This window comes from Natronococcus sp. A-GB7 (genome assembly GCF_029688865.1).
GTDB lineage: Archaea > Halobacteriota > Halobacteria > Halobacteriales > Natrialbaceae > Natronococcus.
Genome location: NZ_JARUKV010000033.1, coordinates 1 through 47,570 on the forward strand (window position 1 = coordinate 1; position 47,570 = coordinate 47,570).

Below are 47,570 nucleotides of genomic sequence, written 5' to 3' on the forward strand. Positions count from 1 at the left end.
TTTTCAAAAAAAGCCTACAACAGTTGAGAGGAAACTCGAACGCGAAGTATAATGGGAGAACCAACCACACAGCAAAACTGGATTACTCAGTACGACCCAGCGTCATGGGTTATAGCGGCCATCGGATCAGTATTGGGTGTTTCAGGACTTGCGTATGTGATCACGCATCCTGAACCGATGGCAGTATGGCTGACCGAGCTTGCACTGGTTAGTCTCCCGGCCGCAGCAATCGTCGCTGGCGGCTACTGGGTCGGAAACCATCAGCTTCCACACGAGAATAAACGGAACATAGCGAGATGGTGTCTGGCTGGTGCGGTCGTCTCGGGATTGCTCGTAATCGGCTATATTGGTGCCGAACGGATCGGTGGTGAGACTATACTCAACCCAGAGCTGCTCGTCGTTTTCGGTGCCTTGGGGGGTTCTCTCGTCGCGCTGTTTGCCTCCATTTCGACTGAGCGACGGCATCTCGAGAGGACCATCGCTACTGACGACCACAGACGGCTGGACGACTTGAGGGCTGCTCCGTTCTCTGCCGAAGCACAAGCGTTCGCGGAGCTGGCACTTGATACTCGCTCCTGGCACGTCATACGTGTGCTACGGCTATCTGAAGGCCCCCTCGGCGTAGAGAAGGTCGCGTCTCGGATCGCGGCGGTCGAGGACACAGACGAACGGGACGTCCATCTCGACCTGGTTCACGTTCGTCTCCCAAAGCTCACCGACCGGAACTTGATCACCTATCGTTCGGGCATTGGTATCGTTGAACCCAACGACCGAATTACGACGGTCGCGGACGCCGGTGACGAACTGTCGGCAGCAGGCGAAAAGATCGCTCCGAAAGAAAACGACTGAACTACAGCGGTCCCTCTCTGATTTACGCACGGATTCCAGCATCTCGATTCGTCGCTTTGGTACAGGATGTTGTTAGCGTGATTCGCGTCGCCACCTTGTTATTCTTTCACATGAACCTGAACGATCTATTAGTTCGTTCGGAGCCCCCCTCAGACCCTCTGAACCCAACTGTACCATTTTACTAATCTAGCTGACATACTAAGCTTTCTAGTAAATATCGAGCATCTCGATTTGTTCTTGATACCGGTTACGAATAGTAACTTCGGTAACCTGAGCGACGTCTGCGACTTCGTTCTGGGTTCGTTTCTCATTGCAGAGCAAGGCGGCAGCATAGATAGCGGCAGCAGCGAACCCCGATGGACCTCTTCCGGAGAGCAACGGATCAGCAGTTTCATCGATAATTTCGTTGGCTTTCGTTTCCACCTCTTGTGGAAGATCCAGCTTTGAGACGAAACGAGGGACATACTGCTTCGGATCGATCGGAAGCAACTCGAGACCGAGTTCGTTCGAAATATATCGATAGGTACGGCTGATCTCTATCCGCTCGATACGTGACACTTCCGTGATCTCCTCCAATGAGCGAGGAATACCTTCTTGGCGACAGCCGGCATACAGCGCGGCTGTAGCCACACCTTCGATCGACCGACCACGAACAAGATCTTCCTGGAGTGCTCGTCGGTAGATCACACTTGTTACCTCACGAACTGCCTGGGGAACACCGAGCGCACTCGCCATGCGATCGATCTCACTGAGTGCGAACTGAAGATTCCGCTCACCGGCATCCTTCGTACGGAGACGGCTTTGCCATTTCCGCAGTCGGTTCATTTGCGAACGCTTCTTCGAGGAAATCGAGCGTCCGTATGCATCCCTATTCTTCCAGTCGATTTTGGTAGTGAGTCCCTTATCGTGTATCGTCCGGGTTGTTGGAGCACCAACACGCGACTTATTCTGCCGTTCCTGATGATTGAAGGCACGCCATTCCGGTCCTGAATCGATCATGGCCTCCTCGATAACGAGTCCACAGTTCTCACAGATCCGTTCGCCTGGATTAGAATGGTGGACTATGTCATTCGATCCACACTCGGAGCATATGGAAGGAGTCGTATCGGTCTCAGATTGCTCTAGTTCGTGCTCATCGTCTCGGAGTCGAACAGACCAGACCATTACTGTTTGATGGTAGTGCTACAGAAGCATAAAGTTTGGAGCTGTGAAGGGCTGGAAAAGGCGTATGAGTTTCACCAGGACACCGTAGTGAGTTCCCTCGAGATCGGGCCCTGAAACACGCTATATCCGTTAATCTGCAGAAGGCGGTCTAGACTAACGACACATCGCTGACCGGAGGGGCCTCAGACGGGCCAGCACGAGGCCTTCAACCCCAGTTATGAGTGTTGAGAGAAGTCGGAGGTTGATCGAATTTTTGTGGTAGGCCTGTAGGAGTCAGGCCCATCTCGTGTTAGATGCCGATGTCGCCTAATCTATTCGGAAAAATAGACGTCGGGTATCTTCTCTATGGGTAACATTCGCTACTGCGCTTTCCGCCGGTAGATCGCGTGAGTACTCCAAAGGCAACATCGCATCGTAATTTTCGTGCCCAAGCATGTCAGTGCTGCACATGCGTGTTCGTTTGGATCACCGAGCGGTCTATCCATCGCTGATAGCCGGGTGGGAATCCTCGCTGACTTCCGTTGTCGATGGGTGTTCCAAATCGATTCAGATCGTCCCATTCGTTATTAGGAGTAGTGCGAACCCGGCAACAACGACGATTGCGAGCCAGAGAAAGAAAACCATTGCTGCTTGCTTGCCAGTGAGCTGGTCACCACTAAGGAGTCGGTCGAGCTCCATGATCGTAAGTAATGAGTCGGCAAAGATAAACTGTTTGATGTGCCTCTGAGAGAGGTGAAGTCACCCCAGGTGCGGTGACCCAGGGAACTCTACTAGCGAGTTCGTTAAATTCTGTCCAGACCGCCCGGTGAAGACGTGTAAACCTCCACAAACAGTAGTGACATCTGGAGTTAGATAACTACGCACGCTCGTTTTCAAAGTCCACTACTCCTCCGACTTCATTGCTGCAAGCTTCTGAGGAGGTCGTTGGTTGAGACGCTTTCTTCGAGGGTTACCCTTCCTCGGTATTCGTTTGGCTGATCTTCGGACCACAAGTCCACCACAGAGATTGCTTGCTCGCGGCGCCCGTACTTGCTCTGACTATAGTTATCCTTTCTCATGCGTTTGCTGTTTTGACGAATCAGAATATCCGCCGCCGAGGTAGCTACTCATCGATGCGACAACCATGTATAGTACTCCAGTATAGCTGTAATATACATGGATCCGGGTACTGGCAATCTATCTGTCGGAGGCCACCCACAGGGCTAATCTTCGCGGGGTCTTTTTTATCACGTAGCATCTATTTACATCCGTACTTTCGTATAATCCATCTCCGGTTACGAGTCGGTGTGCAATATAAAAGAACACCATAGCCGGACGATAAGCGAAAAGCGTGAGCTAACAAGCGAAGCGTCGTCAAAACCGATCAAAACCACCAGTGTGGACGCCGCCATCGATTTCCAGGAAGGACCACCGAAGAGATCGCCACCCTCGAGTGTGGCCGCACAGGCGTGCTTATCGATTGCAGACAAGACCCTCGATAGCCGATCCTCTGTCCGAAATCGTGATCGGATACTCACCCGAGCAGCGAACTCGTCCTCGTTGTCGACTCGAACGCCCCCGACAAAATCATCGAACTGGTTCGAGTTTAAATCAGAAATCCTTAGGTCCGCAGTCCCCAATAGAGGATATGGCCGAGCTCAACCCAATCGCGAAACGGATGCACAACATCAGCCCCGACCCCGTTGAACTCACGTTCGACGACGGAACGAATTCGGTCTTTACACTTTCGGGTGCAGAGTTTTTCCAGCAAGAGTTCCAAGCGGAGGGAACCTGCAGTAACGACGATGCGGAGTATCGATTCATCTCGAGCAGCGACAACGAATCAGTCCTCGTGGGACGGAAGGGGCCAGACGACTCGGGATGGACGAACGTCGGTACGGTCGTCGAGGTGCACAAAGTCGAGAACGAGTAGGGACGCGGCGCTTCCGAAACTGGATCGTCCGACGTGTTCATACTTTCAGAACGGGTATTCCGTGTTGACAGCAGTATTCGCCGTGTTGACAGCAGTATTCGTTGACTCAACGCGAAAAGAGCCTGTACGACTCGACTCAGAGGGTAAACGGACAACTCAGAGAAAAAAGCCAGGCAGACCACTACGGACGACTTTCCATATACTTTTGCTCGATCGCTGTTTCAAGTTCGTCGACGCGGTTTCTGAGAAGAGCGGGCAGTTCGTCAGTGAAACGTTCGCTCGAGAATCGATACTTCGGTCCGATAATAGCGATCGCACCCAGAACGGTTCCATCAGGCTCCTTTACCCGCCTGCCAACCTCACGTAATCCGTCTACATACTCTTCATCGGTAAATGCGATGCCTTCCTCGCGAACCTGCTCGAGTTCGCGAAAAAGCGCTTCCCGCTCCGTAATCGTCTGATCGGTCTGCGCCGGCAGCCCCCATTCGTCAAGAACGTTTTCGACGTGGTCTTCTGGAAGTTCAGCAAGAATCGCCTTTCCAGTCGCAACGTTGTGGAGGTGATAGTAGATGCCGGCAGAGGTCGCCATATTTGGTGCGTGTTGCTCCTTAACGAGAAACTGGCTATCCGGATGGAACGACTCGTGCACTAGAATCCCGCGGTTGTTGTTCCGGACGACAAATTCGACCTCCTCATCGATTTGATCAGAGATATCATTTACGGCGTTTTTAGCCAACGTATACGCTTTCTTTCGTGACCTTGCGTACTCCCCATGATTCAGAAATCGCAATCCAATATGATACTGCTCTCCCTCTCTTGTGAGATATCCGTTCTCGAGAAGTGTTCCGAGATGTACGTGGATTGTACTCTTTGCCATCCCTAATTCGGCGGCTAGCTCACTCGCCGTTGCCCCGCCAAGGTTTTGAATCGTCTGTAGTATCAAAAGTGATCGTTCTGTTGTTTTTGCCGTCTGTTTTCCCATATCTCCTGCTCTTCTTGCTGATACATATATGTACGGTTATGCTGTCTGCTCAAATGTTGCTCAGTACAGATATAATGTTCTGGTAGGACACTGTCTAACCACGAACGACCGGAGAGAGCGAAAACAGCGCTTCAAGGAACAGCCCTCGATTTTCGGGGGGAGAACCGACAGGGCTCATGTTACGGAGCGCGAAATGAGTGGGATCTCACAACTGCATTCAGAGACCGAGAACACGGGGTGAGGCCCGGTAATGAACAGCAACACGCCAGCCGACCCGATTCATGACCCGTCATTCGTCTGTATAGGCGCTCCGTTGATCGCAACACTGAGAAGGAGTATCATTTCGATACTGGTTTTCTATACACCCATACAAATGTAAATTCCGGATGTATAAATTTGATCACTGCGTCCAACACTCGGACACCAACTACGCAACAGGCGCGAAAAAGGAAAATAGCTAGGATTGTCGGGGCTGTTATCAGAGATAGATGAAGGTCGGAACAAAATCCTCGAAAGTGTAGACGTATCGTGAAAGTAATAGCGAGTATAATGAGAGAGATTGGGTTTTGTGGTTCTGAGACAGTCCATCGGCTTGTTGATCAGAGACGACTGCTTAAATAACAATTTGTCTGTTTTAATCGGTGTTCGCCATCTGTGTCGAGCGGGTAGCAGAAGTTATTGTGTAGCCATCCTTATACTCGAGGGTATATTTCGTGTTCATCGACTTCGCTCCCAAATATCAAAAGGCGCGTTGTGCCATCGCGGAGTATATGCTTCAAGCAAAGAACGATATGATAGAATGCTGTACGACGAACCGCTTGCGGCGGCGGCAGATGGATTGCGTGTGGGACGAATTGATCTCGAAGCGTATCTTGACGAGCTCGAGCAGCGCGCGGACGTCATCGAGCCGAAGATCCAGTCACTCGTGTCCGAAGACGGACGATGGAAACGACTTCGAAAGGAGGCAGCCGAGCTCTCCGACCGGTATTCCGATTCGACGGATCGGCCGCCACTGTACGGGATCCCGGTTGGCGTCAAAGATGTGTTTCACGTGGATGGACTGCCAACTCGTGCCGGAACGGACGTTCCCTCGGAAGCGCTTGCCGGCGACGAAGCTGCCGCTGTAACGTCGCTTCGCCGTGCCGGTGCGCTCGTCTTCGGGAAGACCGTCACGACGGAGTTCGCTCACTTCGATCCGGGGCCGACGCGAAACCCCCACGATCTCGAACGAACACCCGGGGGATCGAGCAGCGGTTCGGCGGCAGCCGTCGCGGCCGGCCTCTGTCCGGTTGCACTCGGAACGCAGACGATCGGATCGGTAATTCGACCGGCTGCGTTTTGCGGTATCGTCGGGTTCAAACCCAGCTACGGACGGATCTCGTCCGAGGGGCTGATCCCGCTCTCGAAGTCCGTCGACCACGTTGGCGTTTTCACACAGGACACTGCGGGAATAGCACTGATCGCACCTGTCCTCTGTGAGGGCTGGCGGTCGCTGTCGGCGTCGATCAGAAAGCCGTCGATTGGGGTTCCGGACGGACCGTATCTTGAACAGGCCTCCGACGATGCGCGTAACGCCTTCGAGTCCCAGCTGGACCGGCTTCAATCGGCTGGGTACGATGTCGTCCGGCTAACCGTGTTCGACAGCATCGACGAAATTAACGACCGGCACGAACGTCTCGTCGCTTCGGACGCCGCCCTCGATCACGAGTTGTGGTATGACGAATACGGAGAGCTGTACAGCGACGAGACCAGCCGTTTGATCGAAGACGGAAAGAAAACGACCGCCGCGGAAATCGCGAAATCCAGACGGAGTCGGATCGAGCTCCGGGCTCGATTGGCCGAGGCAATGAATCAACACGACCTAGATCTCTGGATCGCACCCGCTGCGCCCGGTCCCGCCCCCGTAGGAATCGAAACGACAGGCGATCCGATAATGAATCTGCCGTGGACACACGCCGGGCTTCCAACAATAACTGTTCCGGCCAGCCGGACGAACGAAGGGCTCCCACTGGGCGTTCAATGTGCGGGACGGTTCGGTGCTGACGAGGACGTCGTTCGCTGGAGTCACGATATCGCCGACGTGTTCAGCGAACAGCTATACGCGGAAGTATAACGCCGCTCGAAACGACCGCCATACTACCGCAGATCGACTCCGGCAGTATCGAGAACGGCGTTTGCGAGCGTGTTCACCGCTCGCTGACAGTCGTCCCAGCTTGTCCGTTCAGCCGGCGTGTGGCTCTTCCCGTCTTCGCTGACCGCGAATATCATAGCCGCTTCGCAGACATCAGCGACGTGAGACGCGTCGTGAGCGCCTCCGCTCAACAATTTCGTGCTGTCGTAGCCGAGTTCGTCAGCAGCGGCTTGCACGCTATCGATGCGCCGGTCCTCGAACTTGACACTCGAGGTCCGGACCGTTTCCGATACGTCGTACTCGATACCTTCCCTGGTCGCGGCCGCGCTGGCGTCGGCCGAAATCTGCTCGACGGCGCGTGCGATCACCTCATCGGACGGATCCCGAACGTCCCACGTAACCGAGGCAGTTTCCGGAATAATGTTGATCGAGTCGGGCCGAACGTCGATCGAACCAACCGTTCCAACCGTCCGCTCGCCCAGTCTGGACGGCAGTCTTCGAATATTAGTCACGAGTTCTGCGGCCGGAACCGCAGCGTCGCTGCGCAAGTGCATCGGTGTAGCGCCGGCGTGGTCGGCGTGTCCGTCGAACGTTACTTCTCCCCATGAGAGCCCAACGATCCCGGTTACGACGCCAACGTGCTTATCGTTTGCTTCGAGATACGGTCCCTGTTCGATGTGTAGCTCGAAGTACGCCTCGTAGTCTTCGGCTGGCTCGGCTGGGACGTCACCGCGGTAGCCGATGCGCTCGAGTTCATCGACGAGCCGAGCACCGTTCCGATCGGTGCGTTCGTACTCTATCTCGAGATTGAACTCACCGGACCACACGCCGCTCCCCTGTAACCCCGGCTGAAAACGGGCCCCCTCTTCGTTCGTCCAGTTTACGATCTCGATCGGCCGGCTGGTTTCGATCCCTTTGTCCTCAAGCGTCCGGAGTATCTCGAGGGCCCCGATGACGCCGAGTTGTCCGTCGTATATGCCGCCATTGGGCTGAGAATCAAGGTGCGATCCGACTAAGACTGGCGGCGCAGTCGGATCGGTCCCCGCTCGTCGGCCGAAGATGTTTCCAATCTCATCTATCCGAACGTTCATGCCGAGGGCGTTCAGCTGATCGACGAACCAGTCTCGAACCTCCTTGTCAGCGTCGGAAAGAGCTAACCGGTGGAGGCCTCCGTTCGCGGTTCCGCCGATGGATGCCTGTTTGTTCATCGCTTCAACCAACCGATCGCGATTGATATCGATTTGCACGAATCGGATCTCTCGGACGGACAAAATAATGGTACCGGTCACACATCTACGAAACCGGCACACGCACGACAATCTGTTCAGAATATTTGTGAACAGCACAACAGCTAATCCACTTCGGTAGTGTACTCCATGTAATGGATCTCACGCGACGGGTCGTCGTTCGAACTACCTGTATCATGGCCACTGTCGGAACTGCCGGGTGTACAACGGCCCGCGACTCCGAAAGCGACGGTGACGAAGCGATCGATCGTGCGGAGAACGAGACGCATCATATGGTTACGATCGATGAGGAGAGCGGGTTCAAGCCCACGAGACTCGAGATCGAAGTCGGGGAAACGGTTCGGTGGGAGAACGCCGCTCCACCACGACAGACCGTCACTGCGTACGACGATTCCGTACCGGACCAAAGCGAGTACTTCGCGAGTGGAGGGTTTGGCCGCGAACTAACGGCCCGTATCACGTATCCTTTTATTGGGGGTCTCAATCAGGGGGAACGGTACAGCTACACGTTCGAAGCAGCCGGTACGTACCAGTATTTCTCGATACCGAACGAAACCGACGGAACGACGGGAGAGATCGTCGTCACAGAGTGAGTTCTCCTCTCGACCGCATCGATCGATCGTCACTGACCGATCAATCGAAGTTCAGTCGCAAGCTTTTCCCTGGCTGTTGGGCCAACGAGGCGCGTCTCGATACTCCCGTCAGCGGTACACAGTACCGTCGGCGCACCGACCACGTCGTACTCCGTTCGAAGGAGCCGTCCGCAGTCCGGTCCGTACACGGCGAGTGGAATCGTCTCGGTTGGGGGCTCCTCGGCGACTATCGCCTCGAGATCCGACCGAACGTCTTTACAGGGATCACACTCGTCTCGCCAAATGTACACCAGGCACCGCTCACAGGTCTCGACAAGTTTCATCAGCCCGGGTCCAGTAACTGGAACGAATCCGTCAGGAGCACCGTGCTCCGGTGGAACGCCATCTTCGAGCTGTTCGGTAATGATCGCGACGAGTACCGTTTCCGTCACCGTCAACTCGGTTCCACGCTCGCGAATCGCGACGAATCGCGAGAGCAGATCCGGGTCGTACTCGGTGCGGGTACACAGTTGGACCGCGGTTTCACCGTCATCAACTACCGTTTCGATCGTCGCCTCCATCTCGTCGTTATCTGCCGCGTCCAGGCACTTTCGGTACGTATCGACTGTTGACCCGAACGAGTCGGTAAGGCGGAGTTGTTGGTCACACGCCCGTTCGAAGACGTCCCGCTCGATCAGCTGCTCAATTCCGGCTTTGGAAGCCATATGTCCACTATTTACGCATTATATATCAAAGTGCCGGCGGCAATTAGTCAAGACCCACCTGAATGTCGGTATCGGTGACCGAGGGAAAAACGTGGTGGCTCGAGCTTACGGGTCGAGCCCGAGTTCGTCGATACAGGGGAACTCATCGGCCGACGGAACATCACCTTCCTCCCAGAGAGGGTCGAGATCCGCGTCGGGTGGATAGTAGAGGTTGTCGTTGCTATCCCACTCCCAGCCGGCTTCCTCGAGAATCTGCCGCCCTTGTTCCGGGTCGCCCGACGAGTCATCTGCCATCTGGTATACTTCGCCTTCCGACGGGTGCATCGGGTGGACTTCGGAAATAAACGTCCCGTATAGTTCCGCATCGACCTCCCCACCGTACGCGATATCTATCATCTCCTGTCTGTTGAGCACGGCGGCCATAGCCTGTCGAAACTCGGTGAACTTCCCGGGGGCGATGTGTGACGCTGGCTGGAGCAGGAAGGTGGTGTGTGACTCCTCGAACGCAGATTCGGCGTCGTCGATTTCTTCGTTGGCGCGATCGGCATTGGGTGGCGAGATCTCCGGGGCGATGTGGCACTCGCCGGACTCTATTCCTTGCATCATCGTCTCTTCGTCCGCGAACGCTTCGAACACGATTGGTTGCCCGGGTTCGTACACGGGATGACCGCCGTGGGGCTCGCAGATGAACCGCTGTCCGGGCTCGAGCTCAGTTACCTCCAGCGGTCCGGAGCTGACCAACGGCAGCTCGAACGACGCTTCGCCCGGATCATCGACTGCACCGGCCTCCTCGAAGGTTTCCTCGTGCCAGATTCCCCACCGCATGAGCGTTGTTTCCGCGAACGGTAGGTACGGTTCGGAGAACTCGAACTGGCAGGTCTGCTCGTCGACGGCGGTAATCGCCTCGTACGGAACGTCGGCGGCGCCCGGATATGCGCCGGCGTCGGCCCCGCGCTCGATCTGTTCGAACGTGAATTTCACGTCCTCCGCCGTGATCTGATCACCGTTTGTGAACGTGGCATCGTCGAACAGTTCCACCACCACCTCTTGAGGGCCGACGACCTCAACCTCCCCGAGGAGGTCGATCGGGTCGTAGTTCTCGTCGTACTTGTGGATCGGCGAGTGGATCATGTGCTGCCACTGGGCCTCGGGCATCGACGCCGACAGCGTCGGGAAGTTCGTCGTCTCCGTCGCTTGTGGATCGGTACCGATTACGAGGTAGTCTTCGTCGGAATCGATCAGCTCCGATTTGAATGCCCACTCGGCGTTAGATCGAGCGATACCTGCATCTCCGATTCCGTCGACTTCGACCTTGTCGGTTCGCCACGCACCGACGTTCGCAACGGGGCAGATATCGATACAGACGCACTCTTCTGCGACGACTCCCATCGCATCGGTAAGCATCTCATCGCGTTCTTCTTCGGTGTCTGCGGACACCTGGTTTACCTGTAACTCGGTAAACTCACAGTTCGCCCAGTTGTTCGAGTTTGACTGTCCGTTTGCGCCCGCCCAGTCCAGCCGCAAGTTATCGTACAGTTCGTTCGGATCGAGTCGATCCGGGGTTCCGACCCACCACGTGAAACTCACGTCGCAATCTCGGTTTTCGTCGTTGTACTGCTGGGACGTCTGCGTCGAGAGATCCACCGGAACCAGATCGACATCGACGCCGAGGTGGTCCTCGAGGTTCCGTTCGATGACGACGGCCATCTGCTCTTGGATCGTGGTGTACCCACCGTAGTCTCCCCAGTACTCGATTTGGAGCGTCGGGACGCGTTCGCCATCCATGTCATCACCACTGAGACACCCGGCGAGACCGACTGTCCCTGCACCGCCGATCGCTTGCATGACGGTCCGTCTGCTAACCGCGTCGTTACGTTCCGTGCCAGATTTTGGCATGGGATGAGAAGTGAACTACTTCATAATGAAGCTGTCGAACGGTAATCCGAAATCTTACTATCTGCGATAGAATAGTACAATTGTCCAGGTATTTAGCGGAGATGCCTTCGCTTTCTCGTATATGATCGGAACAGCACGGGGCCGGCGGCAAAAGGAAGAGGGCATTCGGAAAACCGGCCTCAAGGACGACACGGCGCTATTCGGTGCGGATTCGACATCCATTCGGAAAAACTCTCGTAGGCGAAGGCGAAATTTTACTTCCCAAAGCCAAACGGACAGATTAGATCTATTTGCGGAACATGCTTCGCTATTTGAGCCACGATACGAATCCTATGCGTCGAAAAGATATATATCCGGTGGGCGGAAACTCAGATGCGTGTCGGAACGAAACGTATGATCTCGAAACACCGGATACAGTCGTTACGCCCGTATCAAATGGTAGCAGAGAACCATATCTTGCGCAACTTTCTCACCGCGTTGCGAAAGATGCTCGACGATCGAACAACATCGTTTTATTTCGCGATTCTGCTGGTAATAGTCGTGATGGGGCTTTTCGGGCCAATGCTCGCACCTCACGATGTCAATGCAACTCACTACGATGACAATGGCGATATACTACGAGCCGAAGCTCCGTCAGTGGACCACCCGCTTGGAACGACCCACGCCGGATACGACGTCTTTTCCCGAATCCTCGTCGGCGCCCGACCAACGGTTCTTACGGGATTGATCGGTGGTGGAATGATTCTGTCGATTGGCACGGCCGTCGGCGTCACCGCCGGATACGTCGGTGGGAAAACGGAAACCGTCTTGATGCGCTTTACCGATTTCGTGTACGGTGTGCCGCTGATTCCGTTCGCGATTGTGCTGATCACCTTCATGGGAGTCGGATTCCTCTCTTCCGCACTTGTTATCGGATTGATACTTTGGCGCGGTGCTGCCCGCGTGATACGCGCACAGACGATGCAAGTAAAACAGTACCCGTTCGTGAAAGTGGCAAAAGCGAGCGGAGCGAGCACGCCACGAATCATCTTCAAACACATCTTGCCGAACGTCGCACCGATGGCGATTTTCTTCCTCGCGATGGGCGTCGGCTACGCGATTATTCTTCAAGCTGGACTAACGTTTCTCGGCGTTGCCGATCCGTTCGTCCCCTCCTGGGGAGTGATGATTCGGAACGCGTTTGACTCGGGCTACATGGCGACGGCACCATGGTGGTCGCTTACACCTGGACTACTGATCGGAATTACGGTCCTGTCGACGTTTATGTTCGGACGCGGGTACGAAGACCTGATCGACGAGGACGCGGAGAGCGTCGATGCGGAGGCAGTGAGTGCGTGATACGATGACTGAACCACTACTCGAGGTCGAAGACCTCACGATTCAGTACGAAACTGACGGTGGAATGTTAACCGCCGTGTCGGATGCATCGTTTACGATCGACGAAGGGGAGTTCTTCGGACTCGCGGGCGAGTCTGGCTCCGGGAAGAGCACGATTGCGAAGTCGATTATCGGCGGTCTCGATTCGAACGGACAAGTCACGTCCGGGACGATTCGATACCGTGGCGAAGAGATCCAGGGGTACGACGATAAGCAGCTCAACGAAGCGGTTCGGTGGAAAGAAATCGCTTGGATTCCACAGAGTTCGATGAACAGCCTGGATCCGCTCCAGCAAGTCAGCGAACAGGCGATCGAAATCGGGCAAGTCCACACGGATCTCTCGAACGTTGAATTACGCGACCGGCTCAAGGAGATGTTCGATATCGTGGGTCTCCAAGAGAGTCGAATCGACGACTACCCCCACCAGTTCTCCGGCGGGATGCAACAGCGGGCGATTATCGCACTCGCCCTGTTTCTCGAGCCGAGTCTCATTATCGCCGACGAGCCGACAACCGCACTCGATGTCATCATGCAGGATCAGATCTTCAAATATCTCGACGAAGTCAAATCGGAGCTCGAGACCAGCCTCCTGTTGATCACACACGACATTAGCGTTATCTTCGAATCGTGTGATAGCGTTGCGATCATGCACGCAAGTCAGGTCGCGGAGTACGGGTCGGTTGCCGCCGTTCACGACAATCCTCGACACCCCTACGCGTTCATGTTCAAAGAGGCGTTCCCGGACGTGCGCGAACCCGATCGGGAACTGGAGGTGATCGACGGCTATCCGCCGGAACTGATTGGCGACGTCGACTTCTGTAGCTTCATCGATCGGTGTCCGTGGGCGACCGACGAGTGTGGACAGCGAGCACCGAACATGGAATCGGTCGACGACGACGATCCGACGCACGTAGCCGGCTGTTTCCGGAAAGACGAGGCGTACGAGTTATACCAGTCGGAACGCGATCACGCACGATCTGAGGGACACTCGGGAGAGCAAACGACCGCCGTAACGGAGGGAAGTGACTGATAATGACCGACGAAACACCGCTGCTGGAGATACGGAACCTACGAAAGTACTTCGAGGAAAGCTCGAACGTCCTCGACCTACTGCTTCGGCGAGAGCCGGACCAGATACAGGCCGTCGACGACGTCTCGTTGACGCTGAACGAAAACGAGTCGATTGCCGTGATCGGCGAGAGTGGCTGTGGGAAGACGACGCTGCTGTTGACGCTTATTGGCCTCCACGATATCACAGACGGGGAGATCATCTACAAAGGGACCCCTGTTTCGGAGTTCGATAAAGCGGACTGGAAGGACTACCGGAGCAATGTCCAGGTGATCTTTCAGGACCCGTTCAACGCTCTCGATCCGAAGATGACGATCAGGGAATCGCTGGAAGAGCCCTTGAAAATACACGGAATCGATGACCGCGACAGGCGGGTGCGGGACGTGCTCGAGCACGTCGAACTGAGTCCGCCCGAGAAATATCTCGGTCGCAAACCGGTCAACTTGAGCGGCGGCGAGAAACAACGAGTTGCGATCGCGCGTGCGCTGATCGTCGAGCCGGACATCATTCTTGCGGACGAGCCGGTATCGATGCTCGACGCCTCGACACAGGCAGCCGTGCTGAAGATGATGAAAGAACTTATCGAAGACTTCGGCGTCTCGATGATCTACATCTCGCACGACCTGTCGACCGTTTCGTACATCTCGGAGCATGTGAACGTGATGTACCTCGGCCGAATCGTGGAGACGGCGCCGACGGGACAGATCCTTGCAGATCCGAAACATCCGTATACCGATGCACTCGTTTCGGCGGTCCCGATTCCCGACCCGGGCCACGACCGAGATCGAACACGGATGTCCGGCGCGCCACGTGATCCCATCGGTCTCGGTGACGGCTGCCGGTTCCGCGATCGGTGTCCCGCGGTCATCCCGCCGGACCACCTCGAGATCGATCAGGAAGCGTTTCGGGAGGTCATGGAGTTTCGCGAACTCCTCGACCGCGATGAAATCGCCTTCGATCGAGTGGTTGAAACGATCGATGACCCTGACCCTGACGATCGAACGATGGCCAGGGCACTGAAACAGGAGTATTTCCGACACGAGTTGTCGGGCGAAAACGAAGCGACCCTCACCGAGTCCCTGATCGCACTTGCTAACGAAAAACCCGACGTTGCGGCCCGGCGACTCAAGCAGCGGTTCGAAAGCGTCTGCGAGACTACGCCAGCGTACGTCGAAGCCGAAACCGGATGGAACGTCGCCTGCCACCACTACGAAGAAAGTACCAATGAAACACAGTCCACTCCCGCGAAACAGCACTGAACGGTCCGTACAGCCGAGACAACCTATCATGCCCTTCGAGATCCGTTCGGTAACTCTTCCGTTTGCACGCCGAATCCCCGGAGAGGAGGTGAGCCACGAATGGCGTCGATGAAGCGATACTTCGTAGTTCGCTTCGTGCAGACGTTCGTCGTGCTATGGTTAGTGTTGACGGGTCTATTCCTACTGTTCAGGCTGATGCCGGGCGATTTCACCGCACAGATGGCGGTTGCAGGTGCAAGCCCGGAGGCGCTCGAGGAGATCCGTGATCAGTGGGGACTTAACGACCCGCTGTACGTCCAGTACTGGTCGTATCTCGTCAACTTCGTTCAGCTCGATATGGGTGAGTCGGCGATTTACCGCCAGGACGTCTGGCAACTCACCAAGATGCGAATCTTCAATACGTTCATCCTCGTCGCTCCCGCGATCACGCTTACGTACGTTCTCGGTTCCGTTATCGGAACGGTCGCCGGCCGAAAGCGCGGAACCAACTTGGAGAAGTTCGGAATCGTTCCCGTCATCGCGGCCGGCTCGTTCCCGTCTTTTTTTATTGCGATCGTGTTCATCATCGTGTTCGCCAGCTGGATGGGGCTGTTTCCGACATCCGGAATGCTCTCACCTGGCGTCTCCGGCGAGTATGACACGTGGTGGGGCCCTTACTTGTCCGGGAACTTCGCCCACCACTACGTGCTCCCGTTCGCAGCGGTCATCTGTCGGTACCTGTTTATTCCGTCAATGATCATGCGAACCAGCGTTATCGAAGTGATGGACAAGGGCCACACGCAGTACCACCGCCTGACCGGTCTCTCGTCAGTCCAGCGGTTCCGTCACACGGCAAAGCACGCGAGCCTACCGTTGATCACGCTGTATCCGGTATCGATGGCGCGCGCACTCGGTGGTCTCGTCCTGATCGAAACCGTCTTCAACTGGCCCGGAATCGGTTGGCTGCTCGTCGAATCGGTGCTCGGTCGTGATTACCCCGTCGTCCAATTTGTCTTCTTCATCGTGGCGGCATTCGTTATCATCTCGAACTTCGTGGTTGACCTCGTCTACGGGACGATCGATCCGCGAATCCGAGTCGAAGAGTGAGCCACTGACCGCGTGGCCCGCCGGACGGTTCCGGTTGGGCCTACCGAATGTCCTACCGCCGAGCTGGCATCCTCACTGCTCGTCGGATTCGATCGACCAGTTGCTCGGCAACGACGGAAAACAAACCAAAGCTCGGCCGTCGGCCGATCAGAGATACGATTTCGGCACTGACGCACCAATCGTGTAGTTCGGATCGACCATGTTCCCCAAGCGGACCGAGCCGACCTGACTGAGAAACATGTATGCGTCGTACGTCTCGAAGCCGTACTCGTCGACCATCCACTCGATGAGTTCGCGGTACGCGATGCGTGCCGCATCCTCCATCAGACGCATGCTCCCGACGGCCATAATGAACTCGTCGCTCTCGATCCGCGGCCACTCGATAGGGGCGTCGGGAATCACGTCGACGGTGATCATCGTTACCGTCGGAATCTCGACCGCGACACCGCACAGTTCGCCATCTCCCTGTGCGGCGTGGCAATCACCCAGATACAGCAACGCTCCATCAGTATTGACTGGCAGGTGAATCTCGTTTCCCGGTCTCACGTCGGGGAGGTCCATGTTACCTCCGTGTTTGAACGGCGTCACCGAACTCACCGAGTCGATCTCCGGCGCAGTTCCGATCGTTCCGATAAACGGGTCATACGGAATCGTCGTTTCGTCGTCCCACGCGATGCCGTCAGTCGTGACGTCGCTCATGTTTACTTGCTCCGGCAAACTGTCGTGTAACATCGCGGTACGATCCGTCGCCGTCAGTCCCCCGAAGTACGGAACGAGACACGTCGTCCCTCGAGGCTGCGGTCCTCGAGGTTCAATCGATTCGATCGTCACGCGGAACGTGTCTCCTTTTTCAGCTCCGTTGACGTAGATCGGTCCGGATTGGGGATTGAGATGAGAGCCTTCGAGCGCCTCGCTCGGTCGGTCTTGATCGCCGGTGATCTTTCCGCCGAACGCGTCGACCGTTTCGACGGCGACGGTTTCGCCAGGTTCGATCTCGAGAACCGGTTCGGCGTACGGGCCGATCGTGTAACGGAAGTCGCCTTGCTGATCGATAGATAGCTTTCGGGTCGCCATCCATTGAACGTTCGCACACTTATTACTTGAATGTTAGCACATGAGAACCCCTCGATCGGATTTCAAGTGTCAATCGTGCCGTTCCGAGACGTGTCCGCTCACGAAACCGAATGGCATTGAAATTCTATTGGATATCCTATCGATATTTCTAATGCCATCTCCTTGGCAAATGTTGCTTGTGCCAGTATCACATAGTAGGAGAGGTGCGTACCAGTGTGACAATGGCGACCAGCGATGTACTTGCAGATCTCGTCGATCTGGTATCGCAAGTCGAAGAGAAAGGAGGCAATGTCAGGGAAATTTCGATCGCAGAGTCCAAGGAACTCACGGGGACGGTTCGGATCGGCCTTCCGGCCTTCGAAGCTACCACCGACGAAGTTAGATTCGACGTTCTCGAGGCGGAGTTCAACGAAGGGGTCGTCGACCTCGCGGTCGAAGTTTCGATTCCACCGACCGATCAGCGCTCGCCCCCGGAGCAGCGAACGAGCGTTATCGACGATCCTGATCGAACCGAAACTGGATCCCAGCCAGTGTACAAAGATCCCACAGAGCTCAAGAAAGTCTACGAGGAATTTGATACGTTTCCTGAAATGACCGAAGCGCTGGGCGTGGATGTTACCCCCGAAACAGTTCGTCGCTACATGGTCGAGTACGAGATTCACGACCCCGTGGCGACTAATCGGACAAGCGAGCTACTCGCAGCCGGTAAGAGTGCAGTGCAGACCCCCGTAACGGAGGAGTCAGACACTGAGAACGCATCGACAGACGATGGTCTCGTCGAGGCAAAAACGGATGGTGGCGTTGTCGAATCGGATACCACGTCTTCATTTGAGACCCAATCGGTGGCAGAACTCCTCGCACGAAAGTCGTCCAGCGACGAGACGCCTCTCGTTGCAGACGGGAGCGGTATCCCGAAATCACTGACTGTCGCCGAACTCGCCGACATTCTCGAGCGTTCGCGGACGATCACGGAAGCACAGCGCTCGCTCGATCTCGACTACGAGCAGACCCGGCGACTACTGCGAAAACTCGGCCTCCTCGAGTTTGTTACCGGGCGTTTAGCCGCCTCACATTCGAAAGTGCCGCCGGAGCTCGTCACACAACACTTAGAAAATTATTCAGATTCTGGGTGCGCAACATAAGTCGGCCTCGAAGCGAGCCCGTCGCAAATCACACCAACATCCGCCTCCCGACAATCCGTGCGAGTAGTTCGGCGCCAGCGACGACGTCCTCCCGCTCGGTGTACTCGTTTTCGTGGTAGCGACTCCCGTTGACGCTTGGTACGAGAATCATCCCAATCGGCGCGGTATCATTCGGATAGTTCGCGTCGTGTCCAGCACTGCTGCGCAGCCGCACCGTGTCACATCGGACCTCCACTGCAACTTCGGCAACGATTTCGATACACGCGTCGTTGGTCTCGTCAGCGCTGACGCCCACGATCCCCTTGAGTTCGTACTCAAGCCCGTGTCGTTCGGCAGCCCACTCGATCTCTCGATCCGTCCGCTCGACGGCCGCCTCGACGACGGCGTCATCGTGAACCGGGCGAAGCGCCTCGTACTTTCACCGGTTCGAAACGCACCCGCCAAGCGAAGCGTCAAATTCATCGTTGATAACATGTTGTCGGATACCACGTCGAGGGTTCGCTTGACGCCGTCGTCTTCCGGACACGTGTATTCGGCCCGCCCGGTTCATAGGTTGTCCCACGGATCACATCCCAAGCGTACAATGTGTTTTACCGCCATAACCAGCACGACGAAGCTGATAACCCAAATCCTACTTCCGGTCGGCCGCGGCAGTTCTCTCGTTCGGAGAACACGAACGCGGACGTAGGATAAGCCAGAATCGGTATCGAAACCACATATAGAAGTCCAAGTACAGAGTCTGTGGCTATATTTCTTGATGAGTGCAGTACATTATCGAGTATTGTTCGTGATATCAGAACGTATAAGTCCCTCGTTCACATGAACTCTGGTATGAGCCAGCGTGACTCCGAGTCAAGGACGCTCAAAACGGTTTCGAGATTGATAAAGATCATCGAAGTTCTGGCTCGATCCGGGAGCATCGGCGTAACGACGCTCGCTCGTCGGCTTGACCTCTCGAAGAGCACTGTCCACGCGTACCTGAAGACACTCGAAGAGAACGGATTCGTCGTCAAAGGTGGTGAGAAGTATCAGCTCGCTCACGAACTAATGTTACTCGGGGAATCGATCCGGAGCCAACACATTCTCTACCAGGCCGGGCGAGGCGAGATAGAAGAGCTCGCAACGGAAACCGGACAGTACGCACACCTCACTATCGAAGAAAACGGAAAGGGAATCAACCTTTACCAAGCTAGAGGAGAGACGGTAGCCGGCTATGAGTACCAATCGGCGAAACTGCACCAGCCAGATCACCTTCATCTCACCGCAGCTGGAAAGGCGATACTGGCATTTTTACCGCGCGATCAGGTCGAAGTCATACTCAATCGCCACGGATTGCAACGACATACTGTTAATACGATTACCGAGAGAGAAGCGCTGTTCGAGGAGCTAAAAACGATCCGCGAGTGTGGACACGCATTTAACGACGAAGAGGAGATCGATGGATTTCGCGCCGTCGGTGCGCCGATTCGACGTCCTGATGGAGAGTTACTAGGCGCGTTGAGCGTCTCGGGTCCTACGAGCGTTCTTGCGGGAGACCGGTTCTACGAGGAACTCCCGAAAGCTGTTACCCGTACTGCGAATGAGATCGAAGTCAGCATCAATATGTCGAACAAGTACTCTACTTCGTCTCACCGTCCCGGAGACCGATAACCAACCGTTTGAGTGAAATCGTCCAGAAGTAATACCTCTGTTCGTCATGTTCAAACGGCCATCTCACTCACGACGCTACTGCTCGAGTTGTCGGCCTACGAGTAGTTACATCTGTATGGTCGTAAATAAATGTCATACACTACACTTTAGACCGGCACGTAACTCGTTGAGAGAGGTGAAGACGTCAGAGGCGTCTCAGCCGAGTTCCGAATTACCGACTTCTCTTCCAGTTGGGCGAGAGTTTGTTCGCATTCTTGAAACGCGAACTGGTTCCTGGGGCGAAAAGAACACTTGTTATCCGGTTGCTGACCGACGATGCGTTGTAATTCTCAGGCGCTATTACGGTCAGATGCCTACTCGTACGAGTCATAGATCCGTTTTATTACCGAGTCCAGCAACGAATGCAACTGATATCTGAGCCCACCGTTCGAGTACTCAGAGGTCGATTGATTCGTCCTGCAGCGGCGCCTCGAGATGGACGACATCGAGTTCGAGAGTACTCGAACTGACCGAAGGTACACTCGAAGAAGCAACACAGATCTCACCAGTCCAGGACGTCGACTCGAGAGCGGGGTCGCGACACTCCGAGACCAGAACGCAGATCGCTACGGAAGCGAGCAGAAAGTCCTCTTCCGACCTCGAAAGTGGATTTACGCTCGAGCAGTTGGTCCAGAACGACAAAACCGTTGCCGAGTCGGACCGAACTGTCGCGTTCGTCCGGGGCCACCGATACGTCCCTGCATCTGCGCTCCGAAACAACCCCACTACAACATCTGTTCTCGAGGAGTAGTCCAGAGACCCGAGAAACGCACCGCCAACACTCAGTTAGTACGGCTGGCCACCAGCAGACGTTCGGAAGACCTCATTTTTGGGATCGTCCTCAGCCAGTACCCATTCGCCTTCAGCAACAAGCTGCTCAAACTCATCTCGCTCGTAGTCGTAGATCTGTCCAAGAGGGACCAACGAGACGAACTGAGTTGTCCCCAGTATTGAGCTCGTAGAACAACGGCTCATTTTCAGACTGTGGACCAAGGGCACCCTCCCAGTTCTCGATATCAGCGGTTGGATTCATATCAGACATGGAGCACTCTACGGACTCTTTTGTAAAGCCGTTCGTACTATCCTCGAGGCTCGAGATTACGGTCCGTAGCCATCCATGACAGCCGCGTTCGAAGAAACTCGAGAAGGGGACAGCAGCTGGGGCAGAACTGCCGCTCTCGCCAGTTGTGGAAATACCATCTAAGTCCGTACTTACAATAGACTTGTTCTGCTGTTCGACTAGCGACTGTCTTGCTGCCTTATTTCACCGTTTTGAAAAAGCTCTGCAGTTATGCACTACACAGGCAACATACACTGCCGTCTGGGCGGTCAGACAAATATAGAAGTTTTCAATTGGGGCAAATCTGTGGAGGGCCTACAGTATACGAACTCAAATTCAAGCGTCACTTGACTCAGCTTACCCCCGAATCAATGTCGTCAAACTCACCGCTCAACCAACTCAGCGCTGCAACGATCACGCTTCCCTCGAGTGCTGTCGTCTGCATCACCCAGCAGTGGCTATGGTTTTGATAGAAACCACAACTCTACAATAGCAGTAGGCTACGCTCCCGAATTGAGAACTACGCGAGAACGACTTCCCGTCATAGCTCTACTTTGTGGCCAGAAGCACTTAAAGAGCAAATCGATTGTAATCCGTTTCTCTGTAAATACGAGTACACTACTCGGAGCGGTGACTCATAAACCAATCAAGGCCATGTCAGTTTCCAAACTGCACTGTTGGCGCCTGCCGTATAGCCAGATAGTGGCTACCGATCAGGTCCGGGCAGTCTCACGATGTACTCGAGATCATCATGTTCACGGTGGTGAACACAGTAGAGGCCCGGCTCGCTGGCGATCGTGCTGAGATTCCCATCTGATCGAGCAAGCGAGAGGCACGAACTCCATTCGTTCCCACCTCAACGTCTTAGCCATAATAGGAGATAATTGGCTACTCGTCACAATACCGCCGAGCCTCGCTGAATAACGCCGATGGCGCGTACAACTCGCTGGCGGCGCAGCTGCTCAAGCAATCACTCACTCTTTACCCGTGTCCGTACTCCCGTTGCAATCACACTGAGCTTGCTGTCCGGCCTCGGTATCGGGCCAGTCGCGACCACACTGTAGTAGTCGTTAGAACTTTCCGCCCATAGATTGTTGCTGTTTGTAATGGACCATCTCGACGAGATCTCCGTCGAAGAACTCCACGACGCACTCGACAACGTCGAGGGAAAGAAGCCGACGCAACGGCTGTTGGCGGCAATTGCGTACAAAAACGGCGTCACACAGACCGAACTTGCCGGGTGGCACAACACTGGCAGACGAACGATCCACAGTTGGCTCAAGCGACTCGACACTGACGAGCCGCTTGAGCAGGCCGTTACTGATGCTCATCGATCTGGGAGAAAACGAAAGCTCTCAGAAAAAGAGCAGCAGGAGTTCGAAGAGGCTGTCCACGAATCTCCCGAAGAAGTTGGAATAGACGCGTCGGCGTGGACGCCGGCGCTCGTCCAGCAGTATCTCGACGAAACGTACGATGTCGAGTACTCACTCCCGAGCTGCCGGCGATTGCTCAAAGAAGCCGGATTGAGCTATCAAAAGCCACGTCGTACAGCCGCCGAGTCCGATGGTGACGAGCAAGAAACGTTCCGCGAGGAGTTCAAAAAAAGCGGCGGGAGATGGACGCCACAGTAGTCTGTATCGATCAAACCAAGAAATCCGTGTAAGTCGAGCCGCGTGCCACGTGGTTTCCGCGCGGCACGCGGCCGTCTGTCGAATTATCCGGGCAACGTGACTGGACACGTCTTTTGGGCGCGATCACCGTCCTCAGTGATCCCTTTTTCCTCGGTTCGGAGAGTACGTCACCGCCGAACACGCGGAGCATCTCATTCTTGAATTATGAGAAGAGTTTGAAGATGATCTGTTCATCATGCTTGATGGAGCGCCGTATTTTCAGGCGTCGACCGTCACGAGCCTGGCGGCCCGCGATGACCTTGCCTTCGTTACGTTACCAGCGTACTCGCCAGAGCTAAATCCTGCCGAAGAGTGCCGGAGACAACGCCAAGCCGCTCTCGGCAACCGATTCTTTGAGTCAGTTGACGATCTTACAACGGCGATTGATACAGCTCTCGATCGACTCCCTATTTATACAGTGAGCAATTACTTCTAATGGCAACTATAGTCATATCACCTGGCTCGAATAAATATTTGCTATGTTGATGCACACTCTCAAGCCCTCGAGTGCAACCGGACAGAGAGTTGGCTACGTGTTGATTGCTTTCCCAGCCTACTGGGACGTGAGTGACTGCCGGTCGTGAATAGGTCCTTCCCGATCCACAAGCCGACCACCGTTACGACCGTTACTAACTGCAATAATTTCCGATACGATACTCAGGGCGATTTCGACTGGTGCATCACTACCCAGATTTAGCCCGACCGGAGTCGCAATCCGTTCTCGATCCCGTTTCGAGAGTTCGACACCCTCATTATCCAGATCTGACTGAAGCTGCTCAAATCGCTTTCGAGGTCCCATTAATCCAATGTACGGGGCCTCTGTCTCGAGCGCGGTCTCGAGTGCGAGTCTATCATCAACAAAGTTGTGAGACATAATGAGAACGGATGTCCGTCGATCGATTCCGGCATCGGACAGGTTGCTCGGATGGGCTGCCAAGACACGATCTGCAGTAGGGAACATCTCGTCATCAGCACGTCCGCCACGAGCGGTCACGACCGTAACTTCAAGCCCGACCTGCGTTGCAAAGCGGACAACGGGGCGGACGTCCGGCTGACTTCCGAACACGACCAGTTTTTGTGGTGGCTCAATACCGTCAACAACGAGCACTATCTCTCCCGTCTCAGTTGACACAGAGATGCGGTCAGTGTTCCCTTTGGTTGCACACGTCCGTGCATCCGCTTCAATATCTGCGATAATCGGGTCAGGAAGCGTCGTTCGCTCATGAATGCGACGGTCATTAGCTCTTGATCCTCGCTCGCCGATAACCGCTCTAGCTCCGACGGGAACCGAGGGATCATCGCTCTCGATTGCGGTTATGAGACTACACGCCTCGCGGTTCGCGCGAGCGTCAACCAGCTGTTGCCACGAGTCGTCGACAGGCTCGATAAGAACGTCGATAACACCGTTACAGCCAAGACCGAGCCCCCAGGTATCGTCGTCCGTAAGATCATATGTGACGACAGTTGCGGACCCAGACTCGAGAACCTCATCTGCATCCTCCTGTAGTGGATCATGGAGACAACCGGCAGTGATTCCGCCATGGGATGTTCCATCAGATTCAATCACCATTTTGGCACCAGGTCGTCGATAAGCCGTTCCCTCGACATCGACGATCGTTGCGACCGCAAATTGAGAGTTGGCTGCAAGAGCTTGCTCAATTTGCCGGTAGACCTCGGATGTAGTGGTACTCGATGAATCTGCCGCCATATGCATAGATTGGCTATTCGATCGACACATATATGGTTGTCGTTAGTCATTGTCATACTATGCCCATAGAGATAGATATCACGCTGAATGGGGCTGAACGTACGTTCGAAGCTGAACGGTCGGATTCGCTTCTTGATGTTCTTCGTCGAAATGGCTACACTGGCGCGAAACGTGGCTGTGATACGGGAGACTGCGGCTTCTGTACTGTGTCTGTTGATGGCGAACCAGAGCGTTCCTGTATTAGACCGATCACCACAATGGATGGGGCAGAGATCGAGACCATAGAGGGGCTCGGTACTCAGGATGACCTTCACCCCATTCAGGCGGCGTTCGTTGATAACGCCGCGCTCCAGTGTGGTTTCTGTATTCCAGGAATGATCATGCAGTCACGAAGTTTGCTTCAGGACAATCCTGATCCTACTGAAGCCGAGATCCGCAAGGGACTCTCAGATAACCTTTGTCGGTGCACCGGCTATGAGAAGATCATCGATGCCGTGCAGGACGCCGCTGAACGGATGAATAGCGACCAGACCGTCGCTACTGATGGTGGCGACTCGACTCACGAAACAATGCCATGTTCAAGCCAGAAGTGCAGGGGTGAGAGCGATGAGTAAACCTGATGAGCCACAAAGCGATGAGGCTCACCAGCAATCGAGCTCCGCCGAGGACGAACACCCCCTCGAGTGGGACGAGAGCCCGAACAATCGAAAGTCCAAGAGCGAACGACAGGCCATCTCCAAGCGCGAAGAGAAAAACGACGCTCGAAAAATCGTTACAGGTGAGTCGAAATACACTGCCGATTACGCGCTAAATTTCCCGGATTTAGCTGAGGCGGCGGTCCTACGGTCTGATATTGCACACGGATACGTAACCGAGATCGATACGAGTGCCGCTGAAGCAATGGAGGGAGTCTATGCAGTCATCACGCCAGATTCCGACGAGGTGCCTGACACGATGTACACCTCTGCAGGACAGTCCTATCCCGAACCAAGCCCATGGGACCTGAGCGTTCTCCGGCGAAAAGTTCGCTATGTGGGCGATCCAATCGCAGCTGTAGCAGCCACAGATAGCCAGACAGCCGACAAAGCTATCAGAGCGATTGACATCACGTACGAAGAGCTAGACGCCGTTCTCGACCCAGAGGAGGCGATGGAGCCCGATGCGCCACAGATTCACGATCCCGATCAGGTAGAAAACATTCAGCCGGGTGCGGACTACGAACGGAATATCGAAGCACAGACTGAAGGCGAAATCGGCGATGTGGACGCAGCATTCGAGGAGGCAGCGACCAGAGACGACTGGCTTGTTACTGAGACCGAGTGGAAAACGCCGTACCAATCCCACTGTGTCCCCGAACCACATACGACTATTGCACAGCGCGACGAGGACAATCGCTTTCACCTTATCTCGAGTACGCAGGTTCCGTACCATACACGTCGGCAACTCGCGCATCTATTCGACGTTCCAATCCGGGATATTCGGGTAACGAAGCCAAGAATCGGTGCCGGATTTGGCGCCAAACAGTCGATGCTGATCGAACCAATTACCGTAGCACTGATGCTGGCTGCAGATCGCCCTGTGAAATTGGAGACGACGCGCCGCGAGCAGTTCTATGCCATGCGGTCCCGACGTTCTGCTCGAGTCCGAATGCGAAGCGTCGTTACCCAGGAAGGGGAAATCAAGGCACTCGATATGTCGGCGGTTACGAACTCGGGTGCGTACGGACCGCATGGATTGACAGTAACCAGCTCTATTGCGACGAAACCGCTGCCGCTGTACACGCATACACCGAACATCCGGTTTGAGATGAAAGCAGTCCATACTAATCTCCCGATCGGGGGCGCAATCCGCGGCTATGGTGCCCCCCAGGGGCACCTCGCGCTCGAGGGCCACATGGACGAAGTCGCCAACGAACTGGAGCTGGATCCCATCGACCTTCGGTCGCGGAATCTCATCGGTAACGGTGATCTGGATACTGCATCGGGTGTTACGAAGGATGGTGAGGATGTCCGCCGGATTCGCTCGTGTGGTATCGATGAGTGTATCGAGCGTGGGAAAGACGCTATCGGCTGGGAAGAGGTCGAGCAGCCTGAAGAGGAACATCTTCACCGCGCCTGTGGTGTTGCTCTCACCGCTCAAAAAAGCGGTGTCGCAGGCGACGAACTCGGTGCTGCACATATCAAGATGAACGAGGACGGGTCGTTCATCCTTCAAACAGGCGCTGTCGATATCGGGCCCGGTGCGGACACTGCAATGGCACAGATCGCTGCAGAAGTTCTCGGTGTTCCACCTGAGGATGTTCTCGTTCAACCCTCGGATACGGATATCTCACCGTTCGATTACGGAGCATATGCGTCCTCAACAACGTACGTTACCGGAAGTGCAGTAAAAAAAGCAGCCGAGGAGGCACAGACTCACCTCTTCGAGTTTGCCTCACAGATGCTCGATGAGCCAGCAGAGAACCTTGAAGCCCGCGGCGGAGCTGTCCACTCGAAACAGACTGGCGATTCGGTCACGATAGAGGAGATCGGATATGAGTCTATCTACGGCGACAGGGTACGTGAGCAAATAATGGGCCAGGCGAGCCACAGTACGGACGAATCACCGGCCCCGTTTGGCGCACAGTTTGCCGACGTGACCGTCAACGAGCACACTGGTGAATTCGAGATCCATCGACTCGTGTACGCAGTCGACTGTGGCGTCGCAATCAACCCAGACCTCGCAGAAGGACAGGTCGAGGGTGCAATGCATATGAGTTACGAGCTCGCAGTGTCCGCAGGGCTCTCGTTTGACGACGATGGTACCCCGGAAACCCTTGGGTTCCGTGACTATGGGATGCCAACGACAGAGGATCAGCCTCCACTCGACTCAATTCTCGTCGAAACATACGAGCCAACGGGGCCATTTGGCGCAAAATCTGTCGCTGAGATCCCCGTTAACGGCGTTCCGCCAGCATTGAGTAATGCGATTCGCCGCGCTGTCGGCGTTAGGGTCAGTGACTTACCAATCACTGCTGAGAAGATCCAAACAGAGATTGACAATGACTAGCTGACCCGGTACTCATACACCGTGTTGTTCGCTAAGTAGGGTCGTTACGGTCTCTGAAATTCGAAAAGAGATCCATACTCATAGAGGAACGAGAAACGCGGTAGTGACTTGTTCTCCCTGCAGGCTGTCAACTACCCCACCCTACTTCGCTCACCCTGACGGGTTCGCTACCGTTCGCTATCGAACGGACCGCCGGTGAGCAGGAAGTCGGCGTGAGTCATATCCGTACTGCTAGGAGGATATAACAAAAGTTAGCACCCCACAATGAACGGACGACGTCGTAGGTTGTTCGTTGTCCGCGCTAATCGACGATAACGTCGACGTGCTTCCAGCGCTCGACGTCGACCAATCCCCGATTTGTGAGGCGGTACTCGGGAATGACTTCAAGCGCGAGAAACGAGAGCGTCATCAGGTCATGACGATCGAGACCGAGATCCTTCGCCCGGGCGATGACCTCCTTGAACCGCTCGCAAACAGTTGACAGCGAGTCGTCGGACATTAGCCCGGCGACCGGAAGCGGCAACGCTGTGATCTCTTGTCCGTTCCGCTGTGGGTCGTAGACGGCGATACCGCCGTCGGTTTCGCGAAGGTGATTCGCGATTCGGGCCATCGTGTCGTACGCCGTCCCCGCGACGATGCAGTTATGCGCGTCGTGAGCGACCGTCGAACCGATCGCCCCCCGCTCGAGACCGAGACCCCGAACAAAACCACACCCGATACCGGCGTTCTGACCGTGCCGCTCGATCACCGCGAGGGGAAGCACATCGTCGTCGGGTACCGGTTCGATCCGCCCCTCAACGACGGGGAGAGTCGCCTCTGTACATCCTGTTTGAATACCATCCGCAATCGTGAGGGCACGAACCGTGACTCGCTCCGTTTCTGCCGGCAAAGTGAGCGCGAAATCCGCTCCTGAAACGGGCTCGAAATCGACGGTTTCGGATGATAGAGCGGTGGACGACGGGTGGCAAACGGAACTCGTCGGATCGATCTGTCCGTCGATGAGGACGCGGTCGACGTCCCACGATTCGAGGTCGTTGAGCAGGACAAGGTCGGCAGGTGCACCGGGCTCGATCCGTCCGTACGGAAAGTCGTAGCACTCTGCCGTGTTTAGCGTCGCCATCTGAACGGCCTCGATCGGATCGACTCCTTCTTCGATCGCCTTTCGTACCGCGAAATCGACGCCGCCGTTTTCGACCAGGTCGACGACGTCCCGATCGTCCGAACACAGCGAAAGTCGCCGCGTTGGGACTTCGTCGACGATTCCGACGAGATCTTCGAGATTCTTCGATGACGATCCTTCGCGAAGGTACACGCGGAAACCGAGATCGACTTTCTCTCGCGCCTCGGCCTCGGATATACACTCGTGATCGTTGTCGAGGTACCGCGCGGCCTCATGTAGATCCGAGCCGCTGACCCGCGGAAGGTGGCCATCGACGGTGAGTCCCCGCTCGCGAGCGGCGCGTATCTTCGCGTGCAGATCCGGGTCGTTTTCGACGAGCGCGGGGAGGTCCATCACTTCGCCGAGCGCAACAACGTGTTCGTGCTTGAGCAACGACTCGACGCCGTCGGCATCGAGTGTCGCCCCACCGTCTTGTAAATTCGAGGCTGGAACGCTCGACGGGACGCTAAACCGCACTTTCAATGGCGTTTTCGTCGCATCCTCGAAGACGGCGCGGACGCCGTCAGCCCCGAGAACGTTCGCAATCTCGTGGGGGTCGTGGACGATACTGGTCACGCCGCGTGGTATCATCGCTTCCCCGTACTGAGGGATCGTGACCATGCTCGACTCGACGTGCTTGTGTGCGTCGATCAGTCCCGGTGCGATGTATTCGGCTTCGAACGTTCGCTCTGCCGGCCGCTCCTCGAGCGCGACTATTTCACCGTCATCGATGGCGATCGCCCCCTCTTGAAGTGCGCCAGCGTTGACGTTGACGATCGTCCCTTGAACGAGTGTATCTACCTGGCTCATGGTTTTACAGTTCGGTTGGACGTTCGTCTGGCGATCGCATCATTGAATAGACCGTTCGCCCCGTCTGGACGAGCTCAGTTCGGCTCGAAGGGACGGACGAATCCACAGTCAATCGTCCTCCTGCATAGCAGTGGAATCGCGCGGTGAGGGATCATCGCCGGCAACTGGTTCCTCCAGCCCGGCTTCGAATTCGCCGTCTGGTCGCGGAACAAAGGTATTGAGCAAAACTGCAGAAAGTGCAGTCATGATCACCGCATTCCCGAAGAAAATCTCGGCGCTTCCCGGCAATGCTTCGAGCGCTTCGGGACGGACTTCAACGCCGAGTCCGAGACTGATCGAAACGGCGATGATAACCATATTGCGACGGTTCATCCGTTCGTTGAGGAAAATGAGTCGAAGACCACTCGCCATCACCATGCCGAACATAACGAGCACGGCACCACCGAGTACCGAGTCCGGGATCGTCGCGACGACCGCACTAACCTTGGGAATGAAGCCGAGGACAAGGAGGATGCCGCCCCCGATACCGACCACGTATCGACTCATCACGCCGGTAAAGTTGATGATTCCGACGTTTTGAGAGAACGTTGTCAGCGGAAACGCACCGAAGATCCCACCGAGTGAACTGCCGAACCCGTCGACGAACAGCCCGCCGCGAATCTCTCGCTCTTTTGGATTCCGACCTTCAGCGGCCGTGATGCCGGACATATCGCCGATCGATTCAATCGCCGCCGTAATAAAGAGTGCCGTAAATGTGAGGATTGCTACCGGTTCGAACGCGAATCCGAACCGACCGGGAACCGGAAGCGCGAACCAGCTTGCCTCCGCGACGGGAGTGAAGTCTACGATGCCAATCGCAATGGCGGCCAGATAGCCGACGACAATTCCAATGAGTATGCTAAGAACTCGCCAGACGCCCTCCATAAAGAGGTTCATTCCGACGGTGATTCCGAGGACGAGCATCGCGAGTCCAAGGTGGTAAAGCGCGCCGTAATCGGGGGCTTCGGCGCCGCCGGCCGCGTAATCGATTCCAACGGGGATCAAATACAGACCGATGATCATCACGATGAGGCCAGTGACAAGCGGCGGGAAAAACCGTCTAACACGGCTGAACTGCCACGCAATGAGAACCTCTACCAGTGCTGCGACGACGATTGCCCCGAACACCGCATCAAGACCATATTGCCCGCCGATGGCGATCGCTGCTCCAACGAACGCGAAACTCGAGCCCATAACAATCGGGAGTCGCGCGCCGACCGGTCCGATTGGAAACACCTGTACGAGCGTCGCGAGGCCTGAAAAGATCAGGACCATCTGAATGAGATAGGTCGTGTCCGCTGCGCCGAGCCCGATTGCGCCCGAGACGATGATCGCGACCGCGATGGTTGGAACAAACATCGCCGAAACATGTTGCAGTCCTAAGAAGAAGGACTTGAGGGCTGGGGGTTTCTCTTCCAGCTCATACGCCAACTCGATGGACCCGTCATTAGGTGGCATGAGATAACATGCATCAAATATGCATGCACCGTCATAAAGTCTTGGTAGGGAACGATACTGACAACTCCTTTCCCTACTTAGATACAATCGGTCATTTCTTAGGGCAATGCTCCTCAAGTTGTTCACAACTATATACGAACAGTGAATGTAAAATTACAATGAATGGATACGATTACGTGCTTGAGATAACCCCGCCAGCGGAAACATAGTAATAAAGAATAAACGCAGCGGCCAGAACCCACTGACCAGGATGGACATCTTCTCCCTCACCCATAGCGGTCTTGACCAACGGATAGCTAATGATACCGGCTGCGAGGCCATCTGCGATGGAAGCCGTAAGCGGCATAACGGTGATCGTAAGTCCGCTCGAGATGAGCCACGCGGGGTGTTCCCAGTTGATGTCGGTCACACCCTGGAGCATGATAATGCCAACGACTACCAACGCCAGATACGACGCGTATTGCGGGATTGCAGCGATTAGTGGGACAGCCACCAATGAGAGCGAGAAAAGCGCGCCGACCGTAAGCGCGGTCATACCGGTTCGGCCACCCTCCTCGATTCCGGTCGAGCTCTCGATGTATGTCGTAACTGTCGAGGTGCCCACCATCGCACCGAATGTGGTACCGACCGCGTCTGCCATCAGCGGTTTTTCCATCTCCGGTAGATCGCCCTCCTCGTCAAGGAAACCGCCAAACTGCGAGACGCCGATAAGCGTGCCTGCAGTATCGAAGAAATCTACGAAAAAGAAGGTGAACACAACCAGTACGAACGTTGCCGGCTCAATCTGGTGGAAGCCCTCGAGGAATGCTCCGGCCAGCGGCGTGATATCATACTGCGGAGATGCGAGTTGGGCCGGCGCAAGAACGCCGCGTTCGACGACGCCAGCGAGCGTAAGTGCCCAGCCCGCAATCGCCGTCGTAATGATACCGATGATAATTGCACCGGTGATGCCGCGAGCGTACAGGATGAACGTGAACATTAGTCCCCCAAGTGCGACGAGCGCTACAGGGTCGGTTGCGACGTCGTTTAACTGAACCAACGTCGCGTCGTATGCCACGATGACGTTCATTTCGATCAATCCCAGCAAAAGCAAGAACAACCCAATCCCTGCGCCGACAGCAAACTTGACCGGTGCCGGAAACAGTTCGATAATATAGCGTCTCGCGCCGAAGTACGTCAGTGCCATGAAAATTATCCCTTCGACGAATACCGCAGCGAGTGCGGTTTGCCATGGAACGCCCAGTAGTATCACAACGGTGAACGCGAAGTACGCGTTCAACCCCATTCCGGGCGCTAATCCGAAGGGACGATTCGCGTGAAATGCCATCACGAGAATACCGGCGACAGCCGCCAAAATGGTCGCGATCGCAATCATTTGGAACACCTCCTGATCGGTGTAACCCTCGATCTCGATCGCTTCCGAGAGGATTGCAGGGTTGACGATAATGATGTACGACATCGTGAGGAACGTCGTCATGCCTGCGATTACCTCCGTTCTCAAATCCGTCCCGTGCTCTTCGAACCCAAAGTACTCCGCTAACCGCGATCCTGAGTCGCGTGATTTCGACATATGATGCATGTCATTCTATACCACCCTATATGTTTCCCTAACTCACCATTTTCGAAATGAAATACAATGGTCGCCCACTGTTTGGTAATGGAGATCAAAAGGCGATTATACGAGTGCTGGTGCCGTACGATCCGCGGGAGCCGAAGACGCGGCTTGCTGACATACTGACGACTTCAGAGCGGCACGCGTTCACAGACACGATGCTTCAGGCCGCCGTTGCTGCGGTTCGAGATGCAGGGGCCGACCAGAGGTCTTCTCCACTGCGTGATCGACGCCGACGTATGCAGTGGCCGCCGACAAGCAACCGCTCTCACGCGCGGTCAACGCGCGTCTGAAGACTGCAGATGAACCACTCGGAGTGATGAGAAACTAGCGGTCAACTACCCCACCCTACTTCGCTCACCCTGACGGGTTCGCTCGTGGAGGGTGGGGCTTGTCCATGAACTCGGCCTCGAACCCTTCCGGGTGGGGCGGTAAATCCGCCACTCGGCGTCACTGTTCCAGACTTTAGGGCAAGCTGACTGTTGCCCGTCCGCCGAGACGACTATTGGCCCCGACGGACATACCGCATCCCGGTGTTCTTCGCTGCGTTGTAATCCGCGTTCGCTTCCGACTCGCACTTCACGCATCGGAAGTCGTAGACCAGTCGCAGCCAATTTGTGCGTTCAATATATACAAACAAGATCTATTATTCATATTAACACGACACATCTAATCAGTTCTCGAGATTGGCCAGCCCCAATATTTACACCAGTATGGTCGTAATTTCGAAAAATACGGAAGACAATTGTCCAGACCCGAGAGCCTCGAAATGTACACAAACAAGTGCCAAATAGTGATGAACGAGACTACGGACTTTATGACTCGTTTTTGACTATCTCGGAGCTTCTTCTATGCATATTGACGTTCACCTCGATAACGTTCGCCGCTTTTGTTACCAAATCAATGATTTTCTGGCACTCAGAATCCTCCCCGAACATGCTTTTCGGACCGGAGACACTTAGGGATCCCAGTACAGTTCCATCCCGGGATCTAATTGGAGCACCAATAGCTTGGAACCCCTCAATCTCTTCTTCGTTGTTATGTGAGAACCCTTGCTCGCGAATGTCCGCCAGTTCTTCGAATAGACGGTCTTCGCAGGTAATCGTCTGCTCGGTACGAGCGGGCAGGCCATAGCGATCAACAATCTTTTCCACTCGCTCTCGAGGAAGATATGCAAGGATCGCTTTCCCTGAAGCAGTAATATGGAGATAGTCCCGCTGCTGGAATTTGGCCATTTGATAGCCGTCGCCAACTGCCTGTTCCCCTTTCGATTTATACAAATTGTGTCCACGGCCGTTCTCCTCCACAACCAAGTGAGCGTACTGTCCTGTTTCTGCGGCTAAGTTATCGACCTCGCTTTTCCCTATCGTGTAGAGAAGGCTTTGGTTCCGAACGTACTCCCCAAAGATCAGCATATCATACGATAACCGATAGCGGTCATCATCTTTCCTAACGAGACCGCCCTTTTCAAGAGATTTGAGATAGGTATACGTTGTACTCTTTGACTCACCGAGATGAGTAGCGAGCTCTGTAACACCTGCTCCATCCAGATGCATAAGGGCGCGTATGATATCGATTGCGTTGAGCACAGTTGTTAGTGTACGTGGATCGGATTTTGTGTCGTCAGTTGGCATAGCACAGTATCAAGGGCAAACCCTCTTCAATATTTTGTCAGTGTTCAATATATACGAACGCCCTATTCGATATCTGATTGTGACACTCCCGATGATCCAATCTGAACTGTCCACCCAGTGCAATCAATTATATAGCCGTGTACAGAAAAGCAGGCCATGACCATCGATACAGTAATTAGTGGAGGCACGCTCGTTACCAGCCAAAATACGCTTTCTAGCGATCTGGCGATAGATGATGGCACTATCGTAGGAATCGGCGACAAAGACTGCATGCCGGAACCCGAGGAAACGGTCGACGCCTCGGGACTCCTGGTGATGCCTGGTGTGATCGACCCGCACGTGCACATCGACGACCACGTTTCTCTCGACACGTACGAGACGGCCACCGGTGCTGCTGCGCTGGGCGGTGTCACGACGGTCATTGACTTCGCTTGGCAGTCGTATGTCAGTGAAGATAGTCCCTGGAAAAAAGAAAAGACATTGCGGGAAGGGGTCACACGCAAGCGCGAGAAAGGAGAAAAAGCACTTGTCGATTTTGGGTTACACGGCGGAATTCTCCGCGAGGATCCAGCTATATTTGATGAGTTGGCAGGCCTCGTTGAGTTGGGGATAACGTCGTTCAAAATGTACACTACCTATGAATTCGGTCTTTCGAACGGATTCATTCGCGAAATTCTTGAAGAACTCCGAGAAGTCGATGCAGTCGGTGTCGCTCACACGGAGGACGATAGTGTATGTAAATCGTTGACTGCTGAGCTCCAAACTGCAAGCCGAGATGAACCGATGTGGCTTCCCGCCGCCCGGCCAGATTATGCGGAAGCCATGGCAGCAGACGATATCGCCAGGCTCGCACGTGAAACTGGAACCAAATACTATGGAGTCCACACTTCGTGCCGAAAGGCAGCAGACGCACTCGCACGATATCAACGTGATGGGAGTCTTATTCGAGGCGAAACTTGTACACACTACACGACCCTGACAGAGGAGATTTATCAGAAGTTAGGGAATCTTCCGAAGATTGCGCCACCGCTTCGTACCAGCAACGACAACGATGCGATGTTTGAATACCTCCGTAACGGAACACTGAGTGTTGTTTCAACCGATCACGTAGCCCAAACTCGCGAACGAAAAGAAGAGAGCGAGTGGTGGGAGGATCCGTTCGGTGCGAATAGTCTCCAAACGAGTCTACCGGTGTTTCACGACGAGGCAGTGAACAAACGCGGGCTCTCGTATCCGCTCCTTGTTCGTCTGATGTGTACGAATCCAGCTCAGACGTTCGGCCTTCCAAAAAAAGGGACACTCGAACCAGGAACCGACGCGGACATCGTGTTATTCGATCCTGACGAGAAGTATACGATCTCGGCTCAAGATAACGCTTCAGTTGCCGACTACACGATCTACGAGGATCGAGAAGTAAGCGGAAAAGTAAAACGCACGTATCTTAGGGGCGAACTCATCGCGAGTGAAAATGAGATTATCGGCGAGCCAGGTTACGGAGAGTTCGTTCGCCGCGAACGGCCTACATGGGACGACGATTGTACAACCGCGATCAATAGCTGAACTCGGACGACGAACAGTCTCTCCTTGTGATACAGCGCTCGGGGCCCTTTTTGCCGATGATATACCCATTGAGTGTAGAGAGCACAATTGAGGGTCCGAAAGAGATAATTACGATGGTGTGAGAATGAGATACGGACACACAGTCAACAACCATGAGTTCACTAGAGTTTGAAATCGAAGAGCGGACGTTTACAGCGGAACTACACGAGGATGAAGCACCTGAATCAGTTGCTGCGATGCGGGAATTCCTTCCCCTGGAATCGGAACTGATGCACGTCCGTTGGAGCGGGCATGCGACATGGATCAATATTGACGAGATTGAGCTTCCGGAGCTTCCACGGGAGAACCATACGGTGTATCCTTCCTACGGGGACATTCTACTGTACCCAGGATACAGGAACGAACAGGAAATCTTGGTTCCGTGCGGTTCAACATGCTTCAAGAGTCCAGCAGGCGAACTCGCCGGCAACCATGTTGCGACGCTGGATGCAGAGCGGGAAGAACTCCGAGAGATGGAGCAAGAGACACTCCGAACCGGGATGAAAGAGGTGATTATTCGTCTGGAGGAGTAGACCAGCGAAGAACTCTCCATCAGCACACTCGGATAGTTTGGCTGCCAGAGTCTCATTCAGTCGCCAGGTCGTAGAGTGCTCCCGTAAGCAACCGCGTTGAAGTGGCACAGTCACTCCAGTCGGTCCACTCCGCTGCACTGTGCGAATATCCGCCCTCCGAGGGGGCGAAAATGAGTCCGGCGTCAGTTGCTTTCGCGATATGCATCGTATCGTGCCCTGCACCGGAATGTAATTCTATAGTACTGATTTCTGCTCGTGTGGCTGCGCTGTGAAGCGCTTCGATACAGCGTTCGCTCATCGAGATAGGTTCAATATCGTACGGGCGGCTGAAGGTCGTTTCAACGTCGCGTTCGTCCTCTAATCGATCTAAACACTGCCGAATACTCGAGACAATCTGTTCCATAGACTCGTATTCGACATCCCGGATATCGACTCCGAGATGTACGGAACCGGGAATAACATTGATCGAGCCTGGTTCAACATCAAACTGGCCCACAGTCCCAACAGCTGTCTCACTGTGTGTCTCGACGATTTCGTTTGTTACTGACTCGATCTCGAGAGCCAGTTCGCTTGCTGCAGTCAATGCATCGATGCGAGAGTCCATGGAAGTAGTTCCCGCGTGATTTGCCTCGCCGAGGATCTCAATATGACAGCGGATGGTTCCGGTAATATGCGTCACTATACCAGCAGAAACAGGGGCCTCCTCCAACCGAGTGCCCTGTTCAACGTGTAGCTCGAGCCATGAATTCCATGCGGTTGCGTCCAAGCGCTCTTCGCCTCTAAAGCCAATCTCTTCCAGCGCCTCACCCAACGTTACACCAGCCTTATCAGTAGTTGCAAGCGCATCTGCTACACTGGCGTCACCAATTGCCACTGAAGATCCGAGTACGCCATCAGAAAACCGTCCCCCCTCTTCTTCGGTGAACGCTACGACTTCGAGAGGAAGACTAGGAGAAAGTCCAGCGTCTTGCATGGCGCGAATCGCCTCAAGACCAGCGTATACACCGAGTACACCATCAAACATCCCTCCATCGATGACCGAATCGAGATGACTGCCAGTTGCGACTGAACGAGCGGCCGGGTCGACATTGTCAGGCACCCATCGACCGGTGATGTTGCCAACGGCATCGACGGAAACCTCCAGTCCTCGTTCCTCGAGTTTCTCTACGAAATATTCTCGTGCCTGTTTGTTGGCTTCCGTGCCAGTCAGTACCGTCCGACAATTACCTTCCTCGACAGGAACGGAGCCGAATTCGGCAGTGTGCATGATATCAGCCCGAAGTCTCTCCTCGTCAACGTATTGGTAGAGATGATGATCCATTGTCTGACTATGGTATGGTAAAACACGACTTCTTTTGAAGTTATCGGAAGAACGGATCCTCAAGTCCCTCAGAAACCCCATCTGTCTGCTGTACAAAAACAGTACGGCAAACCAGAGCGACACTACAGAATGCCGTGGCTGAACTGTTTGAGAGATGCTGGTAAAATGTAGAGATATTGCGCGTAGCTTCCAACGGATACTGTTCAAAGAAAGTTTTAAGTGAAGAGTAGTCTATATTTGAGACGCGATGACGAGACTCACGGTTGAATATCTCAACCAAGCTGATAAGAAACGGTTTGTTGATATTCTTGGTGGCGTATACGAGGAATCACCATGGGTAGCTGAGCGAGCCTGGTCGGAGCAGCCGTTTTCTTCTACCGAAGACTTACGCCAGACCATGGCGGATGCCGTCAGAAACTCATCACAGAAGAAGCAGCTTGACCTATTACGAGCCCACCCTGATCTCGGGGAACGTACTGAAATGACTGATGAGTCCGAAGAAGAACAAGCTTCCGCCGGACTTGATCAGCTAACTCCCGAACAGTACGAGACGTTCCAACAACTGAACACAGCTTACCGAGACAAATTTGGATTCCCGTTTATTATGGCGGTGAGAGGAGAATCAGTTGATGCAATCCAAAATGCCATGGAAGAACGGATTGACCACTCTGAATCCGAGGAATTCCAGACCGCCTTAGACGAAGTCAACGTCATCGCGAAACTTCGACTCGAAGAACTGGTTGCATCGAGTGAGGAGCAATACAGCTGATGAGAACCAATCACCCGAGTATAATGATGAACACTGAGATATCGAAATACCACACATGAGCGATAGCAATGAAACCGATACCGACACTCAGAGTACTGACCGACGAACAATGAACTACGGAAAAGAAAAGGTGGCAGTCTACCGGACCTACGCCAATCCACTGGAAGGCGTTCGTACTATTCCGGAATCATCTTTCGACGGGCGGGATAACATTCTCTTCGGACTAGAAGTTCGTGTCCAGTTCGAGGGTGAAGACTTTCTACCATCCTTCAGCGAAGCAGACAACAGCAAAGTAGTCGCGACAGACTCGATGAAGAACTTCGTCCTCCATCAAGCAGGGGAGTACGAGGGAGCGACAGCAGAGGGCTTCCTCCACTTCGTCGGGAAAGAATTTTTGGACACGTACTCACACGTTGAGGCAGTCAAAATGTCGGCAACTGAATACCCGTTCGACGAGCGGCCCGTTCCCGGGGAGGACGGGTTTGAGCCGAGTGACCTCGTGTTCCGGGTCTCCGATGACGAATCGGCATTCGGAGAGATATATCTTGAACGAGATGATGACCTGATTGAGTTCAAAGAGCAGACAAGCGGCGTTACAGGGATCGAACTCATCAAAGTTAAAGACAACTCGTTCACGGGCTATGTCCAAGACGAGTATACAACGCTCCCAGAACGGGAGGATCGCGCACTGTACATCTCGCTCGATATTTTCTGGACCTACGACGAGCCGGAAGACGCGCTGGGGGAAGAACCACAGCGATATGTTCCAGCTGAACAGGTTCGAGATATCGCTCAAGTAGTATTCCATGAGGTTGACTCAAACTCAATTCAAGATCTCATCTATCAGATCGGCCTTCGAGTCTTGGAGCGATATCCAGAACTCGAGTCTGTGAGCTTTGAGGCAAATAACCGAACGTGGATTGAGGTTCGTGATGATCTAGAGGGAGATGCAAGGGTGTTCAGAGAACCACCCCGGCCAACTGGCTATCAACAATTCTCGATGGATCATAGCGACCTGGAGGAACAATGAGTGCAGAGCTGACTACACACGTCCTTGACACCAGCCGTGAAGGCCCTGCGTCCGGTGTCGACGTGACGCTTCAGCGATTAGATGATTCGGGAAATGCAGAAACAGTCAATCAGGGTACAACCAATCATGATGGGCGGCTCGATGAGCCACTCTTGACCGAAGACGAAATGGAAACCGGTACGTACCAACTCCTGTTCGAGGTCGGGGCCTACTACCGCCAATCGGAGTCGGAATCCTCGTTCTTAGAGACAGTCCCTGTTCGGTTCATTATCGATGACGTTGATGAACATTACCATGTCCCGCTTCTATTGTCGCCAGGGGGTTATACAACCTACCGAGGAAGTTGATCGTTAGGCGTTGTACAGAGCCCAGACTGATTCTTGCTAATTCCAGATCTTGTCCGTGGTAAGTGTGTTCAATCCATACAAGTCGATACCAGCACGGGGATATCAGATAACATAGGTGGGTGGATTTAACAAACATATACGTATACTATACAATCGATCTGTAAGGAAACGCACTATGTGATCTGAATTGTATAAAATAGGTGTTTTGTTTGTATATTCGCCAGGAATACACATGGCCGTATGATTATAATTAGCGGACTATCCTATGCTAAATCGTCGGGAGTGTCAATATCTCGAACAACACCCGGATCTTCGGTTTCAACGAGAACAGCATCGTTGCTTTCTAGAATAAGATGACGAGCACCAGTGTCTCCACAGATTGACGCTAACGACTCAAGATATGCAGTATCAAAAAGAACCGGGTTGCCTCGGTATCCCCGATAGCCAGCTACGATAATTCCAGCAGCACCCTGCTGATAGGTCGCTATAAGACGGTTGATGGTCGTGGAGGTAACGAACGGCATATCGCCGAGAGAAATCAAAACAGCATCAATAGAGGCATGTTGACGGACAGCTCTAATCCCTGTTCTAATCGATGTTGCTTGGCCTTGCTCATATGCCCCATTAGTGACAGTCTGAACATCAAGATGACCAATAGCATCTTGTACCCGATGATGCTCATTGCCAGTTACCACATATACTATGTCGACTTTTGAACCAATGATATTTTGTATAGATTGTACAAGAACTGTCTTTCCATTGATATCGGCAAGTAGTTTGTTTTCATCACCAAACCGAGAACTAGTACCTGCAGCAAGTACAATTCCTGCGATAGTTATTGAGTCGGGGGACTGTTGACCATCTGGTGGCGAGACTATAGGAAGCGTAGTTCGGTCGGACATAGCACACTACAGTATCCGTTTAGACGTCAGTGGTCATAAGACTATACGCCAACCAGAAGTTAAGCGAGCGTTCAAAGACGCTGATTTTCGATGTGATTATACTGATCTCGAACAGCACGCCCGGTGGATGATCCATCAGCGCTGAGGACAACAACGCTTGCTCGGCCTTTCATAGGTGTTCATGCAGTGTTGCACGACTGATCTCGAGTTCCTCGGCAAGTTCTCCGTTCGTTATTTTTCGCGGCCAGACGTTTGCGCCGGGTGACGATTTCTTGGATAAGTCGGTCGGGTTCAATCTCTTTGAGACCTACCACGAGCCGGACGAGACCGGGTTCGACGAGGAGATTGAGGGAATTGTCGACGACTTCAAGCAGTTGCTCAAGGCCGGCGATTTCTGGAGGTGAGTTGGTCGAGGAGAGAGTCGACGACTGAGCCACTGCTTTTCTCCGTGTCTGTAGAGTAGTCCTCTCGAGGATCCTCATACACTTCGAGTTCAATGCGGCGTGCAGCAGCGAGGTCGCCCTCGAGGACTTCGACGTTGAGAATTGCGGTCTGGTAGATTACGAGTGCCCGAGTCTCGTTGACGTCGATATACTGGATGTTGAGACTCTCGAGTGTCGAGAACAAATCGATAGGGGCCCAAAGGTATGCTCTCGAGACGGATCCGAGTCGGTTGTCATTGAGTGAGTTAGAAGTGAACTGTGCGTAGCAAATCTTTCTTGAGCGGACTCTTCAACTCTGGGTGACAAGTCTTATTGCGATCTGCATGCAATTTGCTACTAACGATGGCAACGAAAGAGACAGGCTGGACTGCGCCTCTTGATACGGGAGGAGAAGCGTTTGAGCTGCTCGGGAATTCTCGAAAGGCGTGGATATACACCTACATTCGGCATAATGAGGACGCAACGATAGACGATATCGTTGACTCGCTTGATATCCCACAGCGAACGGCGTACGCCTATATTGACGACCTCGAGGCAGCAGGGTTCATCGAACAGTCGAACGAAGGGCGACCGGCACAATACGTGGCTTACACGATCGATCTTCGCTTAGCACAAGGTGATGTCGAACGCCACATCACACCGGAATTGATCGAGGCCATCGCACGGCGGGAGAAAGATGGTGACATCGACACCTACATCGAACGCTATGGGTTCGATGGGCTCGCAGTTGCGCTTGACTATGCTCATGAATATGCCGAAGGAGAGGTAACACATCACATTATGGCCCGTGAACAAGATATCTCTCCAATGGAAGCCGGAATCATTCTGGATGCCCTTCGGCACGTCGTTGAGGACTGATCTCTGATGAGTGGGAATAGGACACGAGAGCTCTTTTTCATCGACTCCTCTGTTCTCATCAGCTGTGGTCGGCATGGGAACGCACGATTCCAAGCACTGGCTCGCGAAGCACGTCAGCGAGAAACGACGTTTCGGATCTCTCCACTGGTGTACGCCGAACTAACCGGTGATACTGCTGTTGAGGGATACGAATCTAGCGACCTTGCTGTCGGTGAACTATCCCACCCTACCGCTCGCCTGACGGCTCGCGCTTGAGGGTGGGGCTTCCTGCTTCGAGGACGCGCTTTGCAGGAACCGAATGGGTCCCCGTAGGGAGCGCAGTCTCCACAGGCGTTGATTCGGAGCGTCCCGCTCCTAACTGCTTGATACCGCGAGAAAGAATGTTCCAGGCTGCGTTCCAGTCCCTGTCAGCGGTGAACCCGCACGATGGACAGGAGTGTTTGCGGACCCACAGCGGTTTGTCGGTCGAGACACCGCAGGCTGCACACTCTTTGGTCGTCCCGGACGAATTGACGGCGACGAAGTGTGTGCCTTCACGTTCGCACTTGTACTCGAGCATTCGGAGGAACGTACCCCATGCTGCACCGGCACGGTTCCGAGAGTTGCCGTCAAGTTCGACCAGACCTTTTGCGTCAAGGTCTTCGACCGCGACGAGATCGTACTCTCGAGCGTAGTAGTTCGAGAGTTTGTGCAAGAAGTCTCTGCGCTTGTTCTTCAGGTCGGCGTGACACTCGGCCACACGACGGCGTTGTTTTTCGTAGTTATTTGACCCGTGCTCTTTGCGCGAGAGTTTTCGTTGCTCACGCTCGAGCCGGTCGCGTTCGTCCGAGAGGTCGACCGATTCGATCGCGTGGTCGTCAGTGTCGTGTGCATACTTCAGGATGCCCACGTCGATGCCAACGACGTCCTTCGGATTCTCTGGTTTCTCTGGCGGGTCGTCGGGCGTTTCGACACCGAGAACAGCGAACCACTTGCCCGTTGGTTCCTTTTTCACCGTGGCCTGTTTGATCGTAGCGTCGTCGGGTAGCTCCCGGTGGAGCCGAACAGGTATTTCTCCGATCTTTGAAAGCCGTAGGACGGTCTGACCACCCGTGTTCTTGAGTTCGAAGCCAGACTGTCGGTACGTGAATGATCGGTATTCGTTCGGTGCTTTCCACTTGAGCTGGCCAACCACACGACCATTATCCTTCGCGTCTTTGAGCCGTGAGAGATTGTTGTACAATCGCTCGACAACGTTCTGAAGCGTTCGGGAATACAGGTCGGTGAGGTCGGTCCACCACTTCTTGACCGACGGCAGTTGGTTGATCTCGTCGTACTTCGTCGTCCCATCGTTGTGGTTGAGGCGATGGAGGAAATGGTTGTACACTTGCCGGTACAGATCTCGGTGTCGGTCCAACGTCTCTCGGAGAGCATCAGACGGCTCGAGTCTGTACCGGTAGTTGTAGTTCATCTACGAACGTTCTTCGATGAGTTCGTCCAGTTTCTCTTGGACGAACGAGGAGAGATTCAGATGGTTCTCCTGAATCCACTCCTCTTGGTCATCTCGAATCGATATGTTCTTTCGCGTTGTCACAACACAAGTTACACATTTTGTGTAGTTAAATGCTTCGGGCGTGGGCCTGCTATAGAATAGTGTATGAAAGACGAGTGGCGTTGACGAGACGCTTCGCGTCTCGTTCGCACACCAGAAATCGAAGATTTCTGGGGACGCTGTATCCCCTCCCTGCTCGAGCCTTCGGCTCTCGCTGAGGAAGGGGTCTTAGCGCCTAAATTCAGATAAAGCATTGCGCGATGGGTGGATCAAGGTCACTGAGAGTCATCTTACTCCGAGTCGGAGGTGTCGACGATAATGGACCAGTCTCGACGGTTCATCGCTACTGCCAGCGATCGGTCAGAGGATATCGTTGAAAGAGCCGATACAGAACTCCTCGGTTTGGCACTCGAGTCACTTATCGAGGGTCTCACTGATTGTGTTGTTGTAGTCACGAACGATATTCCTCTTGGCGAAGCGGCAGAATCGCTGATTCCGCAGTACGGATTCGATGAGAACCAAGTTGTTTGGCTTACTGGCGGCGAGCTGGCAGCCGAACTCGATGACGACTTTGTCTCTGAATTCGAGTAGCCGTCTTGGTTTTCGCCCAATAGTCGGGCTTGGACTACAGTTCTCGAGAAAAGCAGTACCACCCCATTCAGTTTTGATTTAAGCAGGTGGAATTATCTTTGGGAGCAAGTTGGCTAAGGAGGGAGTCGACGACTGAACCGCTGTTTTTCTCCGTATCTGTAGAGTAGTCCTCTCGTGGATCTTCATACACTTCGAGTTCGATACTGCTTGCAGCCGAGAGTTCGCCTTCGAGGACCTCGAGGTTGAGGATTGCAGTCTGATAGATCACGAGTGCACGAGTTTCATTGACGTCCAGATACTGAATATTGAGTGCCTTCAGTGTTGAAGGTAGATCAATTGGGGACCCAAAGGTATATTCTCGAGATGGATCCGAATCGCTTGACATTTGATTCTCATTTGAGGCCTATGCAAATAGATCCTCTCCTTGTTGCAGCAGCTGAGTTTGGTTGCCTGTGGCGAAGTCTTCGGGAAAGAGCGGAATGAGTTGCAAACGGGCCACCGGTCAGGTGGGGAGCTGATGCCGGTAGCCAGGTGCAGATTGGGGTGCTGAGTGGCGTTGTCGCGTTGGGTGGTACGCGACACTCGAAATATACGTTAGGAGTATTATCAATCTCTTGCTTGCCCTACGGGCTCGAAACGATATTTCAGGGTTAGTCCCAAATGGTTGGTCGTGAACGCTGAGTCAACGTACTCAAACTTGGCTAAACGATCATTGGGAACGGGTCGGCTGTTTGAGAAGTAATTTATATAGCGATGTGGCAGTCCGTGCTATGTCAGATTCACTTGTTCAGCAGACGAGTGCCGATTTAGTGACGGAACAGAGCCTGAACCATGAGATGACGCCTGTTGTCGCTGTCGTTTCTGCAGTTGCCGATGCGGCTGGCACAGACCCATTCGAGTTGCCGCCTCTCAGCAATGCGATCAACCCAGAGGCACTGAACGACCTGATCGGCACCGGACAGAGTTCCGGTCTGGAGTCTGTTTCTTTTGAGTATGTTGGATACGACATTGTTGTCTCCGGAACTGGTGATATTCAGGTAACTCCATCCGAGTGAGTTGGAAGAGTTGAGCCGCTCCCTGGGAAGGTCGTCTAAAATAGATTTTACGCTGCTCGTAAGCGAGCCCTTCTTCTACTCAGACGACGTTCATCCAAGACTAGTCATAATGGCTTCTAAGCAACGCCCAGAGAAGGTCCGTATTGTGTGCAGAGAGTGTTCCTTCTCGAGGGAAGTTACTACGGAAGGGGACACATCTGCAGAAGTGATCAGAGAACACGGCCAGGAAACAGGCCACAAACTCACTGTTGAATAACTCGACACCGATGAGTAAGCACGTCTGCGTGGTAGTTAGTTCTCCAGAATCCGGTTGAACTCAACTCTTGGAGCCCGTTCTCTGTCGACCTCATGGAGAAGAGGGAGACGTAGCCACACACCGGTTGTTCGAGAAACCAGTATTAGTCCACGAACGGCGTTGTCGGCGCCGAACGGGTTTTCGAGGCCGACAAACTCCTTCCGCTGGTAGACCTGCGAACATTGCGAGAAACGGCGTGGATGCAACAGTGGCGTAGAGCTCCCACCAGTAGTGCCGCTCGTGAGTCTGGTTAAGATACATCCATCGAGGGCTTGGCGACCAGAACAGCACAGTAGTGAGCGACTGAACTCCCATTTCTACGACTCTTGAGCAAGGAGTTAACCGCCTCTGCGCTGTATCTATATCATGATAGAACAAACTATAGCATCCGTAATGACACAAGATGTGCGAACTACCACCAGAGAGACGACAGCTAGCGCCATTGCGAGAACGTTCGCGGCAGACGATATTGGATCCGTAGTCGTGATTTCCCCAGAGACAAAAGATATCTTGGGTATTATTACCAAATCAGATATTATGCACCAGGTCGCTGTTGATGCAGATATCTCGTCTATCTCTGTGGATTCGTTTATGTCGACACCGGTTGTTACAATCACGAGTGACAAATTGATTCGTGAAGCGGCCACGCTAATGAGAGAGCATTCAATTCAACACCTTCCAGTCGTGGATTCCGATGAGCTCGTGGGAATTTTGACAACAGCTAATCTAGCTCACTATTTACCCCGGCTTCGGAGGAACATTCTCCGATCCCGGAACGAGTTTAGCAGTCCAGACGGATCATAAACTTCCGCTGAGGGCGGTCTACCAGCAGATAATAGTCTGGGTCTGATCTGGTGATCTTCGATGAGTGGGGATAGAGCGCGAGAACTATTTTATCCAATCATGGTCGAGGGCCTCTAGATTTCTAACTTCTCGCGGCGGTGGAGTAGTAGATCGCTTGAGCAGGATATTGCTCGAGCGGGGTTATCTCATGGGGGGATAACCCATGCCAATATGCAGAACCCACATGCAAGAGCATGACGGCGTTTGGCTTGATAACAAGATCAAATCATTGGTAATCACTCATCTGATTCGCCATTATTTTGAACAACAGCGAGCCAAAAGTCCTCGACTTCTTTGGCAAATGAGACGAATTCTTCAGCCTCGACCGGCTTTCGGATATACTCGTCCGCCTCGAGCCCATGAGATTTCACAATGTCTTGCCCGACTTCCGAGCTCGTTAGAATTATCACTGGAATCTCTGTCAGTTCTGGCTCGTTATTCAGCTCCGAGAGGACTTCCATACCACTTTTTCCAGGTAACTGGGGCTCAAGTAAAATAAGGTCTGGTTGTGGAGCCTCTTCGTACTCGCCCTGCTGATTCACGAAATCAAGCGCTGCTTCGCCATTAGAAACGGCATGAATACTGTTAAAGATCTTCCCTTGCTCAAGGTTTTCCTCAAAGAGGCGTACATCGCCCTGGTTCGGTTCGACTAATAGAATGTCAATCATTTCTCCTCCATCATTGGTATTCTCCCCACTTGGTGAAGCCATACCACTGCATTAAGTTACAAGCTTAAAAGATAAACGGCGATGATTTCTACGGAGCAGCTTGGTTTGTTCTGAAGGCAGTAGAAGGGCTCTGTATCACATACTGGTGCCCTACGTCTCAATTAACTCGAAGTCAGTTCCGTCGCAGTTAGGACATGTATCCCAGTTCATGGGAGTGGGATCAGCATCGCTTACCGCTTGCAGAACAAATCCACAGCCTTGACATTCACTAAAGACGTCCAAGCAAGAGTAGTTATGGTGTCAACTGATATTCCTCTTCTCCCGGCACTGTCTAGTTCAGCACCTCCTCAGCTGGCGTTTTTCCACCGAGTGATTAATGCGGTCTCTGGCGGTTATAATAATGCACGAACTGT

41 protein-coding genes and 2 pseudogenes are annotated in these 47,570 nt (G+C 54.0%); 23 read left to right on the forward strand and 20 right to left on the reverse strand.

Annotated features, from left to right (window positions below; translation table 11 throughout):
* The first annotated feature begins 51 nt into the window (after positions 1-51).
* On the forward strand, positions 52-849 hold the full coding sequence (locus tag QA609_RS21580) for a hypothetical protein (RefSeq protein ID WP_278304690.1): 798 nt from the start codon (positions 52-54) through the stop codon (positions 847-849).
* Positions 850-1,056: 207 nt separating this feature from the next.
* Here the strand turns inward: QA609_RS21580 and QA609_RS21585 are convergent, their stop codons facing one another.
* The 3 genes from QA609_RS21585 to QA609_RS21595 all read right to left on the reverse strand — a co-directional run bounded on the left by QA609_RS21585 (position 1,057) and on the right by QA609_RS21595 (position 3,071).
* Positions 1,057-2,013: a transcription initiation factor IIB gene (locus QA609_RS21585; protein WP_278304691.1), complete on the reverse strand. Its 957-nt coding sequence runs from the start codon at positions 2,011-2,013 to the stop codon at positions 1,057-1,059.
* A 546-nt stretch (positions 2,014-2,559) separates the two neighbouring features.
* A complete protein-coding gene (locus QA609_RS21590; RefSeq protein WP_278304692.1) occupies positions 2,560-2,691 on the reverse strand; it encodes a hypothetical protein in 132 nt (43 codons plus the stop codon).
* 218 nt (positions 2,692-2,909) lie between these two features.
* The gene (locus QA609_RS21595) at positions 2,910-3,071 is read right to left on the reverse strand and encodes a DUF5786 family protein (protein ID WP_278304693.1); all 162 of its coding nucleotides are present in this window, start codon (positions 3,069-3,071) and stop codon (positions 2,910-2,912) included.
* Positions 3,072-3,640: 569 nt separating this feature from the next.
* On the opposite strand from QA609_RS21595, the gene QA609_RS21600 reads away from it, so the two are divergent.
* Positions 3,641-3,925: a transcriptional regulator gene (locus QA609_RS21600; RefSeq protein ID WP_278304694.1), complete on the forward strand. Its 285-nt coding sequence runs from the start codon at positions 3,641-3,643 to the stop codon at positions 3,923-3,925.
* A gap of 181 nt (positions 3,926-4,106) precedes the next feature.
* Here the strand turns inward: QA609_RS21600 and QA609_RS21605 are convergent, their stop codons facing one another.
* On the reverse strand, positions 4,107-4,907 hold the full coding sequence (locus tag QA609_RS21605) for an IclR family transcriptional regulator (RefSeq protein ID WP_278304695.1): 801 nt from the start codon (positions 4,905-4,907) through the stop codon (positions 4,107-4,109).
* Between the two features lie 595 nt (positions 4,908-5,502).
* On the opposite strand from QA609_RS21605, the gene QA609_RS21610 reads away from it, so the two are divergent.
* Positions 5,503-7,020, forward strand: coding sequence for an amidase (locus tag QA609_RS21610; protein ID WP_278304696.1), 1,518 nt, complete (start codon positions 5,503-5,505; stop codon positions 7,018-7,020).
* A gap of 23 nt (positions 7,021-7,043) precedes the next feature.
* Here the strand turns inward: QA609_RS21610 and QA609_RS21615 are convergent, their stop codons facing one another.
* A complete protein-coding gene (locus tag QA609_RS21615) occupies positions 7,044-8,285 on the reverse strand; it encodes a M20 family metallo-hydrolase (protein WP_278304727.1) in 1,242 nt (413 codons plus the stop codon).
* A gap of 134 nt (positions 8,286-8,419) precedes the next feature.
* Here QA609_RS21615 and QA609_RS21620 point away from each other — a divergent pair, with 134 nt between their 5' ends.
* The gene (locus QA609_RS21620) at positions 8,420-8,878 is read left to right on the forward strand and encodes a plastocyanin/azurin family copper-binding protein (RefSeq protein WP_278304697.1); all 459 of its coding nucleotides are present in this window, start codon (positions 8,420-8,422) and stop codon (positions 8,876-8,878) included.
* 29 nt (positions 8,879-8,907) lie between these two features.
* Here the strand turns inward: QA609_RS21620 and QA609_RS21625 are convergent, their stop codons facing one another.
* Positions 8,908-9,582 carry a hypothetical protein gene (locus QA609_RS21625; protein ID WP_278304698.1) on the reverse strand — a complete coding sequence of 225 codons (675 nt, stop codon included), beginning with the start codon at positions 9,580-9,582 and terminating at the stop codon, positions 8,908-8,910.
* A 105-nt stretch (positions 9,583-9,687) separates the two neighbouring features.
* Positions 9,688-11,478 (reverse strand): ABC transporter substrate-binding protein, encoded by a 1,791-nt coding sequence (locus QA609_RS21630; protein WP_278304699.1) that lies wholly within the window; start codon positions 11,476-11,478, stop codon positions 9,688-9,690.
* 486 nt (positions 11,479-11,964) lie between these two features.
* Between QA609_RS21630 and QA609_RS21635 the strand changes: the two genes are divergently transcribed.
* The 4 genes from QA609_RS21635 to QA609_RS21650 all read left to right on the forward strand — a co-directional run bounded on the left by QA609_RS21635 (position 11,965) and on the right by QA609_RS21650 (position 16,269).
* Positions 11,965-12,816 (forward strand): ABC transporter permease, encoded by an 852-nt coding sequence (locus tag QA609_RS21635; RefSeq protein WP_278304700.1) that lies wholly within the window; start codon positions 11,965-11,967, stop codon positions 12,814-12,816.
* Between the two features lie 4 nt (positions 12,817-12,820).
* A complete protein-coding gene (locus QA609_RS21640) occupies positions 12,821-13,885 on the forward strand; it encodes an ABC transporter ATP-binding protein (RefSeq protein ID WP_278304701.1) in 1,065 nt (354 codons plus the stop codon).
* 2 nt (positions 13,886-13,887) lie between these two features.
* Positions 13,888-15,183, forward strand: coding sequence for an oligopeptide/dipeptide ABC transporter ATP-binding protein (locus QA609_RS21645; protein ID WP_278304702.1), 1,296 nt, complete (start codon positions 13,888-13,890; stop codon positions 15,181-15,183).
* A 108-nt stretch (positions 15,184-15,291) separates the two neighbouring features.
* Positions 15,292-16,269, forward strand: coding sequence for an ABC transporter permease (locus QA609_RS21650; protein ID WP_278304728.1), 978 nt, complete (start codon positions 15,292-15,294; stop codon positions 16,267-16,269).
* 147 nt (positions 16,270-16,416) lie between these two features.
* Here QA609_RS21650 and QA609_RS21655 read toward each other — a convergent pair whose 3' ends face one another.
* Positions 16,417-17,343: an acetamidase/formamidase family protein gene (locus tag QA609_RS21655; RefSeq protein ID WP_278304703.1), complete on the reverse strand. Its 927-nt coding sequence runs from the start codon at positions 17,341-17,343 to the stop codon at positions 16,417-16,419.
* Between the two features lie 221 nt (positions 17,344-17,564).
* Between QA609_RS21655 and QA609_RS21660 the strand changes: the two genes are divergently transcribed.
* Positions 17,565-18,485: a hypothetical protein gene (locus QA609_RS21660; RefSeq protein WP_278304704.1), complete on the forward strand. Its 921-nt coding sequence runs from the start codon at positions 17,565-17,567 to the stop codon at positions 18,483-18,485.
* Between the two features lie 28 nt (positions 18,486-18,513).
* Here QA609_RS21660 and QA609_RS21665 read toward each other — a convergent pair whose 3' ends face one another.
* A complete protein-coding gene (locus QA609_RS21665; protein ID WP_278304729.1) occupies positions 18,514-18,831 on the reverse strand; it encodes a M20/M25/M40 family metallo-hydrolase in 318 nt (105 codons plus the stop codon).
* Between the two features lie 485 nt (positions 18,832-19,316).
* On the opposite strand from QA609_RS21665, the gene QA609_RS21670 reads away from it, so the two are divergent.
* Both QA609_RS21670 and QA609_RS21675 read left to right on the forward strand, forming a co-directional pair.
* Complete coding sequence (locus QA609_RS21670) at positions 19,317-20,135, forward strand: IclR family transcriptional regulator (RefSeq protein ID WP_278304705.1); 819 nt, start codon at positions 19,317-19,319, stop codon at positions 20,133-20,135.
* Positions 20,136-22,340: 2,205 nt separating this feature from the next.
* Positions 22,341-23,340: pseudogene (locus tag QA609_RS21675) on the forward strand (IS630 family transposase).
* Between the two features lie 117 nt (positions 23,341-23,457).
* Here QA609_RS21675 and QA609_RS21680 read toward each other — a convergent pair.
* On the reverse strand, positions 23,458-24,612 hold the full coding sequence (locus QA609_RS21680) for an XdhC/CoxI family protein (RefSeq protein ID WP_278304706.1): 1,155 nt from the start codon (positions 24,610-24,612) through the stop codon (positions 23,458-23,460).
* Positions 24,613-24,671: 59 nt separating this feature from the next.
* On the opposite strand from QA609_RS21680, the gene QA609_RS21685 reads away from it, so the two are divergent.
* Both QA609_RS21685 and QA609_RS21690 read left to right on the forward strand, forming a co-directional pair.
* Positions 24,672-25,226, forward strand: a complete 555-nt coding sequence (locus tag QA609_RS21685) for a (2Fe-2S)-binding protein (protein WP_278304707.1) — start codon at positions 24,672-24,674, stop codon at positions 25,224-25,226.
* Positions 25,219-27,660 carry a molybdopterin cofactor-binding domain-containing protein gene (locus QA609_RS21690; protein ID WP_278304708.1) on the forward strand — a complete coding sequence of 814 codons (2,442 nt, stop codon included), beginning with the start codon at positions 25,219-25,221 and terminating at the stop codon, positions 27,658-27,660. The genes QA609_RS21685 and QA609_RS21690 overlap by 8 nt, the downstream gene beginning before the upstream one ends.
* A gap of 301 nt (positions 27,661-27,961) precedes the next feature.
* On the opposite strand, the gene ade is transcribed toward QA609_RS21690, so the two are convergent.
* From ade to QA609_RS21715, 5 genes and pseudogenes are all read right to left on the reverse strand, one after another.
* Positions 27,962-29,629 carry an adenine deaminase gene (gene ade, locus QA609_RS21695; protein WP_278304709.1) on the reverse strand — a complete coding sequence of 556 codons (1,668 nt, stop codon included), beginning with the start codon at positions 29,627-29,629 and terminating at the stop codon, positions 27,962-27,964.
* Between the two features lie 108 nt (positions 29,630-29,737).
* On the reverse strand, positions 29,738-31,126 hold the full coding sequence (locus QA609_RS21700; RefSeq protein WP_278304710.1) for a nucleobase:cation symporter-2 family protein: 1,389 nt from the start codon (positions 31,124-31,126) through the stop codon (positions 29,738-29,740).
* Positions 31,127-31,298: 172 nt separating this feature from the next.
* On the reverse strand, positions 31,299-32,705 hold the full coding sequence (locus tag QA609_RS21705) for an NCS2 family permease (protein WP_278304711.1): 1,407 nt from the start codon (positions 32,703-32,705) through the stop codon (positions 31,299-31,301).
* Positions 32,706-33,095: 390 nt separating this feature from the next.
* A pseudogene (locus tag QA609_RS21710) lies at positions 33,096-33,333 on the reverse strand (RNA-guided endonuclease TnpB family protein); the annotation flags it as partial.
* Positions 33,334-33,553: 220 nt separating this feature from the next.
* On the reverse strand, positions 33,554-34,372 hold the full coding sequence (locus tag QA609_RS21715) for an IclR family transcriptional regulator (RefSeq protein WP_278304712.1): 819 nt from the start codon (positions 34,370-34,372) through the stop codon (positions 33,554-33,556).
* A 156-nt stretch (positions 34,373-34,528) separates the two neighbouring features.
* Here QA609_RS21715 and QA609_RS21720 point away from each other — a divergent pair, with 156 nt between their 5' ends.
* A complete protein-coding gene (locus QA609_RS21720; protein WP_278304713.1) occupies positions 34,529-35,932 on the forward strand; it encodes an amidohydrolase family protein in 1,404 nt (467 codons plus the stop codon).
* Between the two features lie 152 nt (positions 35,933-36,084).
* Positions 36,085-36,504: a DUF3830 family protein gene (locus QA609_RS21725; protein WP_278304714.1), complete on the forward strand. Its 420-nt coding sequence runs from the start codon at positions 36,085-36,087 to the stop codon at positions 36,502-36,504.
* Between the two features lie 52 nt (positions 36,505-36,556).
* Here QA609_RS21725 and QA609_RS21730 read toward each other — a convergent pair whose 3' ends face one another.
* Complete coding sequence (locus QA609_RS21730) at positions 36,557-37,825, reverse strand: M20 family metallo-hydrolase (RefSeq protein ID WP_278304715.1); 1,269 nt, start codon at positions 37,823-37,825, stop codon at positions 36,557-36,559.
* A gap of 247 nt (positions 37,826-38,072) precedes the next feature.
* On the opposite strand from QA609_RS21730, the gene uraD reads away from it, so the two are divergent.
* The 3 genes from uraD to uraH are packed head-to-tail and all read left to right on the forward strand — an operon-like array spanning position 38,073 to position 39,971.
* A complete protein-coding gene (gene uraD, locus QA609_RS21735; protein ID WP_278304716.1) occupies positions 38,073-38,594 on the forward strand; it encodes a 2-oxo-4-hydroxy-4-carboxy-5-ureidoimidazoline decarboxylase in 522 nt (173 codons plus the stop codon).
* Between the two features lie 55 nt (positions 38,595-38,649).
* Positions 38,650-39,624 (forward strand): factor-independent urate hydroxylase, encoded by a 975-nt coding sequence (gene pucL, locus QA609_RS21740; RefSeq protein WP_278304717.1) that lies wholly within the window; start codon positions 38,650-38,652, stop codon positions 39,622-39,624.
* Positions 39,621-39,971, forward strand: a complete 351-nt coding sequence (gene uraH / locus QA609_RS21745; protein WP_278304718.1) for a hydroxyisourate hydrolase — start codon at positions 39,621-39,623, stop codon at positions 39,969-39,971. Before pucL ends, uraH begins: the two co-directional genes overlap by 4 nt.
* Before the next feature lie 263 nt (positions 39,972-40,234).
* Here the strand turns inward: uraH and QA609_RS21750 are convergent, their stop codons facing one another.
* The gene (locus QA609_RS21750) at positions 40,235-40,873 is read right to left on the reverse strand and encodes a nucleotidyltransferase family protein (RefSeq protein ID WP_278304719.1); all 639 of its coding nucleotides are present in this window, start codon (positions 40,871-40,873) and stop codon (positions 40,235-40,237) included.
* Between the two features lie 272 nt (positions 40,874-41,145).
* Between QA609_RS21750 and QA609_RS21755 the strand changes: the two genes are divergently transcribed.
* On the forward strand, positions 41,146-41,277 hold the full coding sequence (locus QA609_RS21755; protein ID WP_278304720.1) for a hypothetical protein: 132 nt from the start codon (positions 41,146-41,148) through the stop codon (positions 41,275-41,277).
* Between the two features lie 381 nt (positions 41,278-41,658).
* Positions 41,659-42,174 carry a winged helix-turn-helix domain-containing protein gene (locus QA609_RS21760; protein WP_278304721.1) on the forward strand — a complete coding sequence of 172 codons (516 nt, stop codon included), beginning with the start codon at positions 41,659-41,661 and terminating at the stop codon, positions 42,172-42,174.
* A gap of 226 nt (positions 42,175-42,400) precedes the next feature.
* Here the strand turns inward: QA609_RS21760 and QA609_RS21765 are convergent, their stop codons facing one another.
* Positions 42,401-43,624, reverse strand: a complete 1,224-nt coding sequence (locus QA609_RS21765; protein WP_278304722.1) for a transposase — start codon at positions 43,622-43,624, stop codon at positions 42,401-42,403.
* A gap of 399 nt (positions 43,625-44,023) precedes the next feature.
* Between QA609_RS21765 and QA609_RS21770 the strand changes: the two genes are divergently transcribed.
* Complete coding sequence (locus QA609_RS21770; protein ID WP_278304723.1) at positions 44,024-44,296, forward strand: hypothetical protein; 273 nt, start codon at positions 44,024-44,026, stop codon at positions 44,294-44,296.
* 67 nt (positions 44,297-44,363) lie between these two features.
* Here QA609_RS21770 and QA609_RS21775 read toward each other — a convergent pair whose 3' ends face one another.
* The gene (locus QA609_RS21775) at positions 44,364-44,681 is read right to left on the reverse strand and encodes a hypothetical protein (protein ID WP_278304724.1); all 318 of its coding nucleotides are present in this window, start codon (positions 44,679-44,681) and stop codon (positions 44,364-44,366) included.
* Between the two features lie 385 nt (positions 44,682-45,066).
* Between QA609_RS21775 and QA609_RS21780 the strand changes: the two genes are divergently transcribed.
* Positions 45,067-45,351, forward strand: a complete 285-nt coding sequence (locus QA609_RS21780) for a HalOD1 output domain-containing protein (RefSeq protein ID WP_278304725.1) — start codon at positions 45,067-45,069, stop codon at positions 45,349-45,351.
* Between the two features lie 688 nt (positions 45,352-46,039).
* Positions 46,040-46,450: a CBS domain-containing protein gene (locus QA609_RS21785; protein ID WP_278304730.1), complete on the forward strand. Its 411-nt coding sequence runs from the start codon at positions 46,040-46,042 to the stop codon at positions 46,448-46,450.
* Between the two features lie 275 nt (positions 46,451-46,725).
* Here the strand turns inward: QA609_RS21785 and QA609_RS21790 are convergent, their stop codons facing one another.
* The gene (locus tag QA609_RS21790) at positions 46,726-47,199 is read right to left on the reverse strand and encodes a response regulator (protein WP_278304726.1); all 474 of its coding nucleotides are present in this window, start codon (positions 47,197-47,199) and stop codon (positions 46,726-46,728) included.
* Positions 47,200-47,570 lie beyond the last annotated feature (371 nt).

Excerpts from the sequence above, each read along its gene's own strand:
- QA609_RS21580 (WP_278304690.1), top strand. The coding sequence starts at position 52 with ATGGGAGAACCAACCACACAGCAAAACTGGATTACTCAGTACGACCCA.
- QA609_RS21585 (WP_278304691.1), bottom strand. The coding sequence starts at position 2,013 with ATGGTCTGGTCTGTTCGACTCCGAGACGATGAGCACGAACTAGAGCAA.
- QA609_RS21590 (WP_278304692.1), bottom strand. The coding sequence starts at position 2,691 with ATGGAGCTCGACCGACTCCTTAGTGGTGACCAGCTCACTGGCAAGCAA.
- QA609_RS21595 (WP_278304693.1), bottom strand. The coding sequence starts at position 3,071 with ATGAGAAAGGATAACTATAGTCAGAGCAAGTACGGGCGCCGCGAGCAA.
- QA609_RS21600 (WP_278304694.1), top strand. The coding sequence starts at position 3,641 with ATGGCCGAGCTCAACCCAATCGCGAAACGGATGCACAACATCAGCCCC.
- QA609_RS21605 (WP_278304695.1), bottom strand. The coding sequence starts at position 4,907 with ATGGGAAAACAGACGGCAAAAACAACAGAACGATCACTTTTGATACTA.
- QA609_RS21620 (WP_278304697.1), top strand. The coding sequence starts at position 8,420 with ATGGATCTCACGCGACGGGTCGTCGTTCGAACTACCTGTATCATGGCC.
- QA609_RS21625 (WP_278304698.1), bottom strand. The coding sequence starts at position 9,582 with ATGGCTTCCAAAGCCGGAATTGAGCAGCTGATCGAGCGGGACGTCTTC.
- QA609_RS21630 (WP_278304699.1), bottom strand. The coding sequence starts at position 11,478 with ATGCCAAAATCTGGCACGGAACGTAACGACGCGGTTAGCAGACGGACC.
- QA609_RS21635 (WP_278304700.1), top strand. The coding sequence starts at position 11,965 with ATGCTCGACGATCGAACAACATCGTTTTATTTCGCGATTCTGCTGGTA.
- QA609_RS21640 (WP_278304701.1), top strand. The coding sequence starts at position 12,821 with ATGACTGAACCACTACTCGAGGTCGAAGACCTCACGATTCAGTACGAA.
- QA609_RS21645 (WP_278304702.1), top strand. The coding sequence starts at position 13,888 with ATGACCGACGAAACACCGCTGCTGGAGATACGGAACCTACGAAAGTAC.
- QA609_RS21650 (WP_278304728.1), top strand. The coding sequence starts at position 15,292 with ATGAAGCGATACTTCGTAGTTCGCTTCGTGCAGACGTTCGTCGTGCTA.
- QA609_RS21655 (WP_278304703.1), bottom strand. The coding sequence starts at position 17,343 with ATGGCGACCCGAAAGCTATCTATCGATCAGCAAGGCGACTTCCGTTAC.
- QA609_RS21660 (WP_278304704.1), top strand. The coding sequence starts at position 17,565 with ATGGCGACCAGCGATGTACTTGCAGATCTCGTCGATCTGGTATCGCAA.
- QA609_RS21670 (WP_278304705.1), top strand. The coding sequence starts at position 19,317 with ATGAGCCAGCGTGACTCCGAGTCAAGGACGCTCAAAACGGTTTCGAGA.
- QA609_RS21680 (WP_278304706.1), bottom strand. The coding sequence starts at position 24,612 with ATGGCGGCAGATTCATCGAGTACCACTACATCCGAGGTCTACCGGCAA.
- QA609_RS21685 (WP_278304707.1), top strand. The coding sequence starts at position 24,672 with ATGCCCATAGAGATAGATATCACGCTGAATGGGGCTGAACGTACGTTC.
- QA609_RS21690 (WP_278304708.1), top strand. The coding sequence starts at position 25,219 with ATGAGTAAACCTGATGAGCCACAAAGCGATGAGGCTCACCAGCAATCG.
- ade (WP_278304709.1), bottom strand. The coding sequence starts at position 29,629 with ATGAGCCAGGTAGATACACTCGTTCAAGGGACGATCGTCAACGTCAAC.
- QA609_RS21700 (WP_278304710.1), bottom strand. The coding sequence starts at position 31,126 with ATGCCACCTAATGACGGGTCCATCGAGTTGGCGTATGAGCTGGAAGAG.
- QA609_RS21705 (WP_278304711.1), bottom strand. The coding sequence starts at position 32,705 with ATGCATCATATGTCGAAATCACGCGACTCAGGATCGCGGTTAGCGGAG.
- QA609_RS21715 (WP_278304712.1), bottom strand. The coding sequence starts at position 34,372 with ATGCCAACTGACGACACAAAATCCGATCCACGTACACTAACAACTGTG.
- QA609_RS21720 (WP_278304713.1), top strand. The coding sequence starts at position 34,529 with ATGACCATCGATACAGTAATTAGTGGAGGCACGCTCGTTACCAGCCAA.
- QA609_RS21725 (WP_278304714.1), top strand. The coding sequence starts at position 36,085 with ATGAGTTCACTAGAGTTTGAAATCGAAGAGCGGACGTTTACAGCGGAA.
- QA609_RS21730 (WP_278304715.1), bottom strand. The coding sequence starts at position 37,825 with ATGGATCATCATCTCTACCAATACGTTGACGAGGAGAGACTTCGGGCT.
- uraD (WP_278304716.1), top strand. The coding sequence starts at position 38,073 with ATGACGAGACTCACGGTTGAATATCTCAACCAAGCTGATAAGAAACGG.
- pucL (WP_278304717.1), top strand. The coding sequence starts at position 38,650 with ATGAGCGATAGCAATGAAACCGATACCGACACTCAGAGTACTGACCGA.
- uraH (WP_278304718.1), top strand. The coding sequence starts at position 39,621 with ATGAGTGCAGAGCTGACTACACACGTCCTTGACACCAGCCGTGAAGGC.
- QA609_RS21750 (WP_278304719.1), bottom strand. The coding sequence starts at position 40,873 with ATGTCCGACCGAACTACGCTTCCTATAGTCTCGCCACCAGATGGTCAA.
- QA609_RS21760 (WP_278304721.1), top strand. The coding sequence starts at position 41,659 with ATGGCAACGAAAGAGACAGGCTGGACTGCGCCTCTTGATACGGGAGGA.
- QA609_RS21765 (WP_278304722.1), bottom strand. The coding sequence starts at position 43,624 with ATGAACTACAACTACCGGTACAGACTCGAGCCGTCTGATGCTCTCCGA.
- QA609_RS21770 (WP_278304723.1), top strand. The coding sequence starts at position 44,024 with ATGGACCAGTCTCGACGGTTCATCGCTACTGCCAGCGATCGGTCAGAG.
- QA609_RS21775 (WP_278304724.1), bottom strand. The coding sequence starts at position 44,681 with ATGTCAAGCGATTCGGATCCATCTCGAGAATATACCTTTGGGTCCCCA.
- QA609_RS21780 (WP_278304725.1), top strand. The coding sequence starts at position 45,067 with ATGTCAGATTCACTTGTTCAGCAGACGAGTGCCGATTTAGTGACGGAA.
- QA609_RS21785 (WP_278304730.1), top strand. The coding sequence starts at position 46,040 with ATGACACAAGATGTGCGAACTACCACCAGAGAGACGACAGCTAGCGCC.
- QA609_RS21790 (WP_278304726.1), bottom strand. The coding sequence starts at position 47,199 with ATGGCTTCACCAAGTGGGGAGAATACCAATGATGGAGGAGAAATGATT.